Source organism: Providencia sp. M-27, assembly GCF_011077905.1.
GTDB lineage: Bacteria > Pseudomonadota > Gammaproteobacteria > Enterobacterales > Enterobacteriaceae > Providencia > Providencia huaxiensis.
This window is the reverse complement of record NZ_JAALBT010000008.1, coordinates 115344-173014: the sequence shown is the minus strand read 5'-3', so window position 1 is coordinate 173014 and position 57671 is coordinate 115344. Positions and strand designations below refer to the sequence as shown.

The following is a 57671-nucleotide window of genomic DNA, read 5'->3' as shown; positions in this document are numbered from 1 at the left end:
AAGAAAAATTCTGCCTTTCTTTGCGAATACATGTGTTCCTCTGGATAAATTAAAAAGACTCTCTGCTACATCATACTGGCTTTTTCATCTAAACCAATCACATTTATGGCCTTTATCTCCAACCGCTCCAAATAATAATGTTTCGTAAAAAATGATAAATATGACCTTAAATTAAGAGCCATTTCCTCTTAATAACGATAATTTTACTTCCAAGCCGCCTTTTTTCTTATTAAATAGATTAAGTCTTATTTCAAATACGATAAATGAGGAAGTTTGCATACAAGTTCATCAATTTTTCTTTTTACATGACCTGAGATAATCAAGGTAGGCAAACAAGTACCAGTCTTACTGATTGAAGTTGCATCTTCAACTTAATGGAAGGTCATAGCATGGTTATTCAAAAAACATTACCGATAGATAACGATACAATCAAAAAAATTAAGATTGCGATCAATAAGAGAAAATATGCGCATGCGGATGAGATAAGTTTGTTATGGCAACACGCATTACAATCGTCGTCAGTCTTCAGTTGGGGAAAAGTGATGCTGATTTCGATAATTAGTGGTTTGGTTGTGACAATAGCCACTTATTTATAGCATGGGGTTTTAAAAGAAGAAATCGAGCTGATAGCCCGATTTCTATTAAATATCTTCAATCTCTAATTTAGCTAATTACCAGTAACCTAAGAACTTCCACCAAACGCTACCAATAAAGAACCAGATGGCTAAGTTAACGACACTCATAACAAAACCGGTTTTCCACCACTCGCCTAATGTGGCATAGCCAGAACCAAAGATAATGGGTGCAGTACCTGTTCCGTAATGAGTCAATGACATCATTAATGATGACGAGAAAGCAAGCGTTAAAGCTAACAACATTGGCGGTGCACCAAGAGATAAGCCCGCGGCTAAAAATGCAGCATACATTGCGGTAATATGTGCGGTTGTACTAGCAAAGAAATAGTGAGAATAAACATAGATAAGAACAAGGATCAACATCCCCCATACCCAGCTAATTCCCATACTCGCAATGGCACCTTCGACTGAAACTGACATCCATTTAATTAGGCCTAATTTTCCTAAGAAAGATGCCATCATAACCAAAGCGGAGAACCAAACTACCGTATCCCAAGCCCCTTTATTTTTTAAGACATCATCCCAATTGATGACACCTGTTGCTAATAAAATACTTAAGCCAATAAATGCTGCTGTTGTTGCATTCACACTGTATGCGGGTCCAAAAATCATTGCAGGTACACCTGCCCACATCAGTAATAACAACCCAAAAACAGCTAATGTTAATTTTTCAGGTAATGAAACTGGCCCTAATTGCTGTAAACGTTCTTTGGCAAAATTAGGCGCATCCGGCGTAGAGGTGATTTCAGGCTTGTACATCAAATAAATGACCAGAGGCATTAAAATCAAGGAGATAATGGCAGGTACAAATGCTGCAATGGCCCACATTCCCCAAGTTAGCTCCCCTTTTTGCCCTAATTCACTTACAATCAGGCTGACTATCAGTGGGTTGGGGGCTGTTGCCGTAATAAACATTGCAGATGTAATCGGGTTAATATTGTAATTGACCAAAGCCAAGTAACGACCGATTTTCCCAGCAGTACCATCATCCGCCTTAGACCCGAAACTATCAGCGATAGAACGCATAATTGGGTGAATAATTCCCCCACCTCGTGCAGTATTACTTGGTGTCACAGGAGCCAATATTGTTTCTGCTATTGCCAATGAATAAGCAATACCCAATGTTTTTTTACCAAATAAAGAAATGACATAATAACCTATCCTTGCCCCTAAACCTGTTTTGTTCAAGCTCATGGAAACCATGATAGAAATACCAATTAACCAAATTAAGTCATTAGAAAAACCACTTAATGCATCCGCAATTGCACCTTTAGTTGATTCAGGATTAGTCACCCCGGTAACTGCAACTAATGAGATAGCGACAATAGAAACACCACCTATTGGTAAAGCCTTACCAATAATCGCAGCGATTGTGCCTACAAATAATGCTAAAAGATGCCACGCATTTGGATTAACACCTTCAGGAACAGGAATTAAAAACCAAATAATTAATGTTATTGCAACTGCGATTAACGTTGGAACAGGTTTTAAAGGTGTCAGCTTATTCATAGAGTTCATCCATACACGTTTAAAGATGGAAATACAGAGTAATTTCAGTTATATATTCTAATTTTATCTTTAGACTAACAATATATAGCTAAAAAACCTTGATATTTATCAGTACGTAGATTCTTTTATAAAAAAATGTAATTTATTTTGTAACTAAACGTAATATATTATTTCAGTAATTAACCTTTCATATTTTTCGCACAAAAAGGTAAGCCTACACTTATATTAATAAGGGTAAAAATAAAACTGGGCTTATTATTTGTTCTATTACTAGGCTAGCAATACATACACTCACATTTATCACATAATCTAATTTGTTTCTTAATATACTAAAATTTCAATTATTTTTATAGTTTACCCTCAATTTATGCTTGCTGAATCGAATTAATAAAATAAAACCAAGAAATATTCTAAATTATATTGAATATATAAAAAATTATAATAATGGCAATTTTTGCTTAAAAAACGAGCAATCCACTATTGAAGCAATACCTTCTACTTAATTATCATTAGTTATTATCTAATCTGATCATGCTAAAAAACACTTATAGTGATTATGCTTTTTCCCAATACAATTTTTATTCCTAATCTATAAATATGAGCAATAAAACACATCCAAATATGACTAAGAAGGAAATGAAATGTCCACTGAACAAATTTACTCCACAAATGCTCAACGTCCATGCATTGTGTTATGCACGACTAATAGCCATGAAAGTGCAATTAAAATTACCCAACATTTACTAGCCAATCGTTTAGCTGCATGTGTTTCTCTACTCCCTGAAATAACATCTGTTTATCTATGGCATGGTAATATCACGCAAGATAAGGAGATCTTACTCTTGATCAAAACAACCCAAGGGAATCAACTCAATTTGTTTAATGCAATAAAAGAAGTACACCCATATAAAACTCCAGAACTCATTCGCTTAGACCCAAGCCAAATTGAAGATAATTATCTACAATGGCTGATTAGCTCCGTTAAATAATAGGTATTAATCTGAATTTAATAACTATAACGTTATAAATTGTGAGCTAGAATCATTTTGTATAAATAAATTCAACTGGTCGGCTATGGTTTACCGTAAATTAATGCTATATAAATAAGTTCGCTTTATATTTATTTTCCCTCCTTAATATTTGGAGGTTTTTTTTGTCTAAAAATTAGCTAACACATATTCTGTCTAGCTAAAAAAGCGACTGATATAAATATCAATCGCTTTATACGTGAAATCTTCGTGGATAAACTAGTCCCTTAAGGGCTGATTTCTCACTGGCCTACCACCAGCGACATAATAATCTGCATCGCTTGTGGGCAACGGAGACCGATTTCGAATTTTATCGGCGATTTTCTCCGCGATCATGATAGTCGTTGCATTTAAATTCCCCGTAATAATCAGCGGCATAATTGATGCGTCGATAACTCGTAAATTTTCAATACCATGAACTCGCCCTGCACCATCCACTACCGCCATATCATCGTGCCCCATTTTACAGGTTCCACAGGGGTGAAAAGCGGTTTCTGCTCTCTCGCGGACAAATGTATCTAGCTCTTCATCAGTACTAATCTGTTTACCGGGGCTGATTTCTTCCCCACGATATGGGTCAAGTGCTGGCTGAGCCATAATTTCACGGGTAATACGAATAGCAGCACGAAACTCTTCCCAATCCTGCTCCGATGACATGTAATTAAATAAAATACTCGGATGCTGCCTTGGGTCTAAAGATTTCAAACGAACTCGCCCTCGGCTCGGCGAACGCATTGAACCTACATGGGCTTGAAAACCATGCTGATTAACGGCATTACTACCGTTATAGTTAATCGCCACAGGCAAAAAGTGAAATTGAATATTTGGCCAAGCAAATTTTTCACTGGTGCGGATAAACCCGCCGGCTTCAAATTGGTTGCTTGCGCCAATTCCTGTCCCTTTAAATAGCCATTCAGCGCCTATTTTGGGTTGATTTATCCATTTTAAGGCTGGATATAGTGAAACTGGTTGTTTGCATTCATATTGCAAATACATTTCAAGGTGATCTTGCAAGTTTTGCCCTACACCAGGTAAAACGTGCACAGCTGGAATATTGAACTCAGCCAAAACATCTTCAGGCCCAACTCCAGAACGCTGTAAAATTTGGGGAGATGCGATCGCGCCTGCACATAAAAGAACCTCTTTGCGCGCCTTCACTACCGTAGGCGTAGTGCTATTACCTTGATAATATTTAACACCAACCGCTTTTTTCCCTTCAAACTCAATGGTATCCGTAGTGGCATGCGTAAGAATAGTTAAATTGTGGCGCTTTTTCGCTTGGTCCAAATACCCTCTTGCTGTACTTGCTCGTCGCCCTTGAGGAGTGACTGTGCGATCCATCGGGCCAAAACCCTCTTGTTGGATCCCATTTAAATCATCTGTTTGTGGATACCCTGCTTGTACACCGGCTTCCACCATCGCATGAAATAGCACATTATTGCCATTCTTCGGTGTTGTCACACTGACTGGGCCATCTCCACCATGGTAATCATTAGGGCCAATATCACGCGTTTCTGCTTTTCTAAAATAAGGTAAGCAATCGAGATAACGCCAGTCTTCTAAGCCAGGTGCTTCAGCCCAGCCGTCAAAGTCTAGGGCATTCCCTCGGATATAACACATCCCATTAATTAATGATGAGCCTCCGAGCCCCTTCCCTCTACCACACTCCATTCGTCGGTTATTCATATGCGGTTCAGGATCAGTTTCATAAGCCCAATTATAACGTCGCCCCTGTAACGGGTAGGCTAATGCCGCTGGCATTTGTGTGCGAAAGTCGAACCGGTAGTCCGGTCCTCCTGCTTCAAGGAGCAGCACAGTAACATCTGGATCTTCTGTCAGGCGGGTAGCAAGAACGTTACCGGCTGAACCAGCACCGATAATAATATAGTCATAGACCATTGTTATCTCCTCTGTTTCAGTCAAATTAAAATGATGTGATTAAAAAACGGATGCAAATTCCCCCAATTCCACTTGAATAGATTTCACTTGTGTATAATTTTGCAATGTCATTACGCCATTTTCACGGCCAACACCGGAATGCTTATATCCCCCTACTGGCATTTGAGCGGGTGATTCACCCCATGTATTGATCCAGCAAATCCCAGCTTCTAATTGATGGATAACACGATGCGCACGCGTTAGATCCTGTGTCACAACCCCTGCAGCAAGCCCATATACACTGTTGTTTGCACGGGCAATCACTTCATCTTCCGATTGATAACTTAAAATACTCATGACAGGACCAAAAATTTCTTCCTGCGTGATTTGCATTTCATCATTGCAATCAGTAAATACCGTTGGTGCAACATACGCTCCCTGAGCGAAATCGCCATCCATCAAGCGTTCACCTCCGCACAATAATTTCGCACCTTGCTGTTTGCCTAACGCAATATAACGCAACACATTTTCCATATGAGCAAAACTGACTAATGGCCCAAAGTTAGTATTATCGTCAATGGGGGAACCTATTTTAATGCGCGCCACACGTTCAGTGATCTTGTCTTCAAACTGTGATTTGAGTGATTTCGGCACAAAAACCCGTGTTCCATTGGTACACACTTGGCCGGAACTATAAAAATTTGCCATCATGGCGATATCTGCAGCTTTATCTAAATCTGCATCATCAAAAATAATTAGCGGTGATTTACCGCCTAGTTCCATCGTCACCTCTTTTAAAGAAGAGGCTGACGCATTCGCCATCACTTTTTTACCCGTTGCGATCCCCCCAGTGAATGAAACTTTGGCAATATCAGGGTGCTCCGTTAACCATTGCCCCACTTCACCGCCTTGGCCTGTCACCACGTTAAACACCCCGGCTGGCACACCCGCTTCAGTATAAATTTCAGCTAACTTTAATGCGGTTAACGACGTGACTTCACTGGGTTTGAACACCATGGCATTACCCGCAGCTAGAGCAGGTGCTGATTTCCATAACGCAATTTGAATAGGGTAATTCCATGCGCCAATCCCTGCCACAACTCCCAGCGGTTCACGGCGGGTATAAGCAAATGCGCTGTCACGCAAAGGGATCTGCTGCCCTTCCAGCATAGGGATTAAACCTGCATAGTATTCAAGGACATCTGCCCCTGTGACGATATCCACATAACGAGTTTCAGAAAGCGGTTTGCCCGTATCAAGAGTTTCGATATAAGCCAACTCGTCGTTACGTTCCCGTAAAATATCCACCGCACGGCGCAAAATACGTGAGCGTTCCATCGCGGTCATTGCCGCCCAAACTTTCTGGCCTTGTTTGGCGCTTTCTACCGCCCATTGGATATCTTCAAGGGTCGCAGATTGCAGATTTGCGATAGTTTCGCCATTTGCAGGGTTGATTGCAGGAAATTGCCCGCATTCAGGTTGTGAACTGTCGACATAACCACCATGAATATAAAGCTTATGTATCGGTGGATGTTGCATATTATCTCCTCAGAATTGGTTATTAGGTTTCTAAAACCTCAGCACGTTGTAGTTGCATATCGATATATTCGTTAGTGATTTTGAGTGCATCCTTAACAGGGAATTGTTCATTACTCAAAGCACTACGTAGCCATAGGCCATCAATTAAAGCCGCCAGCCCCTTCGCTGCCATCCGCGCATCCGCCTTGTTTAACACCCGCCCAAACTCATAGCTTAAGTTTGAATACAAGCGCCGGTCATTAACCTGCTGTAAACGGTTTAAATTCGGTTGATGCATACTACTAGCCCAAAAGGCTAGCCACGTTTTCATCGCGGCCTCACTGGTTTGCGTTGGGTCGAAGTTGCCCTCAACAATTGCCTGAATTCGTAGTTTTGGCTCCGCTCCGGTCAACATCCGTAAACGTATTGCAACCGCAAACCCTAGTTGGTATTGAATATGGCGCATAGTGGCTTCAAGCAAGCCATTTTTATCACGGAAATAATGGCTAATGATCCCTGTAGAAACCCCGGCTTTACGGGCAATTAACACAAAACTAGCTTCCTGCATTCCAACTTCATTAATCACAGCCAATGTGGCTTGAATTAACTGTTGTTTACGTATCGACTGCATTCCTATCTTCGGCATGGTATTTGAACCTAAAAAATACATTGATCCCTTGTATTAAACGTTTTTTTGATTGAATGTTCAATCAATATTAACTATTGTTTACAACAATTCATTCACAATTAACATAAGAGAGAAGATAACAAAAACCAAATCTTGGCTAATAAATCAATCAATTAGCTTAGAAAGTAATTTTAACCTGTTAAATAAATAAAAATGTGGAATGTCCAATGACAACTCAAAATAGTCCAAAGAATAAGCAGAAGGATAAACTGAATTCTGTGGTTTTTTTTACTTCCGCCGGTCTTATTCTGGCGTTTTCTTTTTTCACCATCTTGATGACCGAAACAGCAAATCAGTGGATCGTTGCCGCCCTTGGCTGGGTATCTAAAACCTTTGGTTGGTATTACCTGCTAGCAGCAACGCTTTATATTGTTTTTGTCATTTTCGTTGCTACCTCACGCTTTGGTAATATCAAACTCGGCCCTGAACAATCTAAACCTGAATTTAGCGTACTCAGTTGGTCTGCGATGCTATTCGCCGCAGGAATTGGTATCGATTTAATGTTTTTCTCCGTCGCTGAGCCGGTCACCCAATATATGCTGCCGCCAACAGGCGAAGGCGAAACCTTAGAAGCAGCTCGTCAGGCGATGGTGTGGACACTGTTCCACTATGGCCTAACGGGCTGGTCTATGTATGCCTTAATGGGAATTGCACTGGGTTATTTCAGTTATCGCTATAACTTGCCGCTGACTATTCGCTCCGCACTTTATCCAATATTTGGTAAACGAATTGACGGCCCAATTGGCCATACTGTGGATATTGCTGCGGTATTAGGGACGATTTTTGGTATCGCAACAACGTTGGGGATTGGGGTTGTTCAGCTGAATTATGGCCTCAAAGTATTATTCGACTTACCTCAAGGGCTCCCCGTGCAAAGTGGGTTGATCCTGCTATCGGTGATTATGGCCGTGATCTCCGCCACATCAGGGGTAAATAAAGGCATTCGGGTGTTATCCGAGCTCAATGTGCTGTTAGCATTTGGTTTGATTTTATTTATCTTATTTGTCGGCGATACTGAGTTCTTACTCAATGCCTTAGTGCTGAATGTGGGGGACTATATCAACCGCTTTATGGGTATGACCCTCAATAGCTTTGCCTTTGACCGCCCAACGGATTGGATGAATAGCTGGACGCTGTTTTTCTGGGCATGGTGGGTAGCATGGTCACCATTTGTTGGGTTATTCCTTGCTCGTATTTCTCGCGGCCGGACTATTCGACAATTTGTGATTGGCACATTAATTATTCCATTTGTTTTCACACTATTATGGCTATCTATTTTTGGTAATAGTGCATTGTATGAAATCATTCACGGCAATAGTGAACTTGCAAAAACCGTCCTCGACGCCCCCGAAAAAGGCTTCTATTCACTACTTGAACTTTACCCCGGCTTTGGCCTAACCGCTTCTGTTGCAACCATTACTGGGCTGTTGTTCTATGTCACCTCTGCTGACTCCGGCTCATTAGTATTAGGCAATTTCACCTCAAAACTCAGTGATATTAACAATGACGCCCCTAATTGGTTGCGAATTTTCTGGTCTGTCGCAATTGGCTTACTTACCTTAGGGATGTTAATGACGGATGGCGTCGCTGCGTTACAAAATACGACGGTGATCATGGGCTTGCCCTTTAGTTTTGTTATCTTCTTTATTATGGCTGGGCTATATAAGTCATTAAAAGTTGAGGACTTTAGACGCGTTAGTTCGCTAAATACCAATGCCCCTGCACCACTATATGGTAACGGAACACTGAATTGGAAACAGCGTTTGGGACGAGTGATGAATTTCCCGGGAACGACTTATACCCAGCGGATGCTTGATTTGGTCTGCATTCCTGCCATGCAAGAAGTGGCAAAAGAGCTCAGTTTAAGGGGAGCAAAAGTGGAATTTAACACCTTACCACCCATTGCTGATGAGCGATTAGACCATTTAGAATTAACAGTCGACCTAGGTGAAGAACAAAGCTTTATTTACCAAGTGTGGCCACAGCGCTATTCAGTTCCCGGTTTTACCTATCGCGCACGTTCAGGGAAATCCCATTATTACCGCTTAGAAACCTTCTTATGGGAAGGCTCACAAGGGAATGATTTAATGGATTACACCAAAGAACAAGTGATTAGCGATATTCTAGACCAATATGAAAAACATATGAATTTCATTCATTTAAGCCGTGAAGCCCCCGGTGCAACCTTAACATTCCCTGAATCTGTCTAGTTTGAACTCTAAGGGGGCGATGCTCCCTTAGAGTCAACAGATGAACAACGCATCAATATGGGCGGCCCGCTTGCTCTAGCATTTTTTTCATTTGCTGGCGGTCATTCATCCAAGCCATTGAATTAGGGCACCCTGCTCCCGTCGGGTTAACATCACACACATTAAAATGTTTTGAAAACGCATTTTCATCTGCATTTCGCTGTTCTAACAAAGCTTGATAACTTTGTTCTTCTTGTGGAAGTTTCTTTTTGGGATCAAAGACAAACTTTTGTTGTGTCTGTAATTTTTTAATTCCTTGGTAGTCTTGACTAAACTCGCGATCAGCGGGTGACTTTTCTTTAAATGTAAAGTCGCTGGCAAAGCCATAAGAAGTGAAACAAAGAAAAATAACAACAATAACCTTTTTAAACATATCTATTTCCTGCTGTGTTCATAAGTAAATATTATATGTCAGCAGCAACACATGGTGTTGGATAATAATAAGTGAAATTTATAACACCTTAATATTCAAATAAATAATTTACATAGGTTATTAAATCAATTGATTGATACATCATTAAAACTGGCTTAATCCTGTTATATCACCCCTATAATGGATATTGGTGATAGCCCATTTTCTCTGAAATATTACGCCCCGCTGTTTTCAGTAATTGGACGTAGTCACCAATACGCTGCTCATCAAAACGAATCGTTGGGAACGAAATCGATAGCCCTGCAACCACATGGCCTAACCGGTCATACACTGGCACAGCAATACAGCGCAGACCTAGCTCTTGCTCTTCTCTGTCTTGCGCATAATGGCATTCACGAACTGTGGCTAATTCCACCAGCAGGTCTTCTAACGTTAAAATCGTTGTTGCCGTTTTTTGGCTAAAAGTTTCGTTTTTCAATGCTAAACGAATGGATCCTTCATCTTGCCAAGCGAGTAAAATCTTACCGATTGCTGTGCAATACAATGGGTTACGACGCCCAACCCGTGAATACATGCGTAAATTATAACTCGAGTCGATTTTATGGATATAAATAATGGCATCTTCATCTAAAGCGCCCAAATGCACCGCTTCATGGGTTAATTGGCCAATACGGCGCATTTCTGTATCTGCAATTTCAATTAAATCCACATACTCAAGGGATTTCGCTCCCAACTCGAATAATTTCAATGTTAGGGAATACTTATCCGCTTCACCTTCTTGATCCACATAGCCTAGCTGTTTCATCGTTTGCAGAAAACGAAATGTTGTGGCTTTTGACATCAATAAACGCTGTGAAAGCTCAGATACACCAATCTCTTTTTGCTCACCAAGGGCGCTAAGAATGCTAAATACCTTAACCACTGCTGAAACAGCATCCGTTTGAGTCGTTTTATCCATTACTTTTCCATCATCCTATAAATTGATATCGACATTACACCCTAGCGGATAGCATAAGTGGCTATCATGATAAAAACAAGAACGGTGATTTAATATTTTTAAAACAGCGTTTCATTTTTATTGAAGTTCTATTTGAAATGGGTTTTAATAGCATCATTAAGTCAGCAATAGTTTATTAAGTCGTAATCGCGCAGGTGGTGAAAATGAATATACATCCGCAAGTTGCCGTTATTGGCGAATGCATGGTTGAGTTGCAAAAATCGGGTGAACTTTATAAACAAACGTTTGGTGGGGATACACTCAATACCGCACTATACCTGTCTCGTTTAACAAAAGACCATGGCGTGACAACCCGTTACATCACCGGTTTAGGTAAAGACCCATTCAGCCAGCAAATGCTAAGCAGTTGGCAACAAGAAGGCATCAATACTGAAGAAGTCTTTATTTCGGACAAACATTTGCCTGGGATGTATTTAATCGAAACCTCCGCTGATGGCGAACGTCGCTTTTTCTATTGGCGAGATAATGCCGCGGCAAAATTTTGGCTTGATGCCGTCTGTTTTGATAGCAATAGCAAAGCCCACACACAGCAAGTACTTAATTCACAACAATTTATCTACTTAAGTGGCATTAGCTTAGCCATTTTACCTGACGCCTCACGTCAGTTGTTATTTGAAATGTTACAACATGCTAAACAACACGGCGCTAAAATTGTCTTCGATAATAACTATCGCCCTGCGCTTTGGCCTTCAAAACAAGCCGCTCAACAAGCTTATCAGCAAATTCTCACTTTAACCGACATCGCTTTTTTGACCTTTGATGACGAACAGTTGCTTTATGGTGACATTCATGAAAATGATGCAATTGCACGTACCCAACAATATGGCGTGAACGAAATAGTGATCAAGCGCGGTGCTGAGGCTTGCTTCGTCGTTATTGATAACGAACGTATTGAAGTCCCTGCGAATAAAATAAGCCATGTTGTTGATACCACTGCCGCAGGGGATTCCTTTAGTGCCGGCTACCTTGCTTGTCGCATCGTCGGTGGCAGCCCATGTGAAGCAGCAAAAACAGGTCATTTACTGGCTGGAACCGTCATCCAACACCGGGGAGCGATTATTCCATCCGAGGCCATGCCAACCACTGCTTTAGTAAAATGTTAAGAGGCTTTAACCATGAATCAATTACTTGAAAGAATTAAGAAACTCAATGTTGTTCCTGTTATCACCATTAATAATGCAGAGCATGGTGCGCCATTAGCAAAAGCTTTAGTGGAAAATGGCCTGCCATGTGCAGAGGTCACCTTCCGCACCGCTGCAGCGGTACAAGCGATTAAAAATATGCGCGCGGCCTACCCTGAATTACTGATTGCCGCAGGTACGGTATTAACCACAGCGCAAGTTGACCAAGCCATTGAAGCGGGTGTAGATTTTATCGTCAGCCCGGGCTTTAACCCGAAAATTGTGGCTTATTGCCAACAAAAGAACGTGATTATCATTCCTGGTGTGAATAACCCAAGTTTAGTAGAACAAGCCCTTGAATTTAACCTCACCACATTGAAATTCTTCCCAGCCGAAGCCTCTGGCGGAGTTGCCATGCTCAAAGCTCTCAGCGCGGTTTACCCGGTTAAATTTATGCCAACTGGCGGTATCGGTGTGAAAAACATTAAAGAATACACCTCATTACCTTCTGTATTAGTGTGCGGCGGTTCATGGATGGTGCCGAATGACCTTATCGACAGTGAAAACTGGCAAGAGCTCGGCAAACTCATTGCCGAAGCAGCGGCTATTTAATTAATAATAAAAATCTCGTTGTTGTTATTGCGCCCTTACTGGATGGTAAGGGCTTTTTGCTAATGGTTTAGATAGAATACATTCGAGTAAAATATTCGCTGATTTTATCATTATCTAACAATCTATCTTTGGTAAAATCTAAAGTATCAGAAACGACAATGTATTGCCTTAGAGGGATAGGTATATCTGATATTGTCGCATAAATCGTTGGCACTAAATGGCGAAAATAATCTCCCATTTTTGTTTCACCCTCATAGCCCACAGGAAAGTCTTCCCCTTGGTTATAGCCTTCAATGCCTTCAAATACAAATATTCCCTTTTGTGTTGCAAGATAAGCATCTGTCAGTTTATTACCTTCATCTAAACGATTTTTATAACTGGTAAAAACAGTTTCTTGGGAATAATGCTTGTATTTCCAATAGGAAAATAGATCAACTGAAAAATCACCATTTTTCTGTATGCTATTTTCATATTTAGCCGATTCACAATATATAAACTCACTTAAATCAACATATAACTCACTAATATTAGGTATGCTGATATACACTTTGGGTAACCATCCCCAGCAATTATTCAGCATAAATGCTAAATAACCGTTTTTATCCATTGCAACCCATGAATAAATATTCCCCCATTCAGGTCGCCAATCAGTAGTTAACATCAAAGCCTCTTATATCGTTCACAATACAATTAAATTTTTATAGGTATTGAATGAATTGGCCCTATACTTTAATTCAATGCATAAGGCCAAAATGAAACAGACTCTATATAGAAAGCTCAATAGTCATTAAATTATCAGAAACCTAACCAATAAAACGTTTTAACTGTAAACGCAACATCTCATTTTCGCGTTGGAGCATTTCATTTTGGTCCAATAGGCTCATCGCCATTGCGATGCCCGGCCAGTCAATTTCTAATTCATGGTAAAGACGCACGGCTCTTCTCACAATGACTACCGCTTGGTCATCAAACAACCACTCATTAGTCGTTTCAATGGGTTGAATTATCCCAAGGCCGACGATTTCCTGTAATTCATCTTCAGCAATACCAGTATGAACGCAAAAATCAATAACGGTTAATGATGTGAACTGTTCCATTATTTGCCTCCCCAATTTTTACGTGGGTCAAAACTCTGCTGAGTCTCCGCCAATTTCCGCCACAGTGCATCCGCTTCTGCATTACTGCTATTTGGCATCACGATTTTTATAATCGCGTACAGATCCCCTGCTGTACCTTTATGTTTCAGCCCTTTACCTTTAAGGCGTAATTTTTGGCCAGCTTGGCTATTAGCAGGAACGGTGATCACAATCGGGTCTTTTAATGTTGGAATGGTGACTTTAGTTCCGAGGGCTGCCTCCCATGGCGCAAGCGGCACGACCACTTCTAAATCATGGCCTTTGATATCAAATAATGGATGTGGTGCAATGCGGATGGTTATCCATAGATCGCCATTTTCACCGCCATTTTCCCCCGCTGTGCCTTGCCCTTTTAAGCGAATACGTTGCCCATCAATCACCCCTGCCGGGATAGTCACGTTAAGTGTTTTAGGGACTTCGTTTTCGATAAAACCAAAAGCGTTATAGACGGGTAAGTTATAGCTAATGGTACGTTTATGGGGTTCTTGGGTTTCTTCAAGGAAAACAGCCAGTTCAACCTCTAAATCCTGCCCGCGATGGCTGCGAGCCTGCCTTGTGCCACCCCGTGCACGTTGGGAAAACATCGATGAAAAAATGTAATCAAAGCCGCCTTCATCAAACCCTTGCTGGGAATAGGTGCGGCTTTGTTGGCCTTGGTTAGCTTGGTTAAAATAGGGGTCATTTCTGTGTTCCCACATTTCATCGTATTCTGCACGCTTTTCTTTGTCACCAAGTACCGCCCAAGCCTCCGCAATTTCTTTAAAGCGTGCTTCGGCATCGGGTTCTTTACTCACGTCAGGGTGATATTTTCGCGCTAAACGGCGATACGCGGTCTTAATGGTTTTTAAATCATCGGTGCGCTTAACACCCATGATGCTGTAATAATCCTTTAGTTCCATAGTCATATCTCGTTCACTTATCTGTTGAATAGAATTCTTATGGTATTTACCCTGTTGGGCTAAACATCACGACTACCTTGAATTTAACTTAGGACATTTACGCACTAATTGGAATAGCTAGGCCATGATAAAATTCCACAAAAAACAGGAAATTTACGCTATTTCAGGCTAAACCTATAAGAGGGTAGTTTGATTAATAGGGGAACTCTATGGATGCGCTTGCCAATCGCCTGAACTATAAAGTCAACTTTGCCATCTCTATTGAGGATTTTGTTCGATTGATTCGCCAATCACCATTTAAAGAAATGGTGACAACCGATAACCTTACTCAATTGGATGCAATGCTAAATAACGCGGACTTATTAGTTAGTGCATGGGATGAGGAACAGGTGGTCGGTTTTGTCCGCACGGTAACGGATTTTAGTTCTTGCTGTTATATCTGCGAACTGGCCGTTGATACTCAGTATCAAAAACACGGCATCGACCGCCAATTAATGCGCCTCGTCGCTGAAGAACTCCCCGCCGACTGCCAAATTTTATTTTTCTCCACCGACAGCAACCTCACCGAATATTTAAAACTGGGCTTCACCCAATCCCCAAGAGCATGGCACACCACGGCAGAGAATTTTTTGGTTAGATCGGCAGAGCTGGATGAATAATAGAAAGTAACATCGTTAAAAGCGTAGAAATATAGTAGAAAAAACAAATTTGAATAAGCCTTAAAATATCCCTATGCGGATGATCTAAATAATTCGTATTGTTGGTAGAAAGCCGGAGCAGACATAAGTCTAGAAATCAGTGATATATTTAAAGCATGAAAAACCTTAAATATCAACACATTAAGCAATTTATCCTATAATAAAAAAACAAATTTAAATAAGCTTTAAAAGTACTCGATACTGATGCTCTAAATAATTCGGTTTGTGGGTAGAAGACCAGAGAGGATATCTCGGGGAGCATACACAAGTATGTGACCCGAGTAGCCGAGCGCAGTCGACACCCCCACAATGCGAAGTATGACGAGCATCTATCTGAGGCGGCCGCGGAGACGTTTAATAGCCTGACTATGAAGCTGACTCACCCTCGACTCCCCAACCTCCAGCACCGCCCCAATCTCCTTCAGATTCAGCTCTTCTTGGTAATACAGCGTCAGCACCATTTTTTCGCGTTCTGGTAACTGATTTATTGCCGCCGCAATTTGGTCACGCAAGCTGGAATCTAACAACAGACTCAACGGGTTACCGCCATCGTCCTCATCCATTTGCGGCTCACAGCTTTCCCCATGAATTTCATGCCACTCATCATAAGAAAACAGTTGGCTATTATTGGTGTCCAGTAATGCTTGGCGATACTCCGCAAGGTCAATATCCAGCGCTTTGGCGATTTCCGGCTCAGTCGCACTTCGCCCTAACGATTGTTCCAACGCACCAATGGCTTTGGTCATTTCACGCGCTTGGCGGCGCACACTGCGCGGCACCCAGTCACGACTACGCAGTTCATCTAGCATCGAACCCCGAATTCTTTGCACCGCATAAGTGGCAAATGACGCCCCTTGGGTCACATCGAAACGTTCCAATGCATGTAGTAAACCGATGCCCCCCGCTTGAATTAAGTCGTCGATATCAACACTGGCGGGTAGTCTGACTTGCAGTTTCAGGGCTTCATGGCGTATTAGAGGGTAATAACGCTCCCATAGGCTATTTTTATTAATCACACCTTCGGCAGTATACAAATCACTCACAACCTGAATCACCCTTCAAGCTCTATAAAAGGTATTCATTATCTGTGTTGGTTTTGAATTCAATCCGTAGAGTAAGGCACTAAATATAGCTTTATTTGCCTTATCCTAAATAGGTAAAATTTGAATAACCACAACGTTAATGATTGTTTTAACACAATTTTTAGGGAGTTTTACTGGTAATACAAGTGAGAGAAGTTGTTTTATTGAAAGGTGATTTTGTCATTGAATTGCAGATTTTGGCTTTAGACTTTGCTATTGATTGTAGCTTTAGTTAGAAAACGTTAAATTTCCCTTAAAGAAAATGAAGTTATCAACAAGCTAGCTTAGCCTTAAATGTGAACATAGTATGGGACATGGATAATAATAGTGATAAAAATAATCCGTCCAATAAATTATATTTAAAGAATATAATTATCAAGCTAGTTCAACATTAATTAAATATTAAAATATTAAATTAAAAAATCAATAATTCAGTTAATTGATCATTTAATATTAACTCACTGATATGAAAAAATTTAGAATATATAAAAGTTTAAAACTTATTTTATTCAAAAAAACAAACCAATTCTTAGTTATTTATTTTTCCATACATTGTCATTCTAGCTTAATATTTCCCCATAAGCATGTTAATGCAGTAACCTCATAGAAATAAATCAAACTATTTTACATTTGACGAAATTGCTTAACAAATGTAATTTTAAATTTACTGATGCAACGGTGCATTAGTTTAATCACAAATTAAATTTGTAATTAAAGAGGTTAATTATGAAAATGATCAAACATAAACCAAGTACTAAACGCATAGATTTCTCTGTAATGTACAACGCTAAGTAATTTGATAAAAAGGAGGTTATAACCTCCTTTTATTAGGGGGTTATATTATATGGATTACTTCAAACTAGCAGCAAGCATTCCTTTGGAATATCTTATCATTCGGAATATATTACTTAGATATATTTCACAAGAGCAACTAACTATCAATGATAAAAAATTTCTTTATCCCTTAGAAAATTTTGATAAGAGTAAACTGTCCTTAACAGATAGAATTAGCCCTGATGACCAAATTAGATACTATCTAAGTGATAAGGTGTTTAGGAAAGTTGCAGAGTTAGCTAAAAAAATAGCCACATCGGAAATTAAAACAATCAATATTACAGCTAAATTCTCATCATACCCACTGATTAATTGTTTCATTCAAGCATTATATCGAATGAACATTTCTGTTAACCTGATTGTAGATTGTGCTAAAAATGAAGAAATATATTTAACTGAAAATGAAACCAAACTAATTAATGAATTAATAAAAGAAAAATTTGGTGATATTGACATTATTCAGCCCTATATTCTGATGATTATAAATTCTGGTGATATATACAGTGCAGATCACCTGATAGAACACTGTTTAGAGTACTTTGATAATTACGAAAAATCACAAGCACTTATAATCGGCACAATCAAAAACTGTATCAATAAACCTATTGAGGCAGAATATAACTACATTAAAAGTAAAGAGTCGGAAAACCCGTTAAGCATTATTAAGGCGAATTATACATTATCAATGCTATATCTTCGCCACCATAAATCGAATAAGCGTAATATCGAAAAAGGACGTCAATTCTTACAAGAAGCTTATAACATTATTCAGACAGGTAAGTTGGATTATTTAGAACAAGATAAAAAGAATTTTTTCACCGTGTTCAACCGAAATGGATATGGACTTATTCTTTTTAGAGAAGGAAATGCTGATGAAGCAATAAGGTTACTTAATTGGGGACTTCAACAGTTATCAGACAAACATAGTATGCACTACATGCATCGTTCCGTAATTATTTATAATATATGCCTGTGCTATAAACAATTAGGTAAATATGATGATGCGATAACATATCTCAATCAATTAATTGAAATTGATTATGCTTTTCCTGAATATCATCTTGAATTAGCAATATGTTTTTATGATAAAGGAAATATAACAAGCTATATAAAAAATATTCAAAGAGCATTATCTGTTAGTCCAATGCATAGCGATAGCCACTATCATATGAGCATAGCATTTTTATCATCTGAGGATTATATTTCAGCAGAAAAGCATGCTCGCCTTGCTTGGGAAATTTCAGGAGATAATCTTACAGCCTATAATTATGCTTATATTCTTTCATTAAATAGCAATTATAAAATCCTGGATCATCTTATGCAAAGAACAGGTATTTTTATGACCCCGGAATGGTTAATTTTACAAGCTGAAAAAATTGCTCAAAGTTCAGAGAAAGCTGCCTACAATTATCTCTTAAAATGCCAACATATTTTTCCAAACAATCCTTTAGTAAAGGAAAATATTAAAATGTTGAGTATGTAAGCATGACATACAAAATATATTTCTTTTATTTTTTCTTTCTTTTCCCGATGTGGATATCCAAAACACTACAACCCATCTATTGGGAACAGCAAGCGCAATTGAAGTTATTTTCAATTTCATACGTAATGATGGCGGTTGCGGGGGCGTGCTCACTACTTTATGCCAAAGGGCTATCCCGATTTGGTACTAAGACTGGTTTAATTGTGGGCTTTTTACTGTATGGATGTGGCCTTGTTCTTAGAGCCTATCCCACAGGGATGGCTATCGCCGTGACTTCAGGTTTGATGGCAGGGATGGGTGCGAGTATTATCGCTATTGCGCTAAAATCACTGATTTTTAATATTGATAAACAGGAACAAAATAAAGTCCTGCTGCACACTGATAATTTAAGCACAGTAGCACAAAGCCTTGGGGCTTTTATTGCTGGGGGGCTAGTCACAATTTTATCGATTATAGATCAATCCCCCTATCGTTCGGCTTTGTTAATTAGTGGAGGTATGGTACTAATCGCCATAATTGCCATCCCGTCATTAAAAATACCACTGAATAAAACACCATTAGCTAAGAATCCCCCCCAAAAAACCACTTCATTTTTCCCTTTTTTCAGTAAAGCAGATTTAATTTTATTTATTGCATTTATTATCAGTGGCGCCAGTTGGGCACTGATCTTACCCATTATTCCGGTGTATTTAAAAAACATGCACTTTTCAGATACAAATGTTGGCCTAGTGCTATCATTAGGTGTGATCACCGGGCTAGTACTCAAGAACCTTTTTATGTTTATTTTTTCTGACAAAGATAAACCTATCTCATTACTCGTTTTTTCTGGTTTATGTATGCTGATGCTCTATGGTATGTTTTGGTCAATAAAATTTAGTTCCCCGATTGTTTTCGCCATCTCGGTTATTGCCATGTATATGTTTAGAACCGTTTGCTCACTATTAATTAATTTGGTTGAGATGGAGATCGCCCGCAAAGGAAATGCCGAGCATATTTTTGGTTTAATACAAACCGCATTTTTGACAGGGGATATCTTTGGTGCAATTGCCCTACCCTATGCTTATGAGTCTGGTTTTCTGGTCAACACCCCTCTCGCTATTATTATTTTTATTCTGTTATCAAATATATTAATTTACAGCTGTGTCAAAATTAACACTAAAATACATGCAGACTTTAACTGAATGCTAAAGCAAGGTCTAAATAATTCGAGTTGTAGGAAGGCGGCAATCAAGGTTATCCCGATGAGCATACTAAAGTATGTGATTCGGGTGACCTTGTGAAGCCAACGCATCTACAACTTGAAGTATGACGACCGTTCGATAAAGAAAAGGCCAGTATCGCTGGCCTTCAGTATAATCAACCAATCACGAATTAACGTAACAGGCTTAAAACACCTTGTGGAACTTGGTTAGCTTGCGCTAATACAGCAGTACCTGCTTGTTGCAGGATCTGACCACGGCTCATGTTAGAAACTTCTGTTGCGAAGTCAGCATCTTCGATACGGCTGCGTGCTGCGCTCAGGTTGTTAACAGAGTTGTTCAGGTTGTTGATAGTTGATTGAAGACGGTTTTGAATCGCACCTAAAGAAGAGCGCAGACCGTCAACTGTTGATAATGCTTTATCTAAAGCTTCAAGTGGTTTCGCATTCGCTTTATCACCTGCAACAGGGGCAACTTCTGTAGTCCCTACATCAATTTTTGCTTTTGCGCCAGTAGCACCAGCGGTAACTGTAGCCTCGTTATAGGCAACGACACCTTTGTCATCTGTTGTTTTTACAACTAACTTAGTTGGATCAACATTTCCATTTGCGTCAATAGACTCTAAAACTTCATAGGACTTAATAGTGCCAGCTGCTACTTTCGCATCTATAGCCGTAGTATCTAATTCTTGAGTTTCAGCGTTGCCTGTTATTGTGACACTAACACTAGTAGCAGCCTTACCATAACCAGTAAAGTTCAGGTCAAATTTTTCTAAACCTAAAGTTTCACGGTCAATTCTCTTTAATTCGATGTCAATTTTTTCACCGTCATTAGCTCCTACTTGTACTGCCATTTTAGTATCTTGGCTAAGAACTTTAACTCCATTAAATTGTGTTTGTTCTGAAATACGATTAATTTCAGCTAAACGTTGATCCACTTCTTCTTGAATTGATTTTGTATCTGATTCAGAGTTAGAACCATTTTTCGCTTGAACCGTTAATTCACGAATACGTTGTAAGTTATCGTTGATTTCGTTAACTGCACCTTCCGCAGTTTGTGTGATAGAAATACCGTCGTTAGCATTACGTGCTGCTTGGGTTAAACCTTTAACGTTAGCCGTAAAACGGTTAGCAATCGCTTGGCCTGCCGCATCGTCTTTTGCGCTGTTGATACGTGAACCAGAAGATAAACGCTCAATCGCCGTACCTAAAACGCCTTGTGAACGGTTTAAGTTGTTCTGAGTGGTCAGAGACAAAATGTTAGTATTGATAACTTGTGCCATGATGTGATCCTTATTATTCAAATTAATGCGTTAAGCCAAAATGCTTAACTTGATGAATTTCGTCAGCAACTAGGTTATCGGCTACAAAAAAGTCCCCTTTAGGCTTTTTAATGAAAAATTTTATCTGTAAGGTTGGAAAAGGCTTTACAGCCCGCTTTTGTGCCATTATTTTTAACACTTTCATTTTTAACACATCCATTAATTTTTATTAATTTTCTTATTATTTAATTTCAATAGGGATAATTACCTACCTTTCCAGTGTCAGCTCCTCCCATCACTCTTTTTCAGAATAGTCTAAAATTTTGCTCCCCTTGGCCGATATCAGTCTAAATAGTTTTTATATTCAAGATTTATGTCGCTGACATAGCGTAGGAGAGAACATGGCAGGAATATCCACACTCGGTATCGGGTCAAACTTAGATTTAAACGTCCAAATGGACCAATTAGAAGCGATGGAGCGCCGTCGTTTAGAGCCACTGACCACGCAAAAAGCCAGTTATGATGCGCAAATTAGCGCCTTTGGCAAAATGCAATCGTCCTTAGAAAAACTAAAAAAAGCCGCCGAGGACTTAAAAAAATATGGTGATATCAGTACCACTAAAGTCAATGGTGAATATAAGGCCTTTGATGTAAAAACTGACGGCAAAGCGGTCGCGGGTGTGCATGATGTGTTAGTCACTCAGTTAGCAAAAGCGCAAACAATCGCTACCAAAGGCACGCCAAACAATAGCAACAAAGAATTACTGGGCAATGGTGCCCCTGAGCGAACCATTACTATCACCCAACCGTCACAAAAAGAAGATAAAGATAAAATCGTTATCAAACTGGATAACGAGCACACTTCACTGATTGAAATTGCCGATGCCATCAATAAAACCGATAAAGGCGTTTCCGCATCGGTCATTAAAGACAAAGACAATATTTACCACCTTGTCGTCACTTCTAAAAAAGAAGGTAGTGAAAACCGTATTAGCATCAATGTGGAAGGTGATGACAAACTGGCTGCTGTTCTTAATGTTGAGTCTGAAATTGATGCGGATGGTAAGGTCACCTTAAAAAATGCCGACACCAGTGGTATGGTGCAAAAAGTAGCCCCACAAACCGCCTTACTAGAAATTGATGATTTCAAATTAGAGTCACAAACCAATGAAGCCAAAGACCTGTTTCCCGGTTTAACCTTAACGCTGAAAAAAGAAAGCGAAGACGGTAAAGCCGACCACCTAATCGTTTCTGAAGATATCGAACCCGCCAAAGGTAAAATTAAAGCGTGGGTGGATGCCTATAACGAATTCCAAACATTAGCCAAAGAACTCACCAAATACACGCCAACGGAAAAAGGCACCGCGCCAGATAAAACCAATGGTCCACTGATTGGTGATTCCACTTTACGCATGATCCAGAGCACCCTGCGCACGCAAGTTCGGGCTCCTCAAGCAAGTGGGGACATCGACACTCTGAGCAAAATGGGGATTAAGCAAAAACTGGATGGCACCTTAGAAATTGATAATAAAGTGCTGGATAAAGTCCTCAAAGAAAACCCATCGAGCGTCAAAGTATTTTTTGCTGGTGACGGTAAAGAAACCGGTTTTGGTACTGAAAACTTTAACTACTTGAAAGACACCTTGGACAGCAAAGAAGGCACCCTGCACAACGCCACCGATGGTATCCAAAAGAAAAAGAAAAGCTTAGACAAACGTATTGAGCAGACCAATAAACAGATCGAAAACACCATGGATTTACACCGCCGTCAGTTCCAAAACTTGGACAAAATGATGACGTCACTGAACAGCACCAGTAATTCATTAGGCCGGTTATTAGGCTAATACTTTTAGGTTAAAAACATGTATCAACGACACGCACAGCAAGCCTATCAGCAGGTCGATTTGGAGAGTGAAATCACCAACGCGACCCCATACCAATTAATCCAAATCCTGTTTAAAGGGGCCCTTAGTGCCCTGAAACGCGGGGAGATTTTTATGCAGCAAGGTAAGGTGGCGGAAAAAGGTAAAGAAATCTCAAAAGCTATCGACATCATTGACACTGGGTTAAAGCAGTCGTTAAATTATGAAGCTGGCGGCGAACTTGCAGAAAATTTAGCAAGTTTGTATGAGTACATGACAATGCAGTTACTTCGCGCCAACCTCGAAAACAACGTGGCTTATGTCCAAGAAGTTTACCAGTTACTCTCCGATATCGCCTCTGCGTGGCAACAAATCGGTGCAAATGTGGATGAAAGATAATCAGGTGGACAATAAAAATCCTATCGATTTACAAGAAATATACCGTAATGTCTTAGTATTAAGTGAAAATTTAGTTGCCTTAGCGCAATCCGGGGAATGGGAGACGTTGGTCTCCCGAGAGACAGAATATGTCCTTGCGGTGGAAAACCTCACCGAGTTAACGCAAGCGTTCGAACAACAGCAGCCCATCACTGAAGAGTTTATTCAGTTACTGCATAAAATTATCGAAAATGAACGTGTTACTAAAGAATATTTACAACAGCATTTAAACTTTTTAAGCAAAGAAATTAAGCAATTAGACCAAAAACGGGTACTCAATAATAGCTATGGCCAATTTGATGAGCCAGACACCCCGTTAGTCGTTCGCCCCATGGAATGAATTTAAGTGTCAGGCCAACAAACCTGACACCCTCTTCCCTTTCGGATTACAGCCTACTGTTGCTGTTTTAAACGTTGCTGCTTTTTCAGTTTTTTCAACAGCATATTGCGTTTTAACGGAGACAAATGGTCAAGAAACACTTTACCGTGTAGGTGGTCGATTTCATGTTGCATGACAATCGCTAAGAACTCGTCGCTATCCACTTCAAACGCTTTACCGTACCTATCGAACGCTTTCACTTTAACGCGCAGGAAACGCTCTACATCCGCGTAGATTTCCGGTACTGACAAGCAGCCTTCTTGGTAGCTGGTTTCCCCTTCACTTTCGACAATCTCAGGGTTAACAAATACCATCGGCTCATCACGGTTTTCTGAAATATCAATCACCATAATGGATTTAGTTTCAGCAATTTGCGTAGCAGCGAGGCCAATGCCGTTATCGGTGCTGTACATGGTATCTAACAAATCGTCGATTAAGGTTTGTACTGCAGCGAAATCTGTCACTGGGCTGCATTTAATGCGCAGTCGTTCATCTGGAATTTCAATAATTTCTCTTACTGCCATAATTTAAACCCTATAAATTCGATTGCTTTTATTCAAATATCAATAATTCAAAATACTTTAAACTACAGTGACGACATGCAATAACCACGGTTTTAAAGCCGTTAACTGCCGTCACAGCCCTGCCAGTGAAGTATGGCGAACAGACAAAATATTATCGTCTTTCTATTTCATCAACAACATGCAAAAAGTGGCATTATTAACCAGATAGATAATTTTATTTTAAACATCAATAAATTAGCGCTAGCCTACTTAACCTATCTACTTAAGCAACACAAGACACATAAAATTTTACAGAAAAATAACACGTTATTTGAAAAAAAACATCTAAAATAGAAAAAATGGTGCTTCTTTGTAGGCTTCCTGCCATTTTTAGCTTCACCCTCTGATGGGCATTCTTTGCTTATACTATTTTAACGTTTTACTATTTTTGCATTTTACAGTTTCCTCATCAGAATATATTTAGGCCACATTGAAGTTATTTTCAATTGAATTAATACATAAAAAATAATAAGCATTGCATTTTATAATTCATTCAAATAAGCAACCCTATATTCCATATGTAAAATAGATAGCACTGTATTTATTCCAGTAAAACACGAATATTCCGAACAAATATAATTTAAAAAATCGATTTTACCCGCCAGAGAAATGACCCTATTATAAATAAGTTGAGAAAAACAAATCCCCTCTTCACTCTTCTTTAGATAATAATTTAAATAATACGGAAATTAACACATGGAAAAGAAAGCATTAGCTCGTCACTTAGTGGCTATATTACTCAGCGATTTATCTTATAATGCAGCAGCCAACACTTCATTTTCAAAGCCCGCACCAACATTAAGTGATATCAACGCATATGACATCAAAAACAACGTTAAAAGCATTGTTGGTATTAATGAAAGAATCAATAATATTGATAACCAAATAGGCCAGATGGATTCAAGTTTTAATAATAGCATTAATAGATTAAAGAAAAATAATAACAATAGGCTTAAATCAGAAACTACGAATATACGAAACGAGTTAGCAAAGTTACGAGATACCGTAGATAATTCTATACTTGATTATTACAATGTAAACGCTGAAAAAATACAAAGTAACACTGATTTAATTAATGACCAAGTTACCTCAATAAACAAAGATAGAGAAAAAAAACACCATGCATTTGACTCAAAATTAAAAGAAGTTGAATTATATATGCAAGGTGCATTAATTGGTGTAAATGCAGCCGACCAAGTCACTGAACAATTAAATACTAACATTCAGGATCTCGATAAAAAAGTCGTTGGAAATACCTCGTCAATCAAGGCCCTAAAAAGTGATGCCGTAAAAACGCAAAAAGCGAACGAACTTAAATTCACAAAGTTAGAAAATAAATTTGACCATGGGGTCAGCCAGCTTGATAGCAAAATAGATAAGCGTGCCCAAGAAGCAAATGCGGGTATTGCATCCGTTGCTGCAATGAGCAATATCCCTTACGCAACAAATACCCGTTTTAGTGCTGGAGTTGGCGTGGGGAATTACAAAAATGGCTCAGCGATCGCTGCCGGGGCTCAATATCAACTAAAAGAAAATATCAACTTACGCAGTTCTGTTTCTTGGAATAATTCAGATGCTGCCGTTATCGGAGCGGGTGTCGCCTTCGGTTGGTAACTCTCTAACGCCTATTTTTCATATAACCTTATAAATAATTTATATAACATTAACCAATAGTACCAATGATATATTGGTACTATTTTTAATTGCCTTAATCGGCCAATATCTAAATTAACAATCTCTAAGTTAAAATTAACCTTGGTGATAAGTCACAATCGCGATTGGTGTTGAGTTAATAGTAACCCAAAGGTTAGACATGCCGATACGCGTGTTCGATGACTCACTCACTTTATTACAGCTGGTTTCAGACTGGCATTGAGTGAGAACTTCACTGGCAATTTGCGAGTTAAAACCCAGTTTTGTCAAATAGCCCATTTCATTTTCTAGCTTTTGTTGAAAGTTAGCAAAATCGGGTTTGGGTGAAGCATAATCCTCGACCCCAACAAGTGTAGTTGCAACTTGAATGAGTACACCGCCATCAAAAGTGAGTTGGTTTTCATAGCTCCAATCATTAAACGGCTTTTGTTGCCCAAAAGTGCAAACGGTTTTACTGCCGCTTACTTGGCAATCCCCCGCCTTAATAAAGCTGATGCTATCCATACTTTGACCCCAGTTTAAGCCAAATGGTGCGGTCGATGTATCATCACACCCAATCAACAACAGCGCAGCAGCCCCAGCTATCATCCATTTCATACTCTCACCTCACTCGCCAATTTACTTTATGCTACAGGGGGAAGGGGTTAAATTAAAGTAAAAAAACCGTCAACCAGTAACTCACTCACAAATTGATTTTCAAATTTCAAGTGATTTGTTTAACACGAGATTCACATATAATTAATCATTATCAATAAGATAAAGTTAAAACATATAATTCAGCGTATACTCATTGCCAGATTTCCGCTGGCTCTATACAATGCTCTGCTTTATACAGCCCCAGAGTCACGACAGTTACAGATAACCATCATATTATTAATCAGTTACCCCTCTAGCAATACCTAAAACCCCTAGAAGGCTCTCGAATAATAATATAGCTGAATCGTTACAACTTCACTTTATGATGAATTGATTTTGTAGCAGCTCGGTTTTTGTCACTGATGGTTTTGTCACTGATGAACAGGCTACAGATAATCATTTATTAACAGTATTATTAATAAATAACCATAACGTAAAGTATATATTGTGAAATTACTATTTTGTCTTTCTTTAACAACCGCCATTCTCTCTGGAGTATGGGCTTGGGTTGCAGATAGCTTAGGGTTAATCGGCTGGGCAGGCTTTTTAGGCTGTACGGCTTATTTCGCTTACCCTAAAAATGGGCTTAAAGGCCTAGGTGTGACCACATTAACTGTTTGTAGCGGCGTATTTTGGGGTTTAGTGATCCTTCATAGCGGTGACTACCTGCAACAATTACCTCACTTTGTAGGGTACTTTGTTACCGGTATAGTTGCCTTTTTGATGTGTATACAAGCGAAAAAACAGTGGCTTTCTTATATACCCGGTACGTTTGTCGGTACCTGTACTATTTTTGCCACGGAAGGTGCTTGGTTGGTGACTATTCAATCATTACTCATCGGTGTGTTATTTGGTTTTGCAATGAAGAAGAGTGGACTTTGGCTATTTGAAAAGTTCTCATCGGATAAAGGCTAAAAAAAACCGCCAATGTGGCGGTTTAAATAAATCAATGAAACCAAGGGAATTTCAAACGAATTCGATATTACATTAAATTTCCCCAGCGGCAAGATATAACATTTTGATTTAACTAATAATTAATCAGACAGCACTTTAAGTATTCTTACTTACACTTACAAATATAATAACGACAATATTGTTAATAAAATGATAATATCCTAAGATTAAACTCTATTTTATATTAACCAAGCTTATGTAACTGGTCAAATATCGACCCCTCCTATATTCATTAATTTAATTACATTATGTAATTCGGATTTTTCTGCATCCCGCATTTATCAAAAATATCTAAAACCCTACCTTTTAAATTTTAGTGTAATTCACTTTTAATAATCAATAATCTAGCTTGTTAATCTAAAAACACAGACAAAAAAGAATGATGGACTAGTAGAATTTGCATTATCAACCCATAAAATTATGGGGGCTTAAAAGTGTATTCTTATTTTTCTGTTATACTTAAACAAGAAATATCTTATGACCTGCAATTGAATCTAACGAAAGGAAGAAGATATGATTAAAAAAATTTGTTTTTTAGCATGTTCATTAGCTGTCGTATTCTCTTTAAGCGCATGCAATACCACCAAAGGTGTTGGTGAGGATATCGAAGCAGGTGGCAAAGCCATACAAAGAGCAGCCAAATGATGATTACCGCCATCCTTAAATATTAGCTACCTCGACTAAAACTGGTATATATACCAACCGGTGACTGTTTCACCGCTTGGTATATAAATTGAAGTACCAATAAATTCCTAAACCCGACTCTATTAAAACGTAGGACATTTTAATATTGGCTAACAGGATCACAACTTAATTATGTCTCTCTTTTACAATGGAAACTATCCAGCTAGGAGAGCATAATGAACCCGAAAAATAAAATTAATGTGTTAGACCACATTTCACCTGAAATGCAGTCTGTAATGCAATTTTATGCAGAAAACCCATCCCCTTCCCCTATTGACACCAGCTATTACGGAATGCGACAAGCGTATATAGAAGATAGAAAATATTGGAATGCAGAAGCACCAATGATGCACAATATTTACGATATTCAAGTACCAACTCAATATGGCAATATTTTGACTCGACTATTTCAGCCGATTAAATCCCCATCAGCCACCTTATTTTATCTCCATGGCGGTGGGTTTATTTTAGGTAATTTACAGACTCACGAACGTATTATGCGCTTACTGGCACTATATTCGGGCTGTACAGTTATTGGAGTTGATTATTCATTATCCCCTGAAGCTCGCTACCCCCAAGCCATTGAAGAAATATCCACCGTTTATCAGTATTATCAACAAAATGCCGCACAGCATAATATCAATATGCAACAAACTGGCTTTGCAGGTGACTCAGCTGGCGCAATGTTATCTCTTGCATCTGTCCTTTGGTTACGAGATAACACTATAGAAAATGCTAATATTAAATCCGTTTTATTGTGGTATGGGCTTTATGGCTTGCAGGATTCAATCAGCCGACAGCTATATGGTGGGGAATGGGATGGGTTACAAAAAGAAGATTTAGAAAATTATGATAATGCCTATCTCGGGGAAAATGGTGATAGAAGTGCCCCTTATTACTGCTTATTCAATAATAACTTAACCTACGGCATCCCACCTTGCTTTATTGCTAGTGCGGAATTTGACCCGCTATTAGATGATAGCTTGGCTTTATTCCGAACACTCGACGCTAACAATATGCCTTGTGAATATAAAATGTACCCAGGTACTTTACATGCCTTCTTACATTACTCACGCATGATGCAAATTTCAGATGAAGCAATTCGTGATGGCGCAAATTATTTTATCAAACAACTTTTATGATATTCATACAGTATTTATTGAAAATAGCACAGAGTTAAAACGAAAAAACCTCGCACTTGGCGAGGTTTTGAATTCTTAGCTTTTAGTTTATCGTTATTTTACGATAACGTTAGCTGCTGCTGGGCCTTTCGCACCATTTTCAATGGTGAATGTAACTTGTTGGCCTTCTGCTAAAGTTTTGAAGCTTTCGCTTTGAATTGCAGAGAAATGAACAAATACATCTTTGCTGCCATCTGCAGGTGTAATGAAGCCAAAACCTTTATCATCGTTAAACCATTTTACTGAACCAGTCATTGTATTAGACATAGAATTTCCTTTAATTTTTTAAAATTGCCATAAGGCATGTTGCGGTTTGTTTCTTGTGGTACTTATGGGAATTAATTAGAAGGAATTCGCAATGAAGTGGTATCTGAGATAACGCTTAATGGTGAACATCTTAAAACTGACTAACATAAATAGGCCTGTACTTCCAAACCAGTGAGCATATTAAGCCACACTTATAACCAAATGGCAAATATTATTTTTGCAATCCATTTGCCACACCAATACTTCACGCATTAATTGTAAATAATATAGATATCATTTAATCCAATAATATTATAAATATTAAGCAGTTAGTTATCTCACTATAATGTGCGTTGTCATGCTTAGTACCTATCAAAAACACCGTAATCCGGTCTTTCACCTCTCATTACAGCTCGCTGTTGTTCATGAACCGCTTCTCTATCGGCTTTTATTTGTTCCGATGAACGGGTGTCTTTATGTGGTTTAGGCCATGTTGATTTATTAGGTTCAAAGGAAGGCGTGAATGTACAGCCTGTAATTAAAAAAAGGCAAAATAGTGCGGTAATTAATTTCATAATGATTGCTTGTGTTTTTCTCGCATAAAATACTAAGTATATGTACTTATTTATCATACCAATACTTTTCAGTGTTCTAAATTATTATTTTGATATTTCGTTGATAAAATGAGTATTGATGACTCACAACAATATATAAAGTAGGATTTAAGATAACAAAAAAGCCGCATTACGCAGCTTGCAAATTTTGTAATCCATTATAGTTATAATTGACTGTTTTTCTCAGTTGGATCAAACGGAAGCCCGCCAGCAAATACAAATGATAACCCAACAATCACGAATGAAACCATAACAAAACACTTATCAATAATTTGTTTCATACTGTTCTTCCTATGCTTTAGTACCTAATTACAATATGCGAACTGATTATTATTGGCAATAAAAATGCCCCACCACTTCCCCAAAAGAGTAATAGCAAGGCAATCAATTTATCATATTCAAACTGATAGCTAAATCACACAGGCATAGACATAATCTCTTGATACGCTGCCACCAGCTTATTACGTACCTGAATTCCCATTTGCAAACTTAAACTCGCTTTTTGCATATCAACCATCACGTCATTCAAGGAAATATCTTGCTTTCCTAAAGTGAAGTTTTCAACTTGCTTCGCTGAATCATTACGCGTTTTATTAATTTGATTTACCGAAGCAACCAGATGGTCAGCAAATCCAACTGGCTCAATTGCTGGTTTAATTGGGTTAGTGGCTTGGGTTGCCACGACATTTAATTGTGAAATAACCCCTTCAATCGCTTGAACTGTCATTCGATTCTCTTCTTATTAATTACTGTGAATTTTTCACTAACCTATATTGGCCAGCTTACCCTATCACACCCTTTTTAACTTGAAGCCGATAAATAACACCAATTTTATAGGCTGATTCCGTCATTAGAACCCTCAAAAACAAGAAATAATAGCAAAGTGAAAAAGTGACGTTACGAAGAGGGAAATAACATTGTTTCACCAAAAGTATTTTCATCCGTCTAGTAGTCTGCCAAGCAGGGAATATTTATGAGTGCCGCATCTAAAGACACGGGGGAGGCCAAAAAGGGTTTTGCCTCTATAGTTGAAAGGATTAAAGCTGATCCTAAAATACCGTTAATGATTGCGGCAGCTGCGGCTGTTTCAATTATTGTCGCCCTTCTCCTCTGGTTACGCAGCCCTGACTACCGTGTACTTCTTAGCAATTTAAGTGCTAAAGATGGTGGCGATATTGTTGGCCAGCTAACTCAGATGAATGTGCCTTATCAAATTGCTGATAATGGTAGCGCTATTTTAGTTCCTGCAGATAAAGTGCATGAATTACGTTTAAAACTCGCTCAATCAGGTTTACCCAAAGGCGGCAATACCGGTTTTGAATTATTAGATAAAGAACAATTTGGTATCAGCCAATTTAGTGAGCAAATCAACTACCAACGCGCATTAGAGGGTGAACTCTCTCGAACTATTGAATCACTAAGCCCAGTACAAAGTGCTCGGGTGCATTTAGCCATTCCTAAACCAACATTATTTGTACGAGAGCAAAAGCTACCAACCGCTTCAGTGACGGTTGGCTTATTACCGGGAAGAATGCTTGATGAGGGACAAATTAGCGCCATTGTCCATATGGTATCGAGTAGCGTAACAGGCCTAACAGCCAGTAATGTCATTATTGTTGACCAAGCGGGTCGCTTACTCACCAATAACGATAATAGCCAGCAATCGGCGAACAGCGCACAAATTAAAATGACCAAAGAGATGGAATCCCATCTTAAACAGCGCATCGAAGATATTCTATCCCCTCTCGTAGGGCGCGCTAATATCCACGCACAAGTCACCGCACAAATGGATTTCTCAAAAGTTGAACAAACTTCAGAGGAATATAAACCCAACCAAACACCAGATAGCGCCGCTATTCGTTCCCGCCAAAACAGCCAAAGTATGCAAAATAACAATGGCGGAACAGGTGGAGTGCCTGGTGCGCTTTCTAATCAACCCGTTAGTGCGCCAAATGCACCAATTGAAACCAATAAAGACAATAAAGATGGCACTCAAACTGCAAATAACCGTAATAGCGTTTCGAACTCACAAAGCGATGAAACGACGAATTACGAGGTAGATCGCAAAATTAGTCATACCCAACGGCAAATTGGTGTCGTCGATAGGCTCTCGGTCGCAGTTATTGTCAATTACCATTCACAAGACAGTGAAAATGGCCCAGAAATGAAACCATTACCGCCAGAGATGCTGCAACAAATTGAAGCATTAACACGCGAAGCAATGGGTTTTTCCACTGCACGAGGTGATTCTCTCAATATTACGAATTCATTGTTTACCAATGAGACACCTATTGAAGAAGTGCCTTCGTTACTTGAAAGCCCACAATTTATTGCCCAGCTTCTGGATTACGGAAAAATACTGCTTATTGCCATTATTGCTTGGTTTATGTGGCGTTTTGGTATCAAACCACAATGGGTTAAATACCGTAAGACACAGCAAGCCCAAGCCGAAGCTGAGGTTTTTGTTGCCACGCAACTGAAAACTCCGCTCGTGGTTGATGAAGCGATTGATGAAGAAATGGATGAGCAAACACGCCGTCGCCTGACTCGTCAACGTGTTAGTGCTGAAATCCAAAGCCAACGCATACGTGAAATGGCAGAAAAAGACCCACAAATCGTGGCAATGGTTATCCGTCAGTGGTTAGGAAAATCCCAATGAGTTTAAGTGGAACAGAAAAAAGTGCCGTGATGTTAATGACGCTCGGTGAAGATCAGGCTGCAGAAGTCTTTAAGCACCTGAATCCTAAAGAAGTTCAACAATTGAGTATGGCAGTGTCAAACATGCGCCAAATCTCAAATAACGAACTGGCAGAAGTATTAACGGAATTTGAAGAGTCAGCGATCCAATTCGCGGCTCTCAATATCAACACGAATGACTATCTGCGCTCTGTATTGGTGAAAGCACTTGGCGAAGAACGCGCTGCAAGCTTACTTGAGGATATCTTTGAAAAACAAGAAACAACCTCGGGGATCGAAAGCCTCAACTATATGGAGCCCCAAACCGTTGCCGATATTATCCGTGATGAACATCCGCAAATTATCGCGACTATTTTGGTTCACTTAAAACGCAATCTTGCAGCGGATGTCCTCGAATTATTCGAAGAGCGCCAACGCAACGATATTATGTTACGTATCGCCACCTTCGGTGGTGTCCAACCTGCTGCATTAGCGGAATTAACCGAGGTATTGAACAACTTACTGGATGGCCAAAACCTCAAACGCAGCAAAATGGGTGGCGTGAGAACTGCGGCAGAAATCATCAACTTGATGAAAAGCCAGCAAGAAGAAAGCGTTATCGATGCAATGCGTGATTACGATGGTGAACTGGCTCAACGCATTATTGACGAAATGTTCCTATTCGAAAACCTTATCGAGGTGGACAACCGCAGCATTCAACGTATTTTGCAGGATGTTTCGACAGACTCACTGGTTATTGCCCTCAAAGGCAGCAACCAAGCTCTGCGCGACCACTTCCTCAACAATATGGCCGCTCGTGCTGCAGAAATCGTGCGCGACGATTTGGAATCGCGCTCTCCTGTACGTATGTCTCAAGTGGAAAACGAACAAAAAGCCATTTTGCTTATCGTTCGCCGTTTAGTCGAAAAAGGCGAAATCGCTATAGGTGGTGGAGACGATGTCTATGTCTAAGTCAACAATTCCAAATGACCAATGGCAACCTTGGCAACTGCGTGAGCTTAATCAATGGGACCTCAACTCAGGTATCCCCGCACTAAGCGATGTCCCTGAGCCTGATGCGCCAAAAGTCCCGTGCCTTGAGCCAAAAGAAGTGTTAGAGCAAATTAACTTGCTCGATAACATAAAAGAAGATGCTCAGCGCACTGGTTTCCAACAAGGGCATGAAAAAGGCCAGCAAGAAGGTTACCAAGCAGGCTTTGAGCAAGGCTTGCGAGCTGGAGAAGAACAAGGGCGTGAGCAAGCGCTCGCTATGCAACAACCCGTGATTGAAACATGGCAAAAATTGCTGTCTGAATTTAATTATTCACTCGATACCTTTGATACGGTGGTAACCACAAAGCTACTACAGATAGCTTTAACCGCAGCGAAGCAAGTGTTAGGACAATCTACCGTTTGTGATGGCACTGCTTTGCTGGAAGAAATCAGCCACTTACTGCAGCAAAAGCCAATTTTTGCAGGGCAGCCTGAACTGCACGTCAACCCAAATCATTTTGAATTGATTGAACAGCATCTCGGTTCCCTGCTCAACTTAAATGGTTGGCGCTTAGTGGCAGATCCTAAATTGCATCTCGGTGGTTGCCGTGTCGTCGCAGAAGACGGTGAAATTGATATGACAGTAGCGACACGCTGGCAAGAGTTGTGCCGTTTATATGCACCGGAGAGCTTTTCATGACTGCACGATTGGGACGCTGGATTGCCTCGTTGGACGATTTAGAGTCGCGGATGAAAGGGATCCCGATGGTGCGTCGTTATGGCCGCCTCACAAAAATCACCGGCTTAGTGATGGAAGCCGAAGGCATTAAAATGCCTTTAGGGGCAACTTGTTTTATTGAGCGCTCAATTAATGGCGGCTCAGACGAGGTAGTCTGTGAAGTCGTCGGTTTTAACGGCCCAAGAATGCTACTTATGCCATTAGCTGACCTCGAAGGGATCGCTCCTGGTGCGCGTGTTTATGCACAATCAACCGGAGATGACGGGCAAACCAGCCGCTTACTCCCCATTGGTAATGAATTATTAGGCAGAGTGCTTGATGCCCAAGGCAACCCATTAGACGGAAAAGGCCCATTAGAGGTAAAAACACGCGCCCCCTTAATTACCCCACCAATTAACCCATTGGAGCGAACACCTATTAGCAGTGTATTGGATGTCGGTGTTCGGGCAATCAATGCGTTATTAACAGTTGGCCGAGGCCAACGTATGGGCCTATTCGCTGGCTCTGGTGTAGGTAAAAGTGTATTACTCGGCATGATGGCACGCTTTACTCAAGCCGATATTATCGTGGTTGGGTTGATCGGTGAACGTGGTCGTGAAGTTAAAGATTTCATTGAAAATATTTTAGGTGCTGATGGCTTAAAACGTGCTGTTGTCGTTGCTGCACCCGCCGATGTGTCCCCTCTATTGCGCATGCAAGGCGCCTCTTATGCCACTCGTATCGCAGAATATTTTCGCGATAAAGGCTTAAGTGTGTTGCTGATTATGGACTCACTTACCCGGTACAGTATGGCACAACGTGAAATTGCTTTAGCCGTCGGTGAACCGCCAGCAACTAAAGGCTACCCACCTTCTGTTTTCGCCAAATTACCTGCTTTAGTTGAGCGTGCGGGGAATGGGAAAAATGGTGGGTCAATTACGGCCTTCTATACCGTTTTAACTGAGGGAGATGACCAACAAGACCCGATCGCCGACTCGGCTCGTGCGATTTTGGATGGTCATATTGTCCTTTCACGATCACTGGCTGAGTCAGGGCACTACCCTGCGATTGATATCGAGGCATCCATTAGCCGAGCAATGACGGAGCTCATTCCTAAAGAGCATTACCGAAAAATTCAACGTTTCAAACAGTTAACCTCCAGTTACCAACGTAACCGAGACTTAATTAACGTGGGTGCGTACGCCATGGGCAGTGACCCCATGTTAGATACGGCAATTCAATATTATCCGCGAATGTCGACTTTTTTACAGCAGGATATTGATGAGCGATGTGACTATCAAACCGCATGTGATCAGCTCACTCAAGTAGTTCCCAACGAATAACGAGGGGATAAATGGCCAAAAATAATGCCTTAACAACATTACTCACCTTAGCCGTCGAAGCCTCAGAAGAAGCGGCTAAGGTGTTAGCTCAAGTGCGCCAAACCCATACACAAATGGCGCAGCAACTGAATATGTTGGAAAACTACCAATCCGAGTATCGTCAAAAACTCAACCAAACCTTACATACGGGTATGGAATCGGATAAGTGGCAGAATTATCAGCAATTTTTGGTCACATTGGAACTGACCATCGAACAACAGCAACAGCAACTAAATTTATGGGAACAACGCGTTAGCGAAGCTAACCGTCATTGGCAAGAAAAACAACAGCGTGTCAATGCGTTCGACACATTAATTCAACGTGCTGAACATACTGAATACCAACGTCAAAACCGCTTAGAACAAAAACAAATGGACGAGTTTGCTCAGCGAGCGACTTTACGGAGACCTCAATAAATGGACATCAATGCCCTGAATGTGCCAGCCGCATCATCGACTAAAAATGGCAATATACAACAAAATGAATCGCGCGCTGATGAAAATCAAGCCCCTGCACTCCCCTTTCAAGCCATGCTTGATAACCAGCAACCGATTGAAAAACAAAATGCCGCCAATCAACCAGTCAATGAAGAAGCGCTTAACAAAGACATTGTTGACAACAAACTGGCAATAGCGAGTAAAGAAACTGTTGAACAAACCCAAGTTGGGCAAAAAAATGCTGAAAACACAATTGAACAACTGAACTTTAGCCGTAACTTGCGTGCCGATAGCGTGCAAACTGCACTTAATACAGAGTTATTGACAGGCAAAGATACCAACAAACAAGCATGGCTAAATAACTTGAAACAGTCATTAACTGGCCAAGTGCAAACGGTGGCGAGTACGGCAATCAAAACTGAATCCCATCCAGTTTTAGGCGCATTTACTCAAAAAATGCAGCATCTAACGGATAATACAAATGGCATCATTAATGAAGATGATGGCAAACACCTTGAAAGCTCACAGCAACAAATCGCAGGCGAAGAAGACAGCCCTGAACTTGGGGTATTTATTAAGAATGAAAAAGAAGAACGCCGTGATCAGTCTCTTTTTCCCCTTGATAACCAACGCGATATACGTGGCAAAAATTTAACTGCTGATTTTATGCCATTGAATAAAAAAGTGAGTGATAAAGACCCAGTATTAAACCTACAAAATGTTTCCAGCGAGGCCCTAAACCAAACCACGAAAAGCGCATTTACACTACAAACTGAAACTGGCGCTTTTACCACCACATCCTCACAGCACACAACAACTATGCCAGTTAGTATGATGCCAACGGCAACTACCACACAGGCCGCTACAATGAATGCGCCCACGGCAACACCAACTATGCATTTAGCTAGCCAATTAGGCAGCGAAGCGTGGCAGCAGCAATTAAGCCAACATATGTTATTTTTCTCTCGCCAAGGGGTATCTCAGGCACAGATTCGTTTGCACCCAGAAGAGTTAGGCTCGCTCAATGTGCATTTACGTATCGAAGATAACCAAGCCGTGATGCACTTTGTCTCCCCGCATAGTCATGTGCGAGCCGCAATGGAGTCCATGATGCCTGTGCTACGTAGCGCACTACAAGAAAGTGGCATTCACCTAGCTCAAGGCTCTGTCGGTCAAGATAATTTGAACCATCAGTCAGATAACCCGCAACAAAGTACCCACCAACACGATGGACAAATTCAAGCAACACATCCATCCATGGGAGCTGTTGGTATTAGCGAAGCGAATACAACTGTTTCACCAATAACAACAGCATCACGACAAGGTGGCATTAACACTTTTGCGTAAAAAATAAACAAATTGCGGTAATTTCCTAGCTAAAGCGCCGAGTTACCGCCTTTTTGTTTCGTTTTTCACTCCTTTAACTCTTGGCAACCAAGCCATAATGCTAGAGATCATAACGTAAAAACCCATCTGGGTTTAGCACCCAAGAAACAGGAATTCAGCTAAATGTCGTCGAGCAAAAAATCAAACAGTTCCAACAAAGGGTTGATTATTCTATTTGCCCTTCTTGCCCTTGCTGGTGCAGGGTTTGGGGGTTATACCTGGTGGACGACACAACAAGGCGCACAAACGGATAGTGAAGAAGAAAAGCGCCCGAATATGCCACAGCCTATTTTTATGGAATTAGAGCCATTTACCGTCAATTTAACCGGTGCTGCTGATACGCCTGATCGCGTGCTCTATATCCATGTGACTTTACGACTCGCGAATGAAAAATCGCGTAAACAGCTTCATGAATACCTCCCTGAAGTACGTAGCCGTTTGTTACTGCTGCTTTCAGAGCAAAAAGCAAAAAATATCGAGACACATGAAGGTAAGTTGCAGTTAATGAAAGATATTAAGCAAACCCTCACCCCTACCCTGATCCCGGGGGATACCGATCAGGATATTTCTGATGTGTTATTCACTACTTTTATTCTGCGGTAATATTCATGAGCGATAATATTTTATCTCAGGCCGAAATTGATGCGCTGCTTAATGACGATACGCCATCAAGCAGTACGCCTGTACCAGAGACGCAAGGGAAAGATAATGTTCGCCCTTACGACCCGAATACTCAACGTCGAGTTATTCGAGAACGAATGCAGTCTCTCGAAATCATCAATGAACGTTTTGCTCGCCAATTCCGTATGGGTTTGTTCAATATGTTACGTCGCAGCCCAGATATTACGGTGGGTGGGATTAAAATCGAACCTTATCACGAATTTGCACGTAATTTACCTGTCCCAACTAACTTAAACTTAATTCATATGCCGCCATTACGGGGCACAGCATTGTTTACCTTTGAGCCTGCGTTAGTTTATATCGCTGTCGACAATCTGTTTGGTGGAGATGGCCGTTTTCCTGTACGACAAGAAGGTAAAGAGTTTACCAAAACTGAGCAACGTATTATCAATCGCATGCTCAAGCTCGCTTTAGGGGCATATCGCGATGCTTGGAAACCCATTGCTGATATTGAAGTGGAATATGTGCGTTCTGAAATCCAAGTCAAATTCACTAATATCACGACGTCCCCAAATGACATCGTAGTCACCACACCGTTTTTAGTGGAGATAGGCAATACCGTTGGTGAATTCAGTATTTGTATTCCGATCGCTATGATTGAGCCATTGCGTGAGCGCTTAATTAACCCACCAATGGAACAAGGTCACCAAGAAAACGAAACGTGGGTAACCAACCTTGTTACCCAAGTAAAACGCTCCGAACTTGAATTGGTCGCCAACTTTGTTGACATTCCAATGCGAATTTCTCGCTTACTGCAACTGCAAAAAGGGGATGTGCTCCCAATTGAGAAGCCTGACCGCCTCATCGTTAATGTTGATGGTGTTCCCGTATTAACCAGTCAATACGGTACTCAAAATGGCCAGTATGCATTGCGTGTAGAACATTTGATTAACCCTGTATTAAACACTCTAGATGAGGAAAGTACCAATGAGTGAGGCGAAGAACTCTCCTGATGCATCAACCAATCACGACAGTGAAGACCTATGGGCTGAAGCGCTGGAACAGCAAAAAAAAGCGGAATCCGCCTCAGCTGGTGCACAGGCTTTTGATAACTTTGATGGACAAAACCCATTAAACCAATTGTCCGACATCGATATGATCATGGACATCCCAGTGCGCCTGTCAGTAGAGCTGGGCCGCACTAAAATGACCATAAAAAAATTACTGAGCTTATCCCAAGGTTCTGTGGTGTCTCTGGATGGCTTAGCGGGTGAACCATTGGATATTTTAATCAATGGCTATTTGATCGCACAGGGTGAAGTGGTCGTGGTTTCAGACAATTACGGTATTCGTATTACTGACATCATTACGCCTTCCGAACGTATGCGCCGTTTAAGTCGTTAAATAACAACATGAGTCGATAATAATGGCAATATCCAATCAAGCTGAGCAGGCACCGACATCTGTGCCTTTTTTATCAACAACCGTTTCCTCCAGTGAACCTAATGCACCGGCTATTGACCACAATGATAGCTTGACGCAAATATCGGGCGCTTTAGGGGGGATCATTTTATTGATATTAGCAGGGGCTTGGTTGGTGAAAAAATTAGGATTTGCCCCAAAAAAAATGGGCAAAGAGCAAATCGTAAAAATCAAAAGTCGCTGCTCACTAGGTAATAAAGAACGCGTTGTGGTTGTCGAGGTGAACAATGAGTGTTTGGTATTAGGTGTCACCTCACAAAATATCAGCCTCTTACACCAATATCCGTCAGAGCCTGAAAACACAATGGTATTGCCAGTTGAACCACTCACATTTCAGTCTTTATTAAAGAAAAAACAAGAGGCTGCAAAATTTGCGGCTTCAGTTACATCTATACATAAGTAATCGGAAACGCTCATGTTATCTTTTAAATCTCTATTTACGATTACTGCCCTCTTGTTTTTATTGCCAAATTCCGCCTCTGCGGCACTGCCTGCCATTATTAGCCACTCAATGGCAGATGGCGGTCAAACTTGGTCTTTACCCGTTCAAACGCTATTATTTTTAACCTTACTAGGCTTTATTCCCGCCTTATTGTTAATGATGACCAGTTTTACCCGCATCATTATTGTTTTAGGTTTATTGCGTAACGCACTCGGAACGCCCTCCGCTCCTCCGAATCAAGTCTTACTAGGCTTGGCACTATTTTTGACCTTTTTTGTGATGTCACCCGTTGCCGACCAAGTTTACCGCGAAGCCTACCAGCCGTTTAGCGAAGACAAAATTAGCCTCGAAACGGCTTTAGAGAAAGGAACCGCCCCATTAAGAACCTTCATGTTAGGACAAACGCGCGAATCTGACTTAGCCCTGTTTGCAAGGATAGCGAAAGTGGGTGAAATTCAAGAAGCGAAAGATGTTCCGTTACGTATTTTAGTACCCGCTTTTATTACCAGCGAACTCAAAACCGCATTCCAAATTGGCTTTACCATTTTTATTCCATTTTTAATCATCGACTTAGTGGTGGCTAGTGTCTTGATGGCATTAGGGATGATGATGGTTCCCCCCGCAACAGTTTCATTGCCATTCAAATTAATGCTGTTTGTATTAGTCGATGGCTGGCAATTATTGCTTGGCTCATTATCGCAAAGCTTTTTTAATTAGGATTATTTTACTCGGAGTAGTCATGACACCTGAATCAGTGATGGCGATGGGAACAGAGGCGATGAAAATCGCACTGATGCTAGCGGCTCCCTTGTTATTAGCCGCTTTAGCCGCGGGTTTAATTATCAGCTTACTGCAAGCCGCCACACAAGTGAATGAAATGACATTGTCTTTTATTCCTAAAATTTTGTCGGTCATTTCCGTGATCATTATTGCGGGTCCCTGGATGCTGAATTTGCTCATTGACTATATGCGGTCTTTGCTTAGCAGCTTACCCTTTATTATTGGTTAACAATGCTAACCATTACCAGTGAAACACTCACACTGTGGCTAAGCCAAGGTTTCTACCCTTTCATACGCCTTTTGGCGCTGCTTGGTACAGCGCCCTTTTTTAATGAAAAACAGGCAATTACCAAAGTTCGCGTCGCATTAGCTTTTTTTGTCGTCTTGATTGTTTCCCCCCAACTTCCGGTCGTCAATATCCCATTGTTTTCTGCTATGGGGCTATGGGTTATCGTGCAACAAATGGTGATTGGTGTTGCGATGGGGCTCACAATGCAAATGGCATTTGCTGCCGTACGTCATGCAGGGGAAGTGATTGGTTTACAAATGGGGTTATCGTTCGCCACCTTTTTTGACCCAACAGGTGGACCCAATATGCCGATTTTAGGTCGCATATTTAACGTCATCACCCTTTTATTGTTTCTCGCTTTCGATGGGCACTTGTGGCTTATTTATATCGTGGTCAATTCATTTGAACTGCTCCCAATTCAAACCGCACCATTAAATCGCGATAGTTTTTGGGTATTTGCTCAATTTGCTAACACTATATTTATTAATGGGTTAATGTTAGCTTTGCCGTTTATCACCTTATTTTTAATTCTAAACCTTGCTCTGGGTATCCTAAACCGCATGACCCCGCAGTTGTCGGTGTTTGTCGTGGGGTTCCCCCTCACCTTAACTATCGGTATCAGTATGTTAGGAGTGATTATCTCTATCCTCCCCCGCTACACCGAGCGGCTTATCCACCAAGCTTTCGAGCAGTTATCGTTGATGTTTAATTTGTTTGTTTGAGTATCGATACTTAATCAATTAATTAGTAAAACCATTTGGTCATTCTGATTCTTAAAGTAAATATATAAAAACTTATTTCGAATTCAAAACTCATTGACTTTTCCTTTTATTAAATCGACATATAAAACCCAATACTTGTTTCAGGCATTATCATAAAAAGCCGCCTGCGTGGCGGTAATCATACCCATTACTTGTTTCGTTTCTAAGCTGTCAATTGACAGTTATCTATCTACTTAATTAATACGGTACGGAGAGAAATCTAAGATGAATTGTTTTTAACGTAAAGATTAAAAGTTAATATGGGATGACTAATTAAAAGTAAATAAAGTTTATCTTAAAGGGCGATTACAGGGTTTTTAATACCACATGCAGCTGCATACTTTACAATGCTTTTAATACTCGCATTATTCACATTACTCTCCAACCTTGTGATAGTTGATGGATTAACCCCTATAATTTCAGCGATTTAAACTTTTGTTAACCCAGCTGACTCTCGCCACGCCTTAAGCATTGCCTGCAATTTTTCAGTTCTAATTTCTTCTTCATAAGCAACTTGGTATTCTGGATCTTTCATCCATTCATCATGTAGCTCTTTATGTGTTTTCATCGTTTAGTAGCTCCAATATAGTTTCCTGTCTTTATCGCAACACAATTTCTAAGCCGCCTGTGTGGCGGTGAACACTGGGGCGAAGTACGTCATCCTCACGACGATCTTCTAAGCCGCCTGTATGGCGGTGAACGAATATAGTATTGAGTAACTACGGCTTCGATTTTTCTAAGCCGCCTGTGTGGCGGTGAACCATCGGAATCATCTTCATTGACGATGCGCATATTTCTAAGCCGCCTGTGTGGCGGTGAACATGACGCCATGACGGTTGGCGAAATCCTGTTATTTTCTAAGCCGCCTGTGTGGCGGTGAACTGCTTCTAAATCTTCCAGTGTTCCCCATAGCTTTTCTAAGCCGCCTGTGTGGCGGTGAACTACCCGTCCACTAAGCATCCTGAACCGCATGTTTTCTAAGCCGCCTGTGTGGCGGTGAACAAGCCGTGGACAAGCTCGGCGTTATGGTCTGTTTTCTAAGCCGCCTGTGTGGCGGTGAACTTGATTAATTAACGCTTCATTATCATTAAATCTTTCTAAGCCGCCTGTGTGGCGGTGAACAATGCACTTTAAAACAAAAAACAAGTAATAACAATCAGTTAAGGGTATTTATCGAAAAATACCCTTTTATTTATTGATAATTATAACTTACTGATTTATTAACCAATTTTAAAAGAGCAAAAAACAAAGGTCAAAAATGTGGAACCGTTGCTAAACAAACTGAGTCATTAGTTGCTTGACTAAGACCATAGCAACTAAACACCCCAACTTGCTTTTGTGTAGCGTCTATCCTTTTAATAAACAAAGGAAAAGACCGGCTTTCAGCTTGCTTATCTCTGGCATGTAAGCTTTCAACCCAAATAAATGGCAAGCGATTAGCCGCCTTTGGCTTACTCGCAGACAACGTCTTTAAGCACTGTTCTAATGGTTGTCCTGATTTTTCAGACCATAATCGCGCTTTTTGCTGCATATCGGCTTCAATTCGACTCTGACCTTTTACATGCTTTCGAATATAGCTTACTTGGACATGCTGTTCAGGTACGGTTTGAATCGATTTAATATGCACGTAATCCATTAACCGTGCTAACCACTTTTGCACATTTAACAGCTCAAGTTCAGCTGGTGTTTTCGCATGTAAACGGATTTTTTTGCCTAAGCGAAAGCCTACGCTGCCATATTCAGGGAAGGCAACTGCAATCGTGCTATGCCCCTGAGACGTCTTATTATCCGCCAGCGCAATATGAATTTGCTGATAAACTTTTTGCCAGAGGAAATCCAGTGGAACTGTTGAGTCAGGCAATAAAGTGACTTCCTGATAATAATTCATAGCCCACCTTATTTGTCGCTTTCACCAAACACGCCACCGCGTACTAAAACCGCCATTACATAGTGTTCATCTTCAATGCGTGGTAGTTTTTCACCCCGCGCCCATTTATCAAAATGGGTATAAAAATCCTGCTTATCTTTTGGTGTCCGATAAGCCGTTCCAAGGTTAGTCACAGCACCGTAAGGTTCGATCGCGATAGCCCCTGCGCCGCTTTCACTACCATACGCGGGATACCATGTATCAATAGAACGCAAAGCATTACCAATTTTTTGTGAATGCATCGCTGCATGTCCATTTACATGATATAAGATTTTGCTTTTATCCCCTTTGCCTTTATCCATCACCAATTCTTCGCTCGGGTACACTTCTTGTGCTTTACCTAATTGAGAATAGGTAGTAATTTCTAATAGTAAAGCGCCTTGGGGATGTGCTAAGGCCGCCGCAATCTTTTCAGCTAACTGAGTGATTTTTTCATCTTTCGCATCAAATTGATGAATACTGTATTGTGTCGCATCAAACACCCATTCCATTGATTGGCCTTTATTAAGGACTTTAACTACTACCTCGATTTGTTCAGCCCCCACACGGTTGCGCCATAAAAAGCGCCCATTGGCAATATTTTGGGCATAACGGCGGCCTAGTTCTTGGAAGCCTTGTTTTTCAATGTAATCTTTAGCCGCTTGCGCATAGCTTTGTTTGAACAATGCGTTATTACAAGCCGATGGCGTTTCAACGCCTCCAAGCACTTTTAAGGTGAACTGATGAACCAAAGTGTCTTGCTCAGTCCCTAATGCACAGGCATCCACTGTTTGTAAATTGGCTTTCTCCACTTCTGAATTTAATTTTAAAGGGTCACTTTTCACCGCGCCTTTTAAGCGGTTTGAAATCGTCCCTCGTACAGATTTTTCCTGTAACGACAATGGTGAAAATTGCGATTTATTATCCCAACATGTACCGTAAAAATAGCCATCTGATGGAACCAATTTTTTTTCAAATGCTAAAACCGATGCAACATCATTATTCTTCGCCATTATTACTCTCCACTCGAAATAAAGTTAGCTGCCACTTGTTGGCATAAATACAGGTTTTGGGACTCAACAAACTTAAATCCCCACAAAATTTCATGAATGTTATTCACGCGACTCGCTAATACAAACTCCCCTAACGTAACGACGCTTTCAGCAAACCGATGTGGCACTTCTGAGTCTCGCTGGTTTTTTGCTTGTCCTAACGGGGAGATACCTTGATATCCAGTTGCTATTGGAACAATCCAGCCTGCCGTTTTACGCTGAGTTCGCCATTCAAATGACGTCTTGTTCCCATTTTCTTTTCCAGTATCAACACAATAGTTTTCCACGACCACATGATCCAACAGAGCATCTATGGCATCTTGCCCATTATTCATTGCGCCAATCATTAAGTCGCGACGCTCAATCAATGCATAGCCAGGCATGACGCTATTGAGTAACTTTTGTCTATATTTCCCATTCGCATCTTCCGATGGCAAAATATGCACCGATGGCTTCCCTAATGACAGAATATCGCCCCCAGCGAGTTTCATGGTCATCACTAAATCATGGATAACATCTAGTAGCGGTGAATATTCAGGAAGACCTTCAATCACCTTATTGTTTTTAATGCCATATTTAATCAACAAAGAAACGTCTAAGTGGCAACGGGCTTCTTCGATAAATGCAGAGCGCGAGCCATCACTATTTAATGGGTTGCCTGTTCCCACAATGGAACTAACATAATCATTGGCCCCACGATAAGTTTGTAAGTCACAGTCATGGCTAATGATGGCGATGGAATCGAGAATAATATTTAGCGAGCCATCGTCACCCAGTTTGCGCTCTAGGGCATGCATAAAACCTAACCAAGCCGTCATGGCTGGAAAACCAATGGTATAAGGGCTAGATAACGCATTTGCATTGTGAATTTTTAAATGCGGCAGTTTAAGTATATAAGTGGAACTCATCGTAATAGCTCCTTATTAATGGCAATAACGTCCGCGATAGCCGCAAGTTCATCATCCCCTAAACTTATCGCTTTTTTCCCCAGTACTTTTTTGTAATGCCGCATAAATTGCTGGGCAATAAGGAGGATCACCTCCTCTAACCATTCATCTGAGTTATTGCGCCGCTGTTGGTCTGGAAACAACCAAGTTTGTTGTACTTTAGCGAGTTCGGCTGGTAATTGAATGCCATATTGTTCAAATTCGCGCCGTACTTCCCACATGGTTAACATAACGTAATCGAGATATTCTTGAATTCGTCTATCCCGATATTCAATAAAACGGCTGCCACGCAGCTCTTTGGGTAGTGAAATCAAGCCATGAAATGCCTCTAAGCTTTCTTTTACTTGCCAAGGATTTAACGTGTTTGAAAAGAAATCATGAGTGGGTAGACGTAGCTTTCGTTGCGCTATTTTAGGCGGAAGTGAGGGTAACAAATGCGCTTTACCTGCATTTTGATTATTGAGCACGGAAATATTTTGTGGCTTAGTTCCCCCGTAACCAATGGTTGTAAGACCATAAATTTCTTGATAGCCAATGTCGCTAAATTCCCCTTTACGTTTTAAGTCTCGCAGTGCTTTAGTCTGTTCAGAAAATCGAATAGCATCAATGCGTTTACGCAGTTCGAAAACTAAGCCTGATGGGGTTAATGGTGATAATAAGTGATATTCGCTATCCTCTAGCCAAACAGGAAAATAAACTTGTTTGATTTTTGAACTCGTCGCTACCGTATCATCTGACACAACCATAGCCAGAAAACCGTCCCGCAGGGCTTGATAGTTTTCATCGCCTTGTTTAAGCAGGTCTTTTGCTAATGACGTTTCATCCTCAATATGCGCCAATAATGTTTTGTTATCTTGCAACTCAAGGGTAAGGAATTTATACACGTCAAGCGCTGCTGCATTACCTAACGCGTCCGTCTCAACAACAACATTCCCTGTTCGCAAAAAACCGTCATTTGCCTGAGCAGAACTGGCCAGTATTGCAGTGACATAACCATTTTTGTTCTTTCGAGAACTTGGGTGGCTAAAGGTGCAAGGGTGAGTGGATAACGATATTTGCCCTGCCCGCTTTGCCGCATTCGGCAACCACTGTGACAATGAAAAAGCCGCATCACATTCCTGCTGCAATTGCAGAAGTTCATTATCACTCATCGACGCCTTTACATTTTTTTTAAGCCATCCCTCTTTGCGCTCCGCAAAAAAGGCCTCTATTGCTGGATCTAACATAGTAAATGGTCCTTATGACTGAATTTTTTACTCGGAAACATTAAGTGTGCTGAGTCCCATTTGGTCGTTATAATAAAAATGAACTCCACTTTTTTCGCGTGGTGAGAAACTGATTTCGCCATAACGTCGAGAAAGTTGTTCCGCTGACTGGTATTCATTTTCACGGCTTTCTAAGGATTGCTGATAATCACGCACTAGCCATAATCTCTGTTTTAGTGGCTCGGCCAGTGGCTGAAAACCTATCCCATATTTACCATCAACTTTTACCCAACCACTGTCTTTATCATATTCACAAAAATACGGGTTATTTTTTGCTGATAAAATCAACGATAAACACATTGTTGGTTCACTTTTTCTAAATGAAAAAAACTGCTGAGAAAGAGCTGTTAGCCCCCAAGCCCCACAGGTATATCCCCAAAGCGTGTTAGGTGTATTTAACGGAGTTTCTATTGTTTGAGAAAGCAGGCGTGAATGCGTTGTTGTTTTGGGTTTAAAATCGGTAATATCGCCCATCAATCGCTCGATTGATGCGTGTTCTAAACAAGCCAAACTGTTTTTTTGCTGACGTTTCCAATTCGGGATTTGTTGAATTCTAGGGATCGCATCGACAGAATTTTGCAATTGCGGCTCATCCACCAGCTCACGCAGGTCATGGGTGAATAGCCGTAGGTTTAGATTGCCATTTTCATAGCCCGGTTTATAAAAAACATCTTGTGGTTTTTCTTCAATAAAGCCTTTCCAGTTATATTGCAACAAGGCAATATTGGGGCTGCTAATTTCCCCCTCTCGGTGCCGATGCACTCGCCCAGCCATTTGGATAATAGAGCGATAAGAAGATGGTTCAATTACAGCCCAATCAAAGTCGTGGTCGCGTCCGACTTCCTCAACAGGTGTTGCTACTAGAATAAAAATAAGCTGTTTCGCGTTACCTTGCTGATGAACATGGTCGATATGTTGACGAATGACGGGGTTTTGGAAAGCCTCCGGGGGCTCCCCTATTTTTTCTTTGCGCTTCAATACCGCATCAAGGTGTTTTTCTTGTTCATGACGTAGCAGCAGCACTTGCTGACTATGGTAAGCCATCGTGCGAATTTCTACTCCTTCCGGCCATTCGCTCGCTAATAAATAATGGGTTAATACAACGCAAACGGGGATATTGGCAACACGTACAACACCAAAGGAGACTTGCAGTTGGGTTTGCTTTTCAGTGCAGAAATGCATTTGGTGCAGGCCTAAGATCCCCTGCTGAATATGAGAAAAATATTGCGTTTGTCGATCAGAGCCTTGTTCTTTTTGCATCGGCACAATAAACGCTTTGCGACGCGCTGCCTGTGATTGCAGCACTTTAATGCGTTTTTCAATAAAAGTATGGTGGTATTGACGGTAATGATTAAGAGTAATGTCATCATCTACAGCCGTGATGGTTGCAATTTGGCATGAACGCAAACATTTATCTTTCTTCCCGTCATATTGCCCCTCATCCACCCATACGCACCCCACTTGCAGTGATTTTTGTTGGCTAAGTGCATGTATTCGCCAACCTAATTGGTAAGCCTTAAAATAGAAAAGTGCTAATGTTGGGGGAATAGTAGCAGATGAAATCATCACCTTACGGCCCAAGGCCCCAGCTAGATAGACTAAACGCCCAATCGCTTTCGAGTCATCCCCCGTAAAATCATCAATCTCATCAATCACTAAGTCAGATGACATTAACCGCAGGTAAGGGAGGATATAACGCCCACCTCGCGTGGTTTCTGTGGCACCCATTATATGGTCTATGGTGCAGGCTAAGATCGGCGCGTACAGCAACGCTCTGTCTTTTGACCTTGTTAATACCGTAGAGAGCTCTTCTTCCGGTAAACTGCCTTGCCAGTTTAGTTCTAACCTTTCATCATCAAAAAGGCTTTCTTGGGACTCAGAGCCTGACTCCACTGACAGAGGCTGTTCTTCAATGTTATTTTGTTGTTCTTGATGGAGTTCTAATACCGCTTTTGAACCAATCAGCACAGCAAGGTTATCATCTTCGACGCCTAATCGGTCTCGATATTCATCCCCTGTTTGTAGGGTCAGTGTTCGCAGCCCTAACGCTAAAATAAACCGCAAACTTTGTTTATCTTCCGCTAGCGCCTGCATAATTTTGGCATTAGCGATTGTCTTACCACAGCCGGTACTCGCCATATTAACAATAAAATACCCTTGCGTTTTATCTTGTTGTTCTTCTCGATATTGATTAATGGCGTTAACTGCATCTTCCTGCCAGCTAAATTTCCCTGTGGCATGTTTATTGTGTTTAAGTTCGTTGATGTCACTTGCGACAGGCGGCTCAGTTGCGAAGAATGGTAAGTATTCCGTGACGTTAGCCGCAATATTAGCCACATTCACTAAGTGTTCATCGAGCCGTTGCTTATATTCAGTGTGCCCATGCAAACGTTGGGTATTGGCATATAATGGAATATCTGACTGCCATGTCGGGTCAGCCTCTTTTGATGAATAATTATGATCCCCTAACATCAAACATAAGCGCGCCTGTTCCGCAACCAACCGCCAGCAGCCATTCTCTAACGCTTCGTTTAACAGAGGAAGTTGATGCTTAAGGTGTTCTGCCGCCTGACTGAGTGCTTGTTGCCATACTTTTGACTCGCTCAATAAGCCATATGGGAATTCAAAACATTGATGAATACGCTGTGAATAATCAGCTTCATTATAGTAATTTTGGTAGCCCCACTGTTTATCCACTGTCTCTAACAGTTCTGCTAACGAATCATAGGCTTTATCTGCATAGAATAAACGTTCTTTATCATTCGCTAAAAACGGTAATCTATGATGAGAAACAATCAACCACACCAATAACGAGGCCGCATCAGGTAATTGGCTGAGTGGTGTTTCACAATGATTATTTTCCTTTACCCACGTTTGTAATTGCAGCTCATGCCATGAGGAGTTAACTAGTGCATCAAGCCAGCTTTCGTCTTGTTGCGGATCACCTTGGCTTTTTACCAATGCACTGAATAATAATGAAGAAACCCATTCATGACGTAGCGGATCCCCTTTAAAATGGTTTTTACTGTGCGGGTTTAATTTGTCTTGAAATAACTGAGAGGCTTTTCCCCAGTCATGAAGCAAGGCAGCTAAACGCGTTAATGCATTGATTAACGGCAGATATTTCCAATTATTTTCACGTTCACTAGCCAATAAGGACTTTTCTGTTCGGTTAACCGGAACATACCCCTGCGAGTTAAATTTATTTTTGTTGCCAACCACCCAAAGTAACTGGCTGCGCGAACGAGAACGTATCCAATGGCAGCTTACCGCCGTATTACGGCTGGCACTACGACGCAACAATTTTTGAACCATTTGCAAACCCTCTTGTGTGATCAAGGTTTGCCATGTGTTATCACCAATTCGGTTAGCAAATGCATCTAACACTCGCCGAGTTCGTTTTAATGCATGCTTTTCACATTGAGAAACAAAGGTAACCATCATAGGGACGTCACCTGTTGTGGATTTTTTGTTGCTAGTAAAGCCAGTGACTTGACGGTATCGAACATAAAATCAAGGGATTGATGGTCAACAAAGGATTGCAAAATTTGCTGGCGAAACTCTTGCTCACTCGCCCCTTCTTTACCGCAAATAAATGCCCACGGCAAAACAATGGCATCTTTAATTAAATCAGCAATATCAAAGACTAAAGCCCCATGACGAGTTTTACCGTGCATTACCGCAAAGCCATGAGGAATACCTAATACCCAAAGGCAACTCGCCGCCAATCCATAAGCCAAATAATTACCATGATTTAAAAAGTCATTAGCCTTGTCGGTGGCTTGGTGCTGACGCGTAAAATTCTTTTGCCCCGTATTATTCGCTGCATACTTATACAAGGTTTTAGTCAGTTGGGCTTCGGTGAGTAATAATTCTTGTGTATCTTGGGCTGCGTCAGTGCGTTGGTGAAAGATGTTTAATGCGGATTGGATAGTGCTGTCGTTATAGGTAAAACCTTCATTTTGTAGCTCACGTGAGCTTTGCCATACTTGTTGTAAGTACTTGATGCGTGACCGCTGTAATTTTTTAGCCACCGCTAAACGTTTTTCATCATCAAACCAAAAAGATAACCAGCCTTGTAGGTATTCTGTTGGCCGATACTCCCCTTGTGGCGTTAGCCATTCAACTTCGGTGGACATATACAGTGGCGTTCCCCCACCACCACAGAAGCCAACGAGTACCCCTGCTTGGGATAGCATTCGCATCGCCGCCTGAGTGACGGAGGTTCCTGTTCCCAGTAATAAAACTGTAGTATTCGCAATCGGGATATTGAAATAGAGGTTTTCGTTTTTGGCTTCGGTAAAATAGAGCACTCGACCGTCTTTTTGCATCACTCGGCAATGTTCCAAGTAATACATATTGGCACGTTTTGAATGCAAAATAGTTTTTAAGTCACTCGGCGAGAAATCATCCATAAACGCTAAATTTCGTCCTTAAATAATAAGATTTTTGAATCAATTAATCCTATTAGAATAAGCTTTAACTTACGAAACAAGCCTTAACCCATGACTAAAGTCCAATTTGCGAAGAGTTTCACAAAATGGTGAGTAAAAAATACCTCTTTGATAACTTTTTTATGCGGTTTATGGCAGTGACCTCGACAACTACACACATCTATTCAGGGAAGACAGAAAATTCAGGCTCAAGGGCGGCTTTCGCTGTAACCAACGCTTATATCATATTGATGCTGTGGTATAGGGTTAGTCAATGTCGAGTAAGAATAATTGATATATATTTTGATGCTGATGTACTACGACAGTAAGGGAATGTGGTCTTAAATCATTTATCAGTAATATTTAAGTTGAATAACTTACAATCATAATTATTATAATAGCTATGCTCTTACTTATAAAATTTAAGTGTGAAAATTAGAAGATGAATATATTAAGAAAGATAAATAGATATAGAAATGAAAAAACAAAAAAAATCAAGTTTAAACTGAACCTATGGTTTATGAAGCTTTTTTATAAAAAACAAAACATTGATGTAAATGATTGCAATAACGTATGCATTTTCATGCACGCAAAGGCTATAGGAGATGCTATTATTACATCAGGTCTAATTGAAAAAATTAGGTCTAGTGGTAAAAAAGTATACGTTATTGCTCCAGAAGAATTAAGTTTTTTATTTTCTGATATTATCGGGAATGATGGTTTTTATTCTTTTGATAAAAAGAAAATACCTGAACTAGTGAGTGAATTAAAAAAAGTTAATATTGATCTAGTTATTGATATTTTTGATTTTGACCATTCTATACGCCATAGGTTAAAAACCTTATTTCTATTAAACCCTGCAAAATCAATTGGTTTCGATCAGCCTAAAGCAAGTATATACGATATAAATCTACACAGTGACGGTGGGTCTCATTTGACTGACCGAATGAGAAAGGTTCTAGACTATTTAAAGCTAGATACTAAAAATTATCAATACAAATTATCTTTTGATAGTGTCAAATTTTCGTCTGCTCATGACTATGCTAATTCAATAAAAGAAAATAAAAAACTAATCATACTTAATCCTTATGCATCACAAAGTGAACGTTCTTTTTCAATGCAACAAATAAATGAAATAATCGAGTATCTAAACTCTCTAAACGATTATAAAACAGTTGTTTTTAATTTAGGTCATAATATTAACTGTGAATCATTAGAAAATGTGGTGTTAAATCCATATAGTGATGCAGGAAACTCTTTCGCACTAGTTGAAAATGCTGATGTGGTTGTTTCTGTAGATACCGCGATTGTTCACTTAGCAAGTGCTTTTAATATAAAACAATATTGTGTCTATAATAATAAACGTAATGTTTTAAATCAGAATTGTAATATTATTTTTGGTGCTAATAGCCCGAATGCAATTCAACTAACGACTAGTGATAATCTTGGTCTTGCGATAGGTGATCCTATGAGTAAATTTGATGTTAATCGCTTAATTAATGCTATGCGTAAAGATTTAAATTAATACTGCTAATTAACCCCATAAAATAGAGCCGTTGTAACAATCGGCTTATTATCATATCAAGTTTTTTTACTGACACAAGATCATTACCCCCCATTTTTCTTAATGTTCTCCAAGTCTTACGTACATGTACTCTGCAATATCAAGAAATAAGTAGACCCGTTCTACATCCCTATCAGTATTCTAACTTGTGCGTTTTTATGTTTATAGGCCCCGTCCAGTGTTATTTTTTACAATATTCAATTTTTAGAAGTACTTTCTTTAAAAATAGATCTTTCAATCTATAATATTGATAATTTCTTATTTTTTTCCGAAGTCGACTTCTGTATTTTTCTCTCGATTCTATTAATGGTAGGCGCTCTTGCTCAATTAAAGAAATACTTTTAGTTTCATCATCATAAGGTATGACTGACGGTATAAAACAATATATATTAGCACAGTTGAAATATCTAAAATACCACCACATATCAGCTTCGTACTTAATTGGGGTTTGGAATGATATGAGTCTTTTGGCTGCTTTTTTGTTGATAATGTATGCATGAGAGCGAATAGCTTGATAAACTTTGAAAATATTGTTATCTAGTTTTTGATTTTTTATGTAACTATCAACGCATGATAATAAATAAATGTTTGGCTTAGTTAATTTATCTATTTTTTTTATTTTAGATACTACATATTCGATGTTATGAGGTAGTGTGGCATCATCTTCTAGTACTAATGCCTGCTCAATGTTTTCATCTGCCATTTTTTTATAAATTGACAAATGGCTTAAAACAAATCCAATTTCACCTTTTGAAAGCATACAATTTGGATAGTCATAAGTAATCTCTTTAAGCTCAGTGTCTGATAGATCTTTCCCGTTTATCGCATTGATAAATTCATATTTCAATTTAGTTTTATCGAGCTGAATTTGTATTTTCATTCGACGTTCAGAACTTTCTTTCAGATTGATAATAAAAACAATCATTTGTATACCTACATATGTGAGGTTTAAACTGCTATACTTAATGAATTATAGCCTAGAAAATATGGTACTTACACGCTAATGGCTATGACTAAATCGATACTGGCTACGACTTTCAAGTTGCATGCCTAACTCTTTCACTTTTCTATCAGTACTTAAAAAATCATAGGCTACTACTTAACCATTGTGAAACATTAGGGAATTCATACTATCAAATAGTAAAGTCATCTAACAGCAAAAAGCTACCGTTATGGTGGCTTATCATCTATTTCAAAATACATATTGATGTTCAAGTGAAATTAGATATCTAGTTTAGCTTTGTTACAAAAAGAAAACCCTAAGGAAAATTTAAAAGCGAAGTGCCCCCCAATAGTTGGACAACCAATTACTACCGCGCTTTTTATGCCAAAATACAGTCAATACAATGAACAATTAGCAATACCAATAGAATTTTTTAAATCTGAGACTCGAGCAGCATTATGGACTACAACGCAAAAGCTGATTCAAATCTGTTTGGGGGGTATAAAAAATCAAATAAGATATCAGCCAAAATTAACCTTCATTAATTTTGAGTTCGCTTCTAGAGATGGTATCTACATCTGACTTTCTAAGCTGCCTGTATGGCAGTGAACTTTCAGCAGAGCAAGCGATTCAAATTCAAATTTTTCTAAGCTGCCTGTATGGCAGTGAACAGAGCGGATTAAAACTGGCTGTAAACTTGTAATTTCTAAGCTGCCTGTGTGGCAGTGAACGAATTTTGAACGTAAAAAAACCGCAATTAAGCTTTCTAAGCTGCCTGTGTGGCAGTGAACATGTTCGGCGGTAAACATAACGACATGATGATTTTCTAAGCTGCCTGTGTGGCAGTGAACCTAACATTTCAAAAGTTCGGTGCGCAGCAGATTTTCTAAGCTGCCTGTGTGGCAGTGAACACTACAAACTAACATCAAACATAAGGATAATGATTTCTAAGCTGCCTGTGTGGCAGTGAACGGCATAAACAAAATTTAGGGGGTAGTATTGGTTTTCTAAGCTGCCTGTGTGGCAGTGAACTATAACTTTTGTAGATTAAAACAAATAAAAACAACGTGCTAACTTTAAAAAATGAAAAATAGCTTTATTTTCAGTACTGGTTGCAACTTATTGTTTAGTGAATGAATTTTTAAAGAGCAAAAATCAAAGGTCAAATTAGGGTAAAACAAACGCAAATTTATGCAATATGAAAAACACAAATAGTGAACTCAAACTTTGAAGTAGTGACTAAAAAAACCAAACAAAAAAACCGCGCTTGGATCACTCCACAGCGCGGTGAGTAAAAATAATATTAAATAATTAACGGCTACCGAAAAGTGACATGCTATTTAAGTCTTTAAAAATACTTTGTGAAGCTTCAAACATCGCTTTTTCTTTATAATAATCTGTGGTGGTGCCAGTCCAGTTAGTTTCTAACAACTCACTTTTACGGGCTGCGTTTTGAATTGAGCGCGTGTCAGCTAAAAAATTCAATTTATCAATTTCTTGTAATTGTAAACCTTGCTTAGCTTCAATATTGGAAATTTGATCTAATGCAGATTTAATGGCACGGTTCGCGTCACCTAACTCAGATTGCGCTTGGTCTAAATCTGCTTGAGGTGCGCCTTGCAGTGGTTTTTTCAGTGACTCAATACCCGTATTCAGCGCTTTGAAAATATTGACAACCCCGTTACTGTCCGTATCAAACACTTGCGCGCCAGTGAAATAAGTCGTCATCTCACGGTCACTCGCCACATTCTGCATAATCGCTTTGTCGCCACCGTGATACAACACATCACCGTTAGCATCGATTTCAAATGGTGGTTTATCTGATTTAAAACCCGCGAAAATATATCGGCCATTGCCATCAGTCGAATTGCCCAACGCCACTAACTGCTCTTTCAGCCCCGTGAGTTGCTCTGCCAAGGTATTACGGTCTTTATCGCTTAAACTACCTTGGTTTGATGCCTGAATAATTGTGGTATCGATTTGTGTCGTCACATCTGTCATCTGAGTCAAAATGCTCATCTGCAACGTCATTCCTGTTTTAGCAAATCCACGACTGGCAACATACTGTTGATTACGGTCTTCTGATTGGTTAATCCGCACCGCTTGCGAAGACGCTTGCGGGTCATCAGAAGGCTTGCTTACACGTTTACCAGACGCTAATTGGCTTCCTGCATCCATCCAACGCGCTTGAGCGCTGTTCATGTCCTGCAAGCGTTGGTGATAAATCATATTAGTACTTAAACGCATCGCTAAATCCTTATTCTATCGCTAATATTTAGAATGCACGCATCAATGCGTTAAATAAATCATCCACTGTTTTTAGCACTTGCGCATTGGCATTGAAAAACTGTTGGATTTTCTGCATCTGAATACTTTCTTCATTCATATTCACGCCAGAGATAGCTTGCTCTTGTTCATAGAAGCTTTCTGTCATTTTGTTCTGTGTTTCAGAATCAATTTGCGCTTGCTTGGTTTTGCTGCCCACATCATTAACTAACGTTGCATAGAAATCAGAAAACGTGGAGCTACCATCAATGAGTTTTTCGTCTTGCAGTTTAACCAGTTGTTTAATGTTTTCATTATCACCTGGGCCGCTGTCTTTACTTCCAGCAGCTGCGAAATCAGATGCATTGCTTACCAAGACCTGCATACCGTTGATCACACCACTCACTGGCTTCACCAGAAATGAGTCGCCTTTAGACATACCCGTGCTATTGCTGATTTTGATTTCTAAACCATCAAATTTCAGTGTACCCGCAGTATTGGAATCTACAGGAACTTTAATGCCTTCGGGTAAACGTGTGACATTCCATTCATTGCCGTCAAAACGCATTTCGTAGTTATTGCCTGTCACTTTAGACACATCGCTATAACTGAGATCAAAATCTGCTTTGCCACTATTATGGGTGTTACTAACAACGCTGCCTTTACCCATTTCAAAGAAGTCTTTACCAGTGTTACCGTTGGCATCATAACCTTTGCTATGAACTTCATTGAATTTAGTCGCGAAAACCAATGCTAACTTATTGAGTTTTTGATAAGCAGGGTCCATGACTTCTTGACGAGAACGCAAGATACCACTGAGCTCCCCACCACGGAATGATTCATCAGGGATTTCACGCGCTTGGCCATTCGCCCCCACAAAACCTATACTAAAACGGCT

Annotated in this window: 56 protein-coding genes, 1 pseudogene and 2 CRISPR repeat arrays (2 of these 59 cut by a window edge); of the genes and pseudogenes, 29 read left to right on the top strand and 28 right to left on the bottom strand. The window is 40.1% G+C overall.

The window, feature by feature from the left end:
- Positions 1–32, bottom strand: the 5' portion of a protein-coding gene (locus G6Q48_RS13500) for a DMT family transporter (RefSeq protein WP_102139299.1). It extends 841 nt beyond the left edge of the window; 32 of the gene's 873 nt are visible here — the first part of the coding sequence; the start codon lies at positions 30–32; its stop codon lies beyond the left edge, outside the window.
- 357 nt (positions 33–389) lie between these two features.
- Between G6Q48_RS13500 and G6Q48_RS13495 the strand changes: the two genes are divergently transcribed.
- Positions 390–596, top strand: a complete 207-nt coding sequence (locus G6Q48_RS13495) for a 3-oxoacyl-ACP synthase (protein ID WP_242685815.1) — start codon at positions 390–392, stop codon at positions 594–596.
- Between the two features lie 75 nt (positions 597–671).
- Here the strand turns inward: G6Q48_RS13495 and G6Q48_RS13490 are convergent, their stop codons facing one another.
- The gene (locus G6Q48_RS13490) at positions 672–2144 is read right to left on the bottom strand and encodes an anion permease (RefSeq protein WP_102139301.1); all 1473 of its coding nucleotides are present in this window, start codon (positions 2142–2144) and stop codon (positions 672–674) included.
- Between the two features lie 641 nt (positions 2145–2785).
- Between G6Q48_RS13490 and cutA the strand changes: the two genes are divergently transcribed.
- The gene (gene cutA, locus G6Q48_RS13485) at positions 2786–3133 is read left to right on the top strand and encodes a divalent-cation tolerance protein CutA (RefSeq protein WP_102139302.1); all 348 of its coding nucleotides are present in this window, start codon (positions 2786–2788) and stop codon (positions 3131–3133) included.
- A 258-nt stretch (positions 3134–3391) separates the two neighbouring features.
- Here the strand turns inward: cutA and betA are convergent, their stop codons facing one another.
- Genes betA through betI form a run of 3 tightly spaced genes read right to left on the bottom strand, consistent with a single transcriptional unit; the run spans position 3392 to position 7214 of the window.
- Positions 3392–5071, bottom strand: a complete 1680-nt coding sequence (betA, locus tag G6Q48_RS13480; protein ID WP_166266951.1) for a choline dehydrogenase — start codon at positions 5069–5071, stop codon at positions 3392–3394.
- 39 nt (positions 5072–5110) lie between these two features.
- Positions 5111–6589: a betaine-aldehyde dehydrogenase gene (gene betB / locus G6Q48_RS13475; RefSeq protein WP_166266949.1), complete on the bottom strand. Its 1479-nt coding sequence runs from the start codon at positions 6587–6589 to the stop codon at positions 5111–5113.
- A 22-nt stretch (positions 6590–6611) separates the two neighbouring features.
- A complete protein-coding gene (gene betI, locus G6Q48_RS13470) occupies positions 6612–7214 on the bottom strand; it encodes a transcriptional regulator BetI (protein ID WP_102139328.1) in 603 nt (200 codons plus the stop codon).
- Positions 7215–7423: 209 nt separating this feature from the next.
- On the opposite strand from betI, the gene G6Q48_RS13465 reads away from it, so the two are divergent.
- Positions 7424–9466 (top strand): choline transporter, encoded by a 2043-nt coding sequence (locus G6Q48_RS13465; RefSeq protein ID WP_004255510.1) that lies wholly within the window; start codon positions 7424–7426, stop codon positions 9464–9466.
- 52 nt (positions 9467–9518) lie between these two features.
- Here G6Q48_RS13465 and G6Q48_RS13460 read toward each other — a convergent pair whose 3' ends face one another.
- Positions 9519–9878, bottom strand: a complete 360-nt coding sequence (locus G6Q48_RS13460; RefSeq protein ID WP_102139306.1) for a hypothetical protein — start codon at positions 9876–9878, stop codon at positions 9519–9521.
- Positions 9879–10053: 175 nt separating this feature from the next.
- Positions 10054–10836: a DNA-binding transcriptional regulator KdgR gene (kdgR, locus tag G6Q48_RS13455; RefSeq protein ID WP_102139307.1), complete on the bottom strand. Its 783-nt coding sequence runs from the start codon at positions 10834–10836 to the stop codon at positions 10054–10056.
- A gap of 203 nt (positions 10837–11039) precedes the next feature.
- On the opposite strand from kdgR, the gene G6Q48_RS13450 reads away from it, so the two are divergent.
- Positions 11040–11999, top strand: coding sequence for a sugar kinase (locus G6Q48_RS13450; RefSeq protein ID WP_166266947.1), 960 nt, complete (start codon positions 11040–11042; stop codon positions 11997–11999).
- Between the two features lie 12 nt (positions 12000–12011).
- Positions 12012–12629: a bifunctional 4-hydroxy-2-oxoglutarate aldolase/2-dehydro-3-deoxy-phosphogluconate aldolase gene (locus tag G6Q48_RS13445; RefSeq protein WP_166266945.1), complete on the top strand. Its 618-nt coding sequence runs from the start codon at positions 12012–12014 to the stop codon at positions 12627–12629.
- Between the two features lie 67 nt (positions 12630–12696).
- On the opposite strand, the gene G6Q48_RS13440 is transcribed toward G6Q48_RS13445, so the two are convergent.
- The 3 genes from G6Q48_RS13440 to cbpA form a co-directional block, all read right to left on the bottom strand.
- The gene (locus G6Q48_RS13440; protein ID WP_166266943.1) at positions 12697–13290 is read right to left on the bottom strand and encodes a hypothetical protein; all 594 of its coding nucleotides are present in this window, start codon (positions 13288–13290) and stop codon (positions 12697–12699) included.
- A gap of 142 nt (positions 13291–13432) precedes the next feature.
- Positions 13433–13726: a chaperone modulator CbpM gene (locus tag G6Q48_RS13435; RefSeq protein WP_102139311.1), complete on the bottom strand. Its 294-nt coding sequence runs from the start codon at positions 13724–13726 to the stop codon at positions 13433–13435.
- Positions 13726–14664 carry a curved DNA-binding protein gene (cbpA, locus tag G6Q48_RS13430; protein ID WP_166266997.1) on the bottom strand — a complete coding sequence of 313 codons (939 nt, stop codon included), beginning with the start codon at positions 14662–14664 and terminating at the stop codon, positions 13726–13728. The genes G6Q48_RS13435 and cbpA overlap by 1 nt, the downstream gene beginning before the upstream one ends.
- A 209-nt stretch (positions 14665–14873) precedes the next feature.
- Here cbpA and G6Q48_RS13425 point away from each other — a divergent pair, with 209 nt between their 5' ends.
- Positions 14874–15323 carry a GNAT family N-acetyltransferase gene (locus G6Q48_RS13425; protein WP_102139313.1) on the top strand — a complete coding sequence of 150 codons (450 nt, stop codon included), beginning with the start codon at positions 14874–14876 and terminating at the stop codon, positions 15321–15323.
- A gap of 368 nt (positions 15324–15691) precedes the next feature.
- Here the strand turns inward: G6Q48_RS13425 and G6Q48_RS13420 are convergent, their stop codons facing one another.
- Positions 15692–16405 carry an RNA polymerase sigma factor FliA gene (locus G6Q48_RS13420; RefSeq protein ID WP_166266941.1) on the bottom strand — a complete coding sequence of 238 codons (714 nt, stop codon included), beginning with the start codon at positions 16403–16405 and terminating at the stop codon, positions 15692–15694.
- Between the two features lie 883 nt (positions 16406–17288).
- Between G6Q48_RS13420 and G6Q48_RS13415 the strand changes: the two genes are divergently transcribed.
- Both G6Q48_RS13415 and G6Q48_RS13410 read left to right on the top strand, forming a co-directional pair.
- The gene (locus G6Q48_RS13415; protein WP_166266939.1) at positions 17289–18761 is read left to right on the top strand and encodes a tetratricopeptide repeat protein; all 1473 of its coding nucleotides are present in this window, start codon (positions 17289–17291) and stop codon (positions 18759–18761) included.
- A 2-nt stretch (positions 18762–18763) separates the two neighbouring features.
- Positions 18764–19942, top strand: coding sequence for an MFS transporter (locus G6Q48_RS13410; protein WP_102139315.1), 1179 nt, complete (start codon positions 18764–18766; stop codon positions 19940–19942).
- A gap of 190 nt (positions 19943–20132) precedes the next feature.
- Here the strand turns inward: G6Q48_RS13410 and G6Q48_RS13405 are convergent, their stop codons facing one another.
- Positions 20133–21242, bottom strand: a complete 1110-nt coding sequence (locus tag G6Q48_RS13405) for a FliC/FljB family flagellin (protein WP_166266937.1) — start codon at positions 21240–21242, stop codon at positions 20133–20135.
- Between the two features lie 22 nt (positions 21243–21264).
- Complete coding sequence (locus G6Q48_RS13400) at positions 21265–21426, bottom strand: hypothetical protein (RefSeq protein ID WP_166266935.1); 162 nt, start codon at positions 21424–21426, stop codon at positions 21265–21267.
- Between the two features lie 196 nt (positions 21427–21622).
- On the opposite strand from G6Q48_RS13400, the gene fliD reads away from it, so the two are divergent.
- The 3 genes from fliD to fliT are packed head-to-tail and all read left to right on the top strand — an operon-like array spanning position 21623 to position 23861.
- Positions 21623–23065 carry a flagellar filament capping protein FliD gene (fliD, locus tag G6Q48_RS13395; protein ID WP_166266933.1) on the top strand — a complete coding sequence of 481 codons (1443 nt, stop codon included), beginning with the start codon at positions 21623–21625 and terminating at the stop codon, positions 23063–23065.
- 18 nt (positions 23066–23083) lie between these two features.
- On the top strand, positions 23084–23482 hold the full coding sequence (gene fliS / locus G6Q48_RS13390; RefSeq protein WP_004909969.1) for a flagellar export chaperone FliS: 399 nt from the start codon (positions 23084–23086) through the stop codon (positions 23480–23482).
- Complete coding sequence (fliT, locus tag G6Q48_RS13385; protein ID WP_102139318.1) at positions 23472–23861, top strand: flagellar protein FliT; 390 nt, start codon at positions 23472–23474, stop codon at positions 23859–23861. The genes fliS and fliT overlap by 11 nt, the downstream gene beginning before the upstream one ends.
- A gap of 53 nt (positions 23862–23914) precedes the next feature.
- Here the strand turns inward: fliT and def are convergent, their stop codons facing one another.
- Positions 23915–24424, bottom strand: coding sequence for a peptide deformylase (def, locus tag G6Q48_RS13380; protein WP_166266930.1), 510 nt, complete (start codon positions 24422–24424; stop codon positions 23915–23917).
- Positions 24425–25159: 735 nt separating this feature from the next.
- Between def and G6Q48_RS13375 the strand changes: the two genes are divergently transcribed.
- Positions 25160–26077 carry a YadA C-terminal domain-containing protein gene (locus G6Q48_RS13375; protein WP_242685814.1) on the top strand — a complete coding sequence of 306 codons (918 nt, stop codon included), beginning with the start codon at positions 25160–25162 and terminating at the stop codon, positions 26075–26077.
- A gap of 135 nt (positions 26078–26212) precedes the next feature.
- Here G6Q48_RS13375 and G6Q48_RS13370 read toward each other — a convergent pair whose 3' ends face one another.
- Positions 26213–26713, bottom strand: a complete 501-nt coding sequence (locus tag G6Q48_RS13370; protein WP_166266928.1) for a hypothetical protein — start codon at positions 26711–26713, stop codon at positions 26213–26215.
- A 486-nt stretch (positions 26714–27199) separates the two neighbouring features.
- On the opposite strand from G6Q48_RS13370, the gene G6Q48_RS13365 reads away from it, so the two are divergent.
- The 3 genes from G6Q48_RS13365 to aes all read left to right on the top strand — a co-directional run bounded on the left by G6Q48_RS13365 (position 27200) and on the right by aes (position 29532).
- Entirely contained in the window at positions 27200–27667 is a 468-nt protein-coding gene (locus G6Q48_RS13365; protein ID WP_102139322.1) for a DUF1097 domain-containing protein, read from the top strand.
- A gap of 552 nt (positions 27668–28219) precedes the next feature.
- The gene (locus G6Q48_RS13360) at positions 28220–28351 is read left to right on the top strand and encodes an entericidin A/B family lipoprotein (protein ID WP_166266926.1); all 132 of its coding nucleotides are present in this window, start codon (positions 28220–28222) and stop codon (positions 28349–28351) included.
- 215 nt (positions 28352–28566) lie between these two features.
- Complete coding sequence (aes, locus tag G6Q48_RS13355; RefSeq protein WP_166266924.1) at positions 28567–29532, top strand: acetyl esterase; 966 nt, start codon at positions 28567–28569, stop codon at positions 29530–29532.
- Between the two features lie 93 nt (positions 29533–29625).
- On the opposite strand, the gene cspE is transcribed toward aes, so the two are convergent.
- From cspE to fliE, 3 genes are all read right to left on the bottom strand, one after another.
- Positions 29626–29838, bottom strand: coding sequence for a transcription antiterminator/RNA stability regulator CspE (gene cspE / locus G6Q48_RS13350; RefSeq protein ID WP_102139626.1), 213 nt, complete (start codon positions 29836–29838; stop codon positions 29626–29628).
- A 341-nt stretch (positions 29839–30179) separates the two neighbouring features.
- Complete coding sequence (locus G6Q48_RS13345; RefSeq protein WP_102139631.1) at positions 30180–30392, bottom strand: AAA family ATPase; 213 nt, start codon at positions 30390–30392, stop codon at positions 30180–30182.
- Between the two features lie 454 nt (positions 30393–30846).
- Positions 30847–31158: a flagellar hook-basal body complex protein FliE gene (gene fliE, locus G6Q48_RS13340; RefSeq protein ID WP_102139625.1), complete on the bottom strand. Its 312-nt coding sequence runs from the start codon at positions 31156–31158 to the stop codon at positions 30847–30849.
- Positions 31159–31404: 246 nt separating this feature from the next.
- On the opposite strand from fliE, the gene fliF reads away from it, so the two are divergent.
- The 13 genes from fliF to fliR all read left to right on the top strand — a co-directional run bounded on the left by fliF (position 31405) and on the right by fliR (position 42359).
- Positions 31405–33090 carry a flagellar basal-body MS-ring/collar protein FliF gene (gene fliF, locus G6Q48_RS13335; protein ID WP_166266922.1) on the top strand — a complete coding sequence of 562 codons (1686 nt, stop codon included), beginning with the start codon at positions 31405–31407 and terminating at the stop codon, positions 33088–33090.
- On the top strand, positions 33087–34079 hold the full coding sequence (gene fliG, locus G6Q48_RS13330; protein WP_004255600.1) for a flagellar motor switch protein FliG: 993 nt from the start codon (positions 33087–33089) through the stop codon (positions 34077–34079). The genes fliF and fliG overlap by 4 nt, the downstream gene beginning before the upstream one ends.
- Positions 34072–34800 carry a flagellar assembly protein FliH gene (gene fliH / locus G6Q48_RS13325; protein WP_102139623.1) on the top strand — a complete coding sequence of 243 codons (729 nt, stop codon included), beginning with the start codon at positions 34072–34074 and terminating at the stop codon, positions 34798–34800. Before fliG ends, fliH begins: the two co-directional genes overlap by 8 nt.
- The gene (fliI, locus tag G6Q48_RS13320; protein ID WP_102139622.1) at positions 34797–36161 is read left to right on the top strand and encodes a flagellar protein export ATPase FliI; all 1365 of its coding nucleotides are present in this window, start codon (positions 34797–34799) and stop codon (positions 36159–36161) included. Before fliH ends, fliI begins: the two co-directional genes overlap by 4 nt.
- Positions 36162–36172: 11 nt before the next feature.
- Positions 36173–36616 carry a flagellar export protein FliJ gene (fliJ, locus tag G6Q48_RS13315; RefSeq protein WP_102139621.1) on the top strand — a complete coding sequence of 148 codons (444 nt, stop codon included), beginning with the start codon at positions 36173–36175 and terminating at the stop codon, positions 36614–36616.
- A complete protein-coding gene (locus G6Q48_RS13310) occupies positions 36617–37984 on the top strand; it encodes a flagellar hook-length control protein FliK (RefSeq protein ID WP_166266920.1) in 1368 nt (455 codons plus the stop codon).
- A gap of 162 nt (positions 37985–38146) precedes the next feature.
- Complete coding sequence (gene fliL / locus G6Q48_RS13305) at positions 38147–38626, top strand: flagellar basal body-associated protein FliL (protein WP_102139619.1); 480 nt, start codon at positions 38147–38149, stop codon at positions 38624–38626.
- A gap of 5 nt (positions 38627–38631) precedes the next feature.
- Positions 38632–39639 (top strand): flagellar motor switch protein FliM, encoded by a 1008-nt coding sequence (gene fliM / locus G6Q48_RS13300; RefSeq protein ID WP_166266918.1) that lies wholly within the window; start codon positions 38632–38634, stop codon positions 39637–39639.
- Entirely contained in the window at positions 39632–40048 is a 417-nt protein-coding gene (gene fliN, locus G6Q48_RS13295; RefSeq protein WP_004255621.1) for a flagellar motor switch protein FliN, read from the top strand. Before fliM ends, fliN begins: the two co-directional genes overlap by 8 nt.
- Positions 40049–40070: 22 nt before the next feature.
- Positions 40071–40529, top strand: coding sequence for a flagellar biosynthetic protein FliO (gene fliO, locus G6Q48_RS13290; RefSeq protein WP_166266916.1), 459 nt, complete (start codon positions 40071–40073; stop codon positions 40527–40529).
- A gap of 12 nt (positions 40530–40541) precedes the next feature.
- Positions 40542–41285 (top strand): flagellar type III secretion system pore protein FliP, encoded by a 744-nt coding sequence (fliP, locus tag G6Q48_RS13285; protein WP_102139616.1) that lies wholly within the window; start codon positions 40542–40544, stop codon positions 41283–41285.
- A gap of 22 nt (positions 41286–41307) precedes the next feature.
- Positions 41308–41577 carry a flagellar biosynthesis protein FliQ gene (gene fliQ, locus G6Q48_RS13280; protein WP_102139615.1) on the top strand — a complete coding sequence of 90 codons (270 nt, stop codon included), beginning with the start codon at positions 41308–41310 and terminating at the stop codon, positions 41575–41577.
- A 2-nt stretch (positions 41578–41579) separates the two neighbouring features.
- Positions 41580–42359 (top strand): flagellar biosynthetic protein FliR, encoded by a 780-nt coding sequence (gene fliR, locus G6Q48_RS13275; RefSeq protein ID WP_166266914.1) that lies wholly within the window; start codon positions 41580–41582, stop codon positions 42357–42359.
- A 334-nt stretch (positions 42360–42693) separates the two neighbouring features.
- Here the strand turns inward: fliR and G6Q48_RS13270 are convergent.
- The 7 genes and pseudogenes from G6Q48_RS13270 to cas1f all read right to left on the bottom strand — a co-directional run bounded on the left by G6Q48_RS13270 (position 42694) and on the right by cas1f (position 51983).
- Positions 42694–42966 (bottom strand): annotated as a pseudogene (locus G6Q48_RS13270) (helix-turn-helix domain-containing protein).
- A 45-nt stretch (positions 42967–43011) separates the two neighbouring features.
- Positions 43012–43520: direct repeats of the CRISPR family, unit length 28 nt; unit sequence TTTCTAAGCCGCCTGTGTGGCGGTGAAC.
- Between the two features lie 130 nt (positions 43521–43650).
- The gene (gene cas6f / locus G6Q48_RS13265; protein ID WP_166266912.1) at positions 43651–44286 is read right to left on the bottom strand and encodes a type I-F CRISPR-associated endoribonuclease Cas6/Csy4; all 636 of its coding nucleotides are present in this window, start codon (positions 44284–44286) and stop codon (positions 43651–43653) included.
- 8 nt (positions 44287–44294) lie between these two features.
- Positions 44295–45317, bottom strand: coding sequence for a type I-F CRISPR-associated protein Csy3 (gene csy3 / locus G6Q48_RS13260; RefSeq protein WP_102139611.1), 1023 nt, complete (start codon positions 45315–45317; stop codon positions 44295–44297).
- Between the two features lie 2 nt (positions 45318–45319).
- Entirely contained in the window at positions 45320–46264 is a 945-nt protein-coding gene (gene csy2, locus G6Q48_RS13255) for a type I-F CRISPR-associated protein Csy2 (RefSeq protein ID WP_166266910.1), read from the bottom strand.
- Positions 46261–47529 carry a type I-F CRISPR-associated protein Csy1 gene (gene csy1 / locus G6Q48_RS13250; RefSeq protein ID WP_166266908.1) on the bottom strand — a complete coding sequence of 423 codons (1269 nt, stop codon included), beginning with the start codon at positions 47527–47529 and terminating at the stop codon, positions 46261–46263. The genes csy2 and csy1 overlap by 4 nt, the downstream gene beginning before the upstream one ends.
- A 27-nt stretch (positions 47530–47556) precedes the next feature.
- The gene (gene cas3f / locus G6Q48_RS13245) at positions 47557–51012 is read right to left on the bottom strand and encodes a type I-F CRISPR-associated helicase Cas3f (protein ID WP_166266906.1); all 3456 of its coding nucleotides are present in this window, start codon (positions 51010–51012) and stop codon (positions 47557–47559) included.
- Positions 51009–51983 (bottom strand): type I-F CRISPR-associated endonuclease Cas1f, encoded by a 975-nt coding sequence (cas1f, locus tag G6Q48_RS13240; RefSeq protein ID WP_166266904.1) that lies wholly within the window; start codon positions 51981–51983, stop codon positions 51009–51011. Before cas1f ends, cas3f begins: the two co-directional genes overlap by 4 nt.
- 460 nt (positions 51984–52443) lie before the next feature.
- Between cas1f and G6Q48_RS13235 the strand changes: the two genes are divergently transcribed.
- Complete coding sequence (locus G6Q48_RS13235; RefSeq protein WP_166266902.1) at positions 52444–53526, top strand: glycosyltransferase family 9 protein; 1083 nt, start codon at positions 52444–52446, stop codon at positions 53524–53526.
- A 220-nt stretch (positions 53527–53746) separates the two neighbouring features.
- Here G6Q48_RS13235 and G6Q48_RS13230 read toward each other — a convergent pair whose 3' ends face one another.
- The 3 genes from G6Q48_RS13230 to flgK all read right to left on the bottom strand — a co-directional run.
- Positions 53747–54490, bottom strand: coding sequence for a glycosyltransferase family 25 protein (locus G6Q48_RS13230; RefSeq protein WP_166266900.1), 744 nt, complete (start codon positions 54488–54490; stop codon positions 53747–53749).
- Positions 54491–55091: 601 nt separating this feature from the next.
- Positions 55092–55540: direct repeats of the CRISPR family, unit length 28 nt; unit sequence TTTCTAAGCTGCCTGTGTGGCAGTGAAC.
- A 279-nt stretch (positions 55541–55819) separates the two neighbouring features.
- The gene (gene flgL, locus G6Q48_RS13225; RefSeq protein ID WP_166266898.1) at positions 55820–56755 is read right to left on the bottom strand and encodes a flagellar hook-associated protein FlgL; all 936 of its coding nucleotides are present in this window, start codon (positions 56753–56755) and stop codon (positions 55820–55822) included.
- A 28-nt stretch (positions 56756–56783) separates the two neighbouring features.
- On the bottom strand, positions 56784–57671 hold the 3' portion of the coding sequence (gene flgK, locus G6Q48_RS13220; RefSeq protein WP_102139602.1) for a flagellar hook-associated protein FlgK. It continues 756 nt past the right edge of the window; the window shows 888 of its 1644 coding nt (coding positions 757–1644); the start codon falls outside the window, past its right edge — the gene reads right to left on this strand; it ends in the stop codon at positions 56784–56786.

What these genes read in the sequence shown, in the direction of transcription:
- G6Q48_RS13495 (WP_242685815.1), top strand. Translation starts at nt 390, where the DNA reads ATGGTTATTCAAAAAACATTACCGATAGATAACGATACAATCAAAAAA.
- G6Q48_RS13490 (WP_102139301.1), bottom strand. Translation starts at nt 2,144, where the DNA reads ATGAATAAGCTGACACCTTTAAAACCTGTTCCAACGTTAATCGCAGTT.
- cutA (WP_102139302.1), top strand. Translation starts at nt 2,786, where the DNA reads ATGTCCACTGAACAAATTTACTCCACAAATGCTCAACGTCCATGCATT.
- betA (WP_166266951.1), bottom strand. Translation starts at nt 5,071, where the DNA reads ATGGTCTATGACTATATTATTATCGGTGCTGGTTCAGCCGGTAACGTT.
- betB (WP_166266949.1), bottom strand. Translation starts at nt 6,589, where the DNA reads ATGCAACATCCACCGATACATAAGCTTTATATTCATGGTGGTTATGTC.
- betI (WP_102139328.1), bottom strand. Translation starts at nt 7,214, where the DNA reads ATGCCGAAGATAGGAATGCAGTCGATACGTAAACAACAGTTAATTCAA.
- G6Q48_RS13465 (WP_004255510.1), top strand. Translation starts at nt 7,424, where the DNA reads ATGACAACTCAAAATAGTCCAAAGAATAAGCAGAAGGATAAACTGAAT.
- G6Q48_RS13460 (WP_102139306.1), bottom strand. Translation starts at nt 9,878, where the DNA reads ATGTTTAAAAAGGTTATTGTTGTTATTTTTCTTTGTTTCACTTCTTAT.
- kdgR (WP_102139307.1), bottom strand. Translation starts at nt 10,836, where the DNA reads ATGGATAAAACGACTCAAACGGATGCTGTTTCAGCAGTGGTTAAGGTA.
- G6Q48_RS13450 (WP_166266947.1), top strand. Translation starts at nt 11,040, where the DNA reads ATGAATATACATCCGCAAGTTGCCGTTATTGGCGAATGCATGGTTGAG.
- G6Q48_RS13445 (WP_166266945.1), top strand. Translation starts at nt 12,012, where the DNA reads ATGAATCAATTACTTGAAAGAATTAAGAAACTCAATGTTGTTCCTGTT.
- G6Q48_RS13440 (WP_166266943.1), bottom strand. Translation starts at nt 13,290, where the DNA reads ATGTTAACTACTGATTGGCGACCTGAATGGGGGAATATTTATTCATGG.
- G6Q48_RS13435 (WP_102139311.1), bottom strand. Translation starts at nt 13,726, where the DNA reads ATGGAACAGTTCACATCATTAACCGTTATTGATTTTTGCGTTCATACT.
- cbpA (WP_166266997.1), bottom strand. Translation starts at nt 14,664, where the DNA reads ATGGAACTAAAGGATTATTACAGCATCATGGGTGTTAAGCGCACCGAT.
- G6Q48_RS13425 (WP_102139313.1), top strand. Translation starts at nt 14,874, where the DNA reads ATGGATGCGCTTGCCAATCGCCTGAACTATAAAGTCAACTTTGCCATC.
- G6Q48_RS13415 (WP_166266939.1), top strand. Translation starts at nt 17,289, where the DNA reads ATGGATTACTTCAAACTAGCAGCAAGCATTCCTTTGGAATATCTTATC.
- G6Q48_RS13410 (WP_102139315.1), top strand. Translation starts at nt 18,764, where the DNA reads ATGACATACAAAATATATTTCTTTTATTTTTTCTTTCTTTTCCCGATG.
- G6Q48_RS13405 (WP_166266937.1), bottom strand. Translation starts at nt 21,242, where the DNA reads ATGGCACAAGTTATCAATACTAACATTTTGTCTCTGACCACTCAGAAC.
- G6Q48_RS13400 (WP_166266935.1), bottom strand. Translation starts at nt 21,426, where the DNA reads ATGAAAGTGTTAAAAATAATGGCACAAAAGCGGGCTGTAAAGCCTTTT.
- fliD (WP_166266933.1), top strand. Translation starts at nt 21,623, where the DNA reads ATGGCAGGAATATCCACACTCGGTATCGGGTCAAACTTAGATTTAAAC.
- fliS (WP_004909969.1), top strand. Translation starts at nt 23,084, where the DNA reads ATGTATCAACGACACGCACAGCAAGCCTATCAGCAGGTCGATTTGGAG.
- fliT (WP_102139318.1), top strand. Translation starts at nt 23,472, where the DNA reads ATGAAAGATAATCAGGTGGACAATAAAAATCCTATCGATTTACAAGAA.
- def (WP_166266930.1), bottom strand. Translation starts at nt 24,424, where the DNA reads ATGGCAGTAAGAGAAATTATTGAAATTCCAGATGAACGACTGCGCATT.
- G6Q48_RS13375 (WP_242685814.1), top strand. Translation starts at nt 25,160, where the DNA reads ATGGAAAAGAAAGCATTAGCTCGTCACTTAGTGGCTATATTACTCAGC.
- G6Q48_RS13370 (WP_166266928.1), bottom strand. Translation starts at nt 26,713, where the DNA reads ATGAAATGGATGATAGCTGGGGCTGCTGCGCTGTTGTTGATTGGGTGT.
- G6Q48_RS13360 (WP_166266926.1), top strand. Translation starts at nt 28,220, where the DNA reads ATGATTAAAAAAATTTGTTTTTTAGCATGTTCATTAGCTGTCGTATTC.
- aes (WP_166266924.1), top strand. Translation starts at nt 28,567, where the DNA reads ATGAACCCGAAAAATAAAATTAATGTGTTAGACCACATTTCACCTGAA.
- cspE (WP_102139626.1), bottom strand. Translation starts at nt 29,838, where the DNA reads ATGTCTAATACAATGACTGGTTCAGTAAAATGGTTTAACGATGATAAA.
- G6Q48_RS13345 (WP_102139631.1), bottom strand. Translation starts at nt 30,392, where the DNA reads ATGAAATTAATTACCGCACTATTTTGCCTTTTTTTAATTACAGGCTGT.
- fliE (WP_102139625.1), bottom strand. Translation starts at nt 31,158, where the DNA reads ATGACAGTTCAAGCGATTGAAGGGGTTATTTCACAATTAAATGTCGTG.
- fliF (WP_166266922.1), top strand. Translation starts at nt 31,405, where the DNA reads ATGAGTGCCGCATCTAAAGACACGGGGGAGGCCAAAAAGGGTTTTGCC.
- fliG (WP_004255600.1), top strand. Translation starts at nt 33,087, where the DNA reads ATGAGTTTAAGTGGAACAGAAAAAAGTGCCGTGATGTTAATGACGCTC.
- fliH (WP_102139623.1), top strand. Translation starts at nt 34,072, where the DNA reads ATGTCTAAGTCAACAATTCCAAATGACCAATGGCAACCTTGGCAACTG.
- fliI (WP_102139622.1), top strand. Translation starts at nt 34,797, where the DNA reads ATGACTGCACGATTGGGACGCTGGATTGCCTCGTTGGACGATTTAGAG.
- fliJ (WP_102139621.1), top strand. Translation starts at nt 36,173, where the DNA reads ATGGCCAAAAATAATGCCTTAACAACATTACTCACCTTAGCCGTCGAA.
- G6Q48_RS13310 (WP_166266920.1), top strand. Translation starts at nt 36,617, where the DNA reads ATGGACATCAATGCCCTGAATGTGCCAGCCGCATCATCGACTAAAAAT.
- fliL (WP_102139619.1), top strand. Translation starts at nt 38,147, where the DNA reads ATGTCGTCGAGCAAAAAATCAAACAGTTCCAACAAAGGGTTGATTATT.
- fliM (WP_166266918.1), top strand. Translation starts at nt 38,632, where the DNA reads ATGAGCGATAATATTTTATCTCAGGCCGAAATTGATGCGCTGCTTAAT.
- fliN (WP_004255621.1), top strand. Translation starts at nt 39,632, where the DNA reads ATGAGTGAGGCGAAGAACTCTCCTGATGCATCAACCAATCACGACAGT.
- fliO (WP_166266916.1), top strand. Translation starts at nt 40,071, where the DNA reads ATGGCAATATCCAATCAAGCTGAGCAGGCACCGACATCTGTGCCTTTT.
- fliP (WP_102139616.1), top strand. Translation starts at nt 40,542, where the DNA reads ATGTTATCTTTTAAATCTCTATTTACGATTACTGCCCTCTTGTTTTTA.
- fliQ (WP_102139615.1), top strand. Translation starts at nt 41,308, where the DNA reads ATGACACCTGAATCAGTGATGGCGATGGGAACAGAGGCGATGAAAATC.
- fliR (WP_166266914.1), top strand. Translation starts at nt 41,580, where the DNA reads ATGCTAACCATTACCAGTGAAACACTCACACTGTGGCTAAGCCAAGGT.
- cas6f (WP_166266912.1), bottom strand. Translation starts at nt 44,286, where the DNA reads ATGAATTATTATCAGGAAGTCACTTTATTGCCTGACTCAACAGTTCCA.
- csy3 (WP_102139611.1), bottom strand. Translation starts at nt 45,317, where the DNA reads ATGGCGAAGAATAATGATGTTGCATCGGTTTTAGCATTTGAAAAAAAA.
- csy2 (WP_166266910.1), bottom strand. Translation starts at nt 46,264, where the DNA reads ATGAGTTCCACTTATATACTTAAACTGCCGCATTTAAAAATTCACAAT.
- csy1 (WP_166266908.1), bottom strand. Translation starts at nt 47,529, where the DNA reads ATGTTAGATCCAGCAATAGAGGCCTTTTTTGCGGAGCGCAAAGAGGGA.
- cas3f (WP_166266906.1), bottom strand. Translation starts at nt 51,012, where the DNA reads ATGATGGTTACCTTTGTTTCTCAATGTGAAAAGCATGCATTAAAACGA.
- cas1f (WP_166266904.1), bottom strand. Translation starts at nt 51,983, where the DNA reads ATGGATGATTTCTCGCCGAGTGACTTAAAAACTATTTTGCATTCAAAA.
- G6Q48_RS13235 (WP_166266902.1), top strand. Translation starts at nt 52,444, where the DNA reads ATGAATATATTAAGAAAGATAAATAGATATAGAAATGAAAAAACAAAA.
- G6Q48_RS13230 (WP_166266900.1), bottom strand. Translation starts at nt 54,490, where the DNA reads ATGATTGTTTTTATTATCAATCTGAAAGAAAGTTCTGAACGTCGAATG.
- flgL (WP_166266898.1), bottom strand. Translation starts at nt 56,755, where the DNA reads ATGCGTTTAAGTACTAATATGATTTATCACCAACGCTTGCAGGACATG.